At 34.6% G+C, this 57671-nt stretch carries 44 protein-coding genes and 3 pseudogenes (2 of these 47 cut by a window edge); 16 read left to right on the top strand and 31 right to left on the bottom strand.

All coding sequences use genetic code 11. The features are described 5' to 3' along the window. The 6 genes and pseudogenes from gyrA to E4O00_RS13145 all read left to right on the top strand — a co-directional run. Nucleotides 1–747 carry the final stretch of a DNA topoisomerase (ATP-hydrolyzing) subunit A gene (gene gyrA, locus E4O00_RS13170; RefSeq protein WP_253677806.1) on the top strand. The gene continues 1701 nt to the left of window position 1, outside the view, so the window shows 747 of its 2448 coding nt (coding positions 1702–2448); the start codon falls outside the window, past its left edge; its stop codon occupies nt 745–747. A gap of 9 nt (nt 748–756) precedes the next feature. Next, a complete protein-coding gene (locus E4O00_RS13165; RefSeq protein ID WP_253677805.1) occupies nt 757–1494 on the top strand; it encodes a potassium channel family protein in 738 nt (245 codons plus the stop codon). A 51-nt stretch (nt 1495–1545) separates the two neighbouring features. Then, nucleotides 1546–2950, top strand: a pseudogene (locus E4O00_RS13160) (MATE family efflux transporter). Between the two features lie 3 nt (nt 2951–2953). After that, nucleotides 2954–3787 (top strand): 23S rRNA (adenine(2030)-N(6))-methyltransferase RlmJ, encoded by an 834-nt coding sequence (gene rlmJ / locus E4O00_RS13155; RefSeq protein WP_253677803.1) that lies wholly within the window; start codon nt 2954–2956, stop codon nt 3785–3787. 72 nt (nt 3788–3859) lie between these two features. Beyond that, nucleotides 3860–5197, top strand: a complete 1338-nt coding sequence (locus tag E4O00_RS13150) for a DUF262 domain-containing protein (protein WP_253677802.1) — start codon at nt 3860–3862, stop codon at nt 5195–5197. Further along, nucleotides 5190–7154 (top strand): GmrSD restriction endonuclease domain-containing protein, encoded by a 1965-nt coding sequence (locus E4O00_RS13145; RefSeq protein ID WP_253677801.1) that lies wholly within the window; start codon nt 5190–5192, stop codon nt 7152–7154. Before E4O00_RS13150 ends, E4O00_RS13145 begins: the two co-directional genes overlap by 8 nt. A gap of 60 nt (nt 7155–7214) precedes the next feature. Here E4O00_RS13145 and E4O00_RS13140 read toward each other — a convergent pair whose 3' ends face one another. From E4O00_RS13140 to E4O00_RS13125, 4 genes are all read right to left on the bottom strand, one after another. Then, complete coding sequence (locus E4O00_RS13140; protein WP_253677800.1) at nt 7215–9902, bottom strand: ABC transporter permease; 2688 nt, start codon at nt 9900–9902, stop codon at nt 7215–7217. Next, on the bottom strand, nt 9899–10552 hold the full coding sequence (locus tag E4O00_RS13135; protein ID WP_253677799.1) for an ABC transporter ATP-binding protein: 654 nt from the start codon (nt 10550–10552) through the stop codon (nt 9899–9901). Before E4O00_RS13135 ends, E4O00_RS13140 begins: the two co-directional genes overlap by 4 nt. Before the next feature lie 103 nt (nt 10553–10655). After that, entirely contained in the window at nt 10656–11852 is a 1197-nt protein-coding gene (locus E4O00_RS13130; RefSeq protein WP_253677798.1) for a sensor histidine kinase, read from the bottom strand. After that, nucleotides 11849–12517 carry a response regulator transcription factor gene (locus tag E4O00_RS13125; RefSeq protein WP_253677797.1) on the bottom strand — a complete coding sequence of 223 codons (669 nt, stop codon included), beginning with the start codon at nt 12515–12517 and terminating at the stop codon, nt 11849–11851. The genes E4O00_RS13130 and E4O00_RS13125 overlap by 4 nt, the downstream gene beginning before the upstream one ends. Before the next feature lie 179 nt (nt 12518–12696). Between E4O00_RS13125 and E4O00_RS13120 the strand changes: the two genes are divergently transcribed. Then, entirely contained in the window at nt 12697–13386 is a 690-nt protein-coding gene (locus tag E4O00_RS13120) for a DUF4299 family protein (RefSeq protein ID WP_253677796.1), read from the top strand. Here E4O00_RS13120 and fusA read toward each other — a convergent pair. Together fusA and E4O00_RS13110 are read right to left on the bottom strand one after the other, a co-directional pair. Further along, nucleotides 13365–15416, bottom strand: coding sequence for an elongation factor G (gene fusA / locus E4O00_RS13115; protein ID WP_253677795.1), 2052 nt, complete (start codon nt 15414–15416; stop codon nt 13365–13367). The two genes, E4O00_RS13120 and fusA, sit on opposite strands and share 22 nt — an antisense overlap. Nucleotides 15417–15498: 82 nt before the next feature. Then, a complete protein-coding gene (locus E4O00_RS13110; protein ID WP_253677794.1) occupies nt 15499–16398 on the bottom strand; it encodes a hypothetical protein in 900 nt (299 codons plus the stop codon). 208 nt (nt 16399–16606) lie between these two features. Here E4O00_RS13110 and E4O00_RS13105 point away from each other — a divergent pair, with 208 nt between their 5' ends. The 3 genes from E4O00_RS13105 (at nt 16607) to E4O00_RS13095 (ending at nt 18244) form a co-directional block, all read left to right on the top strand. Then, nucleotides 16607–16837, top strand: coding sequence for a type II toxin-antitoxin system antitoxin VapB (locus tag E4O00_RS13105; protein WP_253677793.1), 231 nt, complete (start codon nt 16607–16609; stop codon nt 16835–16837). Next, nucleotides 16837–17232 (top strand): type II toxin-antitoxin system tRNA(fMet)-specific endonuclease VapC, encoded by a 396-nt coding sequence (locus tag E4O00_RS13100; RefSeq protein WP_253677792.1) that lies wholly within the window; start codon nt 16837–16839, stop codon nt 17230–17232. Before E4O00_RS13105 ends, E4O00_RS13100 begins: the two co-directional genes overlap by 1 nt. Nucleotides 17233–17356: 124 nt before the next feature. Then, a complete protein-coding gene (locus tag E4O00_RS13095; RefSeq protein ID WP_253677791.1) occupies nt 17357–18244 on the top strand; it encodes a fructose bisphosphate aldolase in 888 nt (295 codons plus the stop codon). A gap of 50 nt (nt 18245–18294) precedes the next feature. Here the strand turns inward: E4O00_RS13095 and E4O00_RS13090 are convergent, their stop codons facing one another. Next, nucleotides 18295–20832 (bottom strand): ribonucleoside-diphosphate reductase subunit alpha, encoded by a 2538-nt coding sequence (locus E4O00_RS13090; RefSeq protein WP_253677790.1) that lies wholly within the window; start codon nt 20830–20832, stop codon nt 18295–18297. Nucleotides 20833–21108: 276 nt separating this feature from the next. Here E4O00_RS13090 and E4O00_RS13085 point away from each other — a divergent pair, with 276 nt between their 5' ends. Beyond that, entirely contained in the window at nt 21109–22482 is a 1374-nt protein-coding gene (locus E4O00_RS13085) for a sodium/glutamate symporter (RefSeq protein WP_253677789.1), read from the top strand. Between the two features lie 24 nt (nt 22483–22506). Here the strand turns inward: E4O00_RS13085 and murJ are convergent. Next, nucleotides 22507–24112 (bottom strand): annotated as a pseudogene (gene murJ / locus E4O00_RS13080) (murein biosynthesis integral membrane protein MurJ). Nucleotides 24113–24668: 556 nt separating this feature from the next. On the opposite strand from murJ, the gene E4O00_RS13075 reads away from it, so the two are divergent. Further along, entirely contained in the window at nt 24669–24839 is a 171-nt protein-coding gene (locus E4O00_RS13075) for a hypothetical protein (protein ID WP_253677788.1), read from the top strand. Nucleotides 24840–25315: 476 nt separating this feature from the next. After that, complete coding sequence (locus tag E4O00_RS13070; protein ID WP_253677787.1) at nt 25316–27736, top strand: UvrD-helicase domain-containing protein; 2421 nt, start codon at nt 25316–25318, stop codon at nt 27734–27736. Here the strand turns inward: E4O00_RS13070 and E4O00_RS13065 are convergent. The 12 genes from E4O00_RS13065 to E4O00_RS13010 all read right to left on the bottom strand — a co-directional run bounded on the left by E4O00_RS13065 (nt 27724) and on the right by E4O00_RS13010 (nt 42184). Next, a complete protein-coding gene (locus E4O00_RS13065; RefSeq protein ID WP_253677786.1) occupies nt 27724–28755 on the bottom strand; it encodes a hypothetical protein in 1032 nt (343 codons plus the stop codon). The two genes, E4O00_RS13070 and E4O00_RS13065, sit on opposite strands and share 13 nt — an antisense overlap. A 3-nt stretch (nt 28756–28758) precedes the next feature. Continuing rightward, nucleotides 28759–29385 carry a TM1812 family CRISPR-associated protein gene (locus E4O00_RS13060; protein ID WP_253677785.1) on the bottom strand — a complete coding sequence of 209 codons (627 nt, stop codon included), beginning with the start codon at nt 29383–29385 and terminating at the stop codon, nt 28759–28761. A gap of 23 nt (nt 29386–29408) precedes the next feature. Next, the gene (locus E4O00_RS13055) at nt 29409–29816 is read right to left on the bottom strand and encodes a YkvA family protein (protein WP_253677784.1); all 408 of its coding nucleotides are present in this window, start codon (nt 29814–29816) and stop codon (nt 29409–29411) included. Between the two features lie 97 nt (nt 29817–29913). Further along, nucleotides 29914–31146, bottom strand: a complete 1233-nt coding sequence (locus E4O00_RS13050; RefSeq protein WP_253677783.1) for a coiled-coil domain-containing protein — start codon at nt 31144–31146, stop codon at nt 29914–29916. Nucleotides 31147–31160: 14 nt separating this feature from the next. Then, complete coding sequence (locus E4O00_RS13045) at nt 31161–32000, bottom strand: hypothetical protein (protein WP_253677782.1); 840 nt, start codon at nt 31998–32000, stop codon at nt 31161–31163. A 40-nt stretch (nt 32001–32040) separates the two neighbouring features. Then, nucleotides 32041–34287, bottom strand: coding sequence for an acetate and sugar kinases/Hsc70/actin family protein (locus tag E4O00_RS13040; protein WP_253677781.1), 2247 nt, complete (start codon nt 34285–34287; stop codon nt 32041–32043). A gap of 1 nt (nt 34288) precedes the next feature. Next, nucleotides 34289–35374, bottom strand: coding sequence for an SUMF1/EgtB/PvdO family nonheme iron enzyme (locus tag E4O00_RS13035; protein ID WP_253677780.1), 1086 nt, complete (start codon nt 35372–35374; stop codon nt 34289–34291). 15 nt (nt 35375–35389) lie between these two features. Beyond that, nucleotides 35390–36046 carry an OmpA family protein gene (locus tag E4O00_RS13030; protein WP_253677779.1) on the bottom strand — a complete coding sequence of 219 codons (657 nt, stop codon included), beginning with the start codon at nt 36044–36046 and terminating at the stop codon, nt 35390–35392. A 62-nt stretch (nt 36047–36108) separates the two neighbouring features. Then, a complete protein-coding gene (locus E4O00_RS13025) occupies nt 36109–38268 on the bottom strand; it encodes a MotA/TolQ/ExbB proton channel family protein (RefSeq protein WP_253677778.1) in 2160 nt (719 codons plus the stop codon). Between the two features lie 69 nt (nt 38269–38337). Then, on the bottom strand, nt 38338–40083 hold the full coding sequence (locus E4O00_RS13020; RefSeq protein ID WP_253677777.1) for a protein phosphatase 2C domain-containing protein: 1746 nt from the start codon (nt 40081–40083) through the stop codon (nt 38338–38340). 45 nt (nt 40084–40128) lie between these two features. After that, entirely contained in the window at nt 40129–40842 is a 714-nt protein-coding gene (locus E4O00_RS13015) for a vWA domain-containing protein (RefSeq protein WP_253677776.1), read from the bottom strand. A gap of 34 nt (nt 40843–40876) precedes the next feature. Beyond that, a complete protein-coding gene (locus E4O00_RS13010) occupies nt 40877–42184 on the bottom strand; it encodes a serine/threonine protein kinase (protein WP_253677775.1) in 1308 nt (435 codons plus the stop codon). Between the two features lie 787 nt (nt 42185–42971). On the opposite strand from E4O00_RS13010, the pseudogene murD reads away from it, so the two are divergent. Continuing rightward, nucleotides 42972–44403, top strand: a pseudogene (gene murD / locus E4O00_RS13005) (UDP-N-acetylmuramoyl-L-alanine--D-glutamate ligase). A gap of 6 nt (nt 44404–44409) precedes the next feature. On the opposite strand, the gene E4O00_RS13000 reads toward murD, so the two are convergent. Genes E4O00_RS13000 through E4O00_RS12990 form a run of 3 tightly spaced genes read right to left on the bottom strand, consistent with a single transcriptional unit; the run spans nt 44410 to nt 48275 of the window. Continuing rightward, complete coding sequence (locus E4O00_RS13000) at nt 44410–45681, bottom strand: glycosyltransferase family 4 protein (RefSeq protein WP_253677774.1); 1272 nt, start codon at nt 45679–45681, stop codon at nt 44410–44412. Beyond that, on the bottom strand, nt 45678–46631 hold the full coding sequence (locus tag E4O00_RS12995; RefSeq protein ID WP_253677773.1) for an ABC transporter ATP-binding protein: 954 nt from the start codon (nt 46629–46631) through the stop codon (nt 45678–45680). The genes E4O00_RS13000 and E4O00_RS12995 overlap by 4 nt, the downstream gene beginning before the upstream one ends. A 21-nt stretch (nt 46632–46652) precedes the next feature. After that, a complete protein-coding gene (locus E4O00_RS12990; protein ID WP_371922697.1) occupies nt 46653–48275 on the bottom strand; it encodes an ABC transporter permease in 1623 nt (540 codons plus the stop codon). A gap of 493 nt (nt 48276–48768) precedes the next feature. Between E4O00_RS12990 and E4O00_RS12985 the strand changes: the two genes are divergently transcribed. Beyond that, nucleotides 48769–49122 (top strand): glycosyltransferase, encoded by a 354-nt coding sequence (locus E4O00_RS12985; protein WP_253677771.1) that lies wholly within the window; start codon nt 48769–48771, stop codon nt 49120–49122. A 365-nt stretch (nt 49123–49487) separates the two neighbouring features. Here E4O00_RS12985 and E4O00_RS12980 read toward each other — a convergent pair whose 3' ends face one another. The 8 genes from E4O00_RS12980 to E4O00_RS12945 form a co-directional block, all read right to left on the bottom strand. After that, on the bottom strand, nt 49488–50504 hold the full coding sequence (locus E4O00_RS12980; protein WP_253677770.1) for an ABC transporter substrate-binding protein: 1017 nt from the start codon (nt 50502–50504) through the stop codon (nt 49488–49490). A 74-nt stretch (nt 50505–50578) separates the two neighbouring features. Beyond that, nucleotides 50579–51532: an oligopeptide/dipeptide ABC transporter ATP-binding protein gene (locus E4O00_RS12975; RefSeq protein ID WP_253677769.1), complete on the bottom strand. Its 954-nt coding sequence runs from the start codon at nt 51530–51532 to the stop codon at nt 50579–50581. 8 nt (nt 51533–51540) lie between these two features. Beyond that, a complete protein-coding gene (locus E4O00_RS12970; protein WP_253677768.1) occupies nt 51541–52509 on the bottom strand; it encodes an ABC transporter ATP-binding protein in 969 nt (322 codons plus the stop codon). Then, nucleotides 52493–53332: an ABC transporter permease gene (locus E4O00_RS12965; RefSeq protein WP_253677767.1), complete on the bottom strand. Its 840-nt coding sequence runs from the start codon at nt 53330–53332 to the stop codon at nt 52493–52495. Before E4O00_RS12965 ends, E4O00_RS12970 begins: the two co-directional genes overlap by 17 nt. Before the next feature lies 1 nt (nt 53333). After that, nucleotides 53334–54296 carry an ABC transporter permease gene (locus E4O00_RS12960; RefSeq protein WP_253677766.1) on the bottom strand — a complete coding sequence of 321 codons (963 nt, stop codon included), beginning with the start codon at nt 54294–54296 and terminating at the stop codon, nt 53334–53336. A 74-nt stretch (nt 54297–54370) separates the two neighbouring features. Then, nucleotides 54371–55951, bottom strand: a complete 1581-nt coding sequence (locus E4O00_RS12955; RefSeq protein WP_253677765.1) for an ABC transporter substrate-binding protein — start codon at nt 55949–55951, stop codon at nt 54371–54373. A gap of 145 nt (nt 55952–56096) precedes the next feature. After that, on the bottom strand, nt 56097–56321 hold the full coding sequence (locus E4O00_RS12950) for a sulfurtransferase TusA family protein (protein ID WP_253677764.1): 225 nt from the start codon (nt 56319–56321) through the stop codon (nt 56097–56099). A 19-nt stretch (nt 56322–56340) separates the two neighbouring features. Beyond that, on the bottom strand, nt 56341–57357 hold the full coding sequence (locus E4O00_RS12945; protein WP_253677763.1) for a YeeE/YedE family protein: 1017 nt from the start codon (nt 57355–57357) through the stop codon (nt 56341–56343). 175 nt (nt 57358–57532) lie between these two features. On the opposite strand from E4O00_RS12945, the gene E4O00_RS12940 reads away from it, so the two are divergent. Then, nucleotides 57533–57671: the start of an ABC transporter ATP-binding protein gene (locus tag E4O00_RS12940; RefSeq protein WP_253677762.1), read on the top strand. Its footprint extends 521 nt past the window's final position; the window shows 139 of its 660 coding nt (coding positions 1–139); its start codon is at nt 57533–57535; its stop codon lies beyond the right edge, outside the window.

The following is a 57671-nucleotide window of genomic DNA, read 5'->3' as shown; positions in this document are numbered from 1 at the left end:
GGAAAAGCCTACTGGTTAAAGGTGCATGAAATACAGGAAGCAAGCAGAACGAGCCGCGGCTCTCACATAAAATCCCTTCTTTCAGTTTCTTCCGATGAAGAAATTACGGCAGTCGTTTCTTTAAAAGAATTTGACGATAAGACCTATTTATTGATGGCGACCGCAGGCGGTGTTGTAAAAAAAGTTACCACTGACAATTTTGCAAATGCAAAAACCCGCGGAATCATTGCGATAAAACTGGATGAGGGCGATAAGCTTGTAAGTGCAATTCTTACAGGCGGCAAGGATGAGATTATGCTCATAACCCGCCGAGGTCAGGCCCTCCGCACAAGCGAAGAAGACATCCGCTCACAAGGCCGTTCTTCCCGCGGTGTTACCGGAATAAGGCTTTCTTCAGAGGATGAGCTTACGGGAGCACTCCGCGTAACGGAAAATCAAAAGATGCTTGTTATGACAGAAAACGGCTACGGCAAGCGCGTAGAGTTTTCGGAATTTTCCGCTCACGGAAGAGGAACCGGCGGACAGCGTATCTACACCCTTTCCGAAAAAACAGGAGAGGTTGTCGGCCTTCTTACCGTCTTTGATGACGATGAGGTTGTCTGCATAACCGGACAGGGAAAAACTATCCGCATAAGCGTAGACTCTGTAGGTACCATGGGAAGAGCTGCACAGGGTGTAAAAATATTGGATATTGAAAGTCCCGATATGCTTATCGGGCTTGATGTTGTAGCCCGCGATGAAGAATAGGGGAAAATTATGAAAAAATTTGCGATTATGGGCTTGGGAACCTTCGGTGTACGGATGCTCGATGAACTTATCAAAATCGGTGCCGAAGTTATCATCATCGACCAAAACAAAGAACTGATCGAAATGTATAAACCTAAGGCATCTTCGGCAGTTGTGATAGAAGAAATAAGCGAGCTTTCGGTGCGTAAAATCTTGCCTTCTAAGGTGGATACCGTAATCGTAGACTTTAGCCGCAAGGTGGAGCTTTCCGTAATCAGCACGACAATTTTAAAAACGCTCGGCATTTCAAACATTGTGGTGCGAGCCCAATCCGATGAACACGGAAGGCTTTTAAAAACCGTCGGAGCTACCAGAGTAATTTATCCCGACAGTGAGGCCGCAAAAAGAACAACTCCTATTTTAGCCGCAGACCTTCTTCTTAAATTTATGCCTATTTCAAAAAATCTTGCTCTTGCAGAAGTCGGAGTGGAAGCACGATATGTCGGTAAAAGCCTTGCAGAATCAAATATCCGAAAAGACATGGGGGTAAACATTATTGCCCGCCGAAAAAAAGAAAGCGAAGACTTTATTTTTATGGATGACCCCGAGTATAAGTTTGAAGAAGATGATGTTCTTTTGGTTGTTGCCTCCGAAGAGCACATCTATAACTTTTCCGGCGGAAAGATAAGTTTAAAAAATAATTCCAAAAAAGATGGAGAGATAAAGCCGTCAATCTTTAAAAATCTTTTTTCTTCAAAAAAATTATAATTGACAATTGGGAGATTGCCGATTTAAAAGCCTAAAGGAGAGTGTGCTGCTATGGAGAATCTATCCGGCTCGAAGTGTACTTGTGATGAAACTGATCTGCAATTAAAACCTAAAAAAATATCAATTAAGTTATGGAAGCTGGCCTATCCTACGATGATTTCCGCAGGCTTGCAAAACTTTTACGACATTGTAGATATGGTTTGGGTCGGGCAAATATCGAAAACAGCTCTTTCGGGTGTTACCCTCTTTTCTTCCATATATATGCTTTTTACTATTTTAAATGAGGTCGCAGGTGCAAGCTCCGTTTCGATGATTGCTCAAAATTACGGGCGGGGCGATATGGAGAAAACTCAGCGCATTGCAGAGCAGACTATCAGTTTTAAGGTTGTGCTTGCCGTAATATCGGGCATTCTTTTAGCTCTTTTTTTAAAACCGATTTTGTGGTTTTTTCTTCCGGATCAGGAGGTTTTAAATTCCGCTTTAGAATACGGCTGGCTTAGGATATTTTTTATTCCCGTTATGTTTTCTTCATATTCCGTAAATACGATTTTTAGATGTACAGGGGATGCAAAAACTCCTCTTCATATTATGATAATATCCACTATCATAAACTTGGTCTTAGATCCTCTTTTTATGTTCGATATAGTTCCCGGAACAAGTATCCCGGGCTTAGGAATGGGAGTCTTTGGAGCGGCTCTTGCAACAGTCACAGCCCGAACTATAAGTTTTTTATACGGCTTTTTAATTCTTATTAGCGGAAAAAGAAAGATTAAGATCAGTTTTAAGGGACTTTTTAGACTCGATAAAAAGATAGACTTAGATCTTTTACTCATAGGTCTTCCTTCAGGTATTAATTCCCTTGTACGCACCTTTGCTCAAGTAACGATTATGAAGTTTGTTACTGTTTATGGAGCTGATGCTGTTGCTATTGCCGGTGTAGGAGGAAAGCTTTCTCAGTTTGCCTTTATGCCGATTTTCGGATTTAATATGGGCGGAGCAACTTTGGTGGGCCAAAGCCTCGGACGGGATAATGTTAAGGAAGCAAAGCTCACTTCTAAGATAAACGCTTTTATGTCAGCCTCTGTAGTGGGAATTTTTGCAGTCATAATTATGGGAACGCCTCAAACTTTTTTAAGGTTTTTCTTTCCGAATGATCCGGCAATGCTTTTGCAGGGAAGTGTGATGCTTCGTATATTTTATCCGTCCTTTATAATTTTATCTGCAAGTCTGGGGCTTGCTGTGGTTTTTTCGGGTTCAGGACATACTCGGCCGATGCTTTATTCTACCTTGGGATCCCGCTGGTTCGTTCAGATTCCGTTTTTATTTTTGGTTGTAAATATTTTGCACCTGCCCTTATTTGCCGTTTGGACCTCATATATTTTTTTCGGAGCTGGCCGAGTTTACGGTTATTTTATATCACTACCGCAAAGGCCTGTGGTGTAATAAGAGGGTGTAAAATTTGCTGAGTTATCGTCACGGTTTTCATGCAGGAAATCAGGCCGATGTTTTTAAGCACTCGGTTCTTTTTTCTTTTTTAAAACTTTACACGCAAAAGCAAAAACCGTTTACTGCTTTCGATTTAAATGCAGGGGGTGCTTCCTATAATCTTTTAAGCGAGTGGAGTTTAAAAACCGGCGAAGCGGAAGAAGGGATAATCCGTCTTTTGGATTTATACAAAAAAGAAAAACTGCATCTTCCAATTCCTGAGGACTTTAAGTCCTATTTGGATTTTTGCTTAAAAAACTATGATGAAAATTCCTCTTATGCCGGCTCTCCCGAAATCATCCGTTCATTTTTACAAAAAGATTCTAATTTAATCTTATGCGATTTACATTCTGCCGAAGCCGAAAAATTAAAAGAGCTTTACAAACATATAGAAAATGTTCATGTGCACAAAAGGGATTGCTATGAGGCAATTAGAGCCCTTACCCCGCCTTTCCCTATCCGCGGTTTTGCCCTCTTTGACCCCAGCTATGAAGTCGATTCGGACTATACCGCGATTGCAGAAGCTGTTGAAAAGGTATGTAAAAAATGGCCTGTAGGAATCTTTATAATTTGGTATCCAATATTGAATCACAAAACCGAAGTATGTGCAAATTTAAAAAGCCGGATAGGCAAAGCTGCAAACGGTAAGATGTTGAATTTTGAGGTCAAGCATTTTTCAAGTAAGATAGATACTGAAAGCGAATACGGCCTTCAAGGCTCAGGCCTTTTAATCACAAATCCTCCCTGGGGCATGGAAGAAAGGGTAAAGGGAATTTGTGAGTATGTTGAGAGGGTGGGTGCAGTTTAGGTTGAAGATTGGCGGGATTTGTGGTATATTTAGAGAAAGAAGGATATGAAAGGAAAATAAATAAGATACAACATGGAATCAAGACACCCTCAAATAGTAAATGTAAGAACTTTGCTTACTAATGATAACTTGAAGATACCCAATTACCAACGTCCATATAAATGGACAACAAAAAATGTCAATCAACTTATTGATGATATTTTAATTCATAAGGATCAATCTGAATATCGTTTAGGAACTCTTGTAGTTCACAGTCATGATAATGTTGCTGATATCGTTGATGGGCAACAGAGGACAATTACATTGACCTTGATCGCTTATGCAATAATTAAAAAACAGAATAAAACTCCAGAAGAAGAACAGGCACTAAAGAATTTTGAACCAAAACTTTTGAATTTATCATTTGTTAATAATATTTCAAAAGCAAATATACAACGCAATTACAAAACGATTGAACGGCGAATTGCTGATTTTGATGGAAATATAATATTGTTCTTTTTGAATAAATGTACCTTGGTTGAAGTTGTTTTAAGTGATGTTTCAGAAGCATTTCAGTTTTTTGATTCTCAAAATTCAAGAGGTAAAGACCTTGAGCCGCACGATTTACTAAAAGCATTTCATTTGAGAGAAATGAATAAGTGTTCAACAGAGGAAGAACGCAAAAAAGTTGTTGCACATTGGGAAAGTATAGATACAGCGGAACTTGCAAAATTATTTTCTCAATACTTATTTAGAATTAGAAATTGGAGTAAGGGACATTCAGCTCGATATTTTTCAAAAAATGATATCGAAATCTTCAAAGGTGTAAGTCCCAATATAGATGAAAATTATCCTTTTGCAGTAATGCTTCGCATTGTTCACTTGTATGTTGAAGATTACAACCGTTCTTATCATAGAAATATTGATAAACAAGAAATGATATTTCCTTTTCAAATAGATGAAACTATCATAAACGGAAAACGATTTTTTGAAATGATCAAATATTATCAAGGAATGATTGATGACTTGAAATCAACAGAAATGAAGGAGAAATATCCTGTATTAAATATGATAAAAACATATGCTGGTAGTTTTCGCACAGGAGACAAATATATTCGCAACTTATTTTACTGTGGCTTAATTTATTATATGGACAAATTCGGTGATAAAGATTTAGCAAAAGCGATTGATAAAATCTTTATTTGGGCATATTCACTGCGCCTGAAATTAAAGGCAGTTGGACTTGATTCGGTTGATAATTTCGCTCTCAATAAAGGGGAATATTCTCAGATACAGTTATTTAAAAAAATCAAGGAAACAGTAAATCCAAGCGACATACTAAACTTGCAACTTGAAACTTTAAAAGAAAACAGGTCAAGCAAAACAGAAAAAATTGTGGAACTCTTTAAGGACTTAAAATATTATGACTGATAAACAACCAAAATATTACAGCATTAAAGCGTTATTCAGTTCAGATGAGTATATAATTCCAATCTATCAAAGGAATTACGAATGGACAGAATCTCAAATAACCCAGATTATTCAGGACATTGCAGATTATATTCTTAAAAGCAAAAACACAGAGAATAAACCGAAATACTACATTGGTTCGTTGATCGCGTATGAAAGAAAAACGGAAGGTGGTGTAATCTATGAAACCATTGATGGGCAACAACGTTTAACAACATTAACCATATTGTTGACCGTAATTAAAAAAGAGCATCCAAAGATTGATTTGTCTTGGTATAACAAGCTCAATTTGTCTTTTGATAGCCGTAAAATTGCCTCAAATACGCTTTCATATCTCTTTAATGGAGAAAGTTTAGATACTGAAGACTGTAACACGGCTATCCGACAAGGCTATTATGATGCAAAAAAATCATTGGCTAAAATATTAACTGATAATCGCTTAACGATAAATGATTTTTGCGATTATTTTTTTGAAAAAGTCACAATATTACGTGTTTTAGTTCCGGAAGATACAGATTTAAATCACTATTTTGAAATCATGAATAGTCGTGGGGAACAGTTAGAAAAACATGAAATCTTAAAAGCTAAAATGCTTGAAATTTTGGAAAATGACAATTTGAAATACGCTTTTAACTTGATCTGGGAAGCAACTTCAAACATGGAAAAATATGTTCAATACGGTTTTTCACTTGCACAGAGAAATGAGTTATTTGGTAAAAATGATTGGAATAATTTTGTGTGCGAAGTTGATGATGTTTATCAGATTTTACAGAATCCGACAATCAACCAAACTAATGAAGACGCTTCAACAATAAATCAACTCCTTGCAGAAACGCCAAAGCAAATTTCTGACAATTCAAGTACTACGGATGAAAATCCCGATAGATTTAATACAATTATCAATTTTGAAAATTTCCTACTTCACATTTTAAGAATACAAGTAAAAGATGATATCCCGTTAGATGATAAGCAGCTATTGGAATTATTTACCCCCTTTTTAAAAAAGGGAAAAGAATTTGTAAAACAGTTCGGTTACAATTTATTGAAAGGTAAGTTTTACTTTGACAAGTATATTATAAAAAGAGAATTTGCAAAAGGTACAGACCATTGGAGTTTAAAGCGTCTTAAATGGTATGATAATAATAAAGTAAGTTATGTAAATACCTTTGATGTAGACAATGTAGAAACCAATGATGGTATAAATAGAGAAATTTTAATGTTGCTATCAATGTTTCACGTTTCAAATCCAACTTTGGTTTACAAACATTGGTTAAATGCTTCGCTGAAATTTGTTATGGAACATACCTCTTTCGATGCAGAAACTTATAAAGTATATCTGGAAAATCTTGCAAAAGCATTCTTAAAAGATCGATTTTTAGCAAATGATCCAAAAGATTATTTTGAAATAATTTATACAAATAACGGAAACCCAAAAAATTCTGAAACAGATATTGATATTAACAAACTAAATCAAGGAACAGCTGTTGATAATTTTATTTTCAATTATCTTGATTATTTGTTATGGCAAGATTACAGAGCCAACAAAAGCTATTTCACGATTAAAGATAGTCAAGCATTTACAGACAATCGTATAAGAGATTTTGAATACACATTTAGAAGTTCTGTTGAGCATTATTATCCTCAGCACCCTATTGATGAGAATTTAATTTTAACAGGAGATGATGAAAAATGGTTAGATAATTTCGGGAATTTGTGTTTAATTAGTAGTAGTAAAAATTCGCGTTTGAGTAATTTTATGCCAGCAGCGAAGAAAAATTATTACAGTGGAAGCTCGACAATTGACAGCATAAAACAACGCATTATGATGGAGTATGATACTTGGAATACAAATATTACAAACAGTAATTCAATAGAAGCTCACGGTAAAAAAATGATTGAAATACTGATCAAAACGTAGTTTTTTGGAAGACAGTTGAAAATTTCAATGTTATAGAAAACAACCAACCTTTTTTGTTTCCTAAAATCCGTCTATCCCGCTTATTATTCCTCCGGCTTCTATTTCTTTTTTGCCGAAATAGTAGGAGCTGATAATCGAAGCACTTAAGCAGAGGCTGTAAAAGATAAAAAAGCCCCAATTAAATGAAAGCAAAAAGTTTAAAACAAAGACCTCATCAAATCGTATAATTAAAATTGCAGCAAAAGCCAAAAAGAAAGGGATTGCTTTTAGGAGCGGCTTGATCAAAAACCCGCCGGCCTCTTTATAAAAAAGATTTGTGGTTGTGTTTGAATCGGCACCGACGGATTTAAAAAGAGCAAACTCATTTTTTCTCGTTCTTAAATTAAGCATAATTGCAGAGTAACTGTTTATGCAGCCTGCAAGAAGAACCAATAATAGGAATGAAAAGAAAACCGCTTTAAAAAAATTGTTGCTGCTTTCGGCTGAAAGTTTTTCGATAAATATGTCTGACTGCCAATACATATTTTCTCCACGGAGAGCCGGCTTCATTATATTCTCGATAGTTTTGCGTAAAGGAACGATGCTTTCTTTTTCCGTTTTTAAAAAGAGAGAATATAAAAGTCCGTCACGGAAGAATTCTGCATTTTCCTTATCAAAAGCAATTTGTGCATTGCGGAGCCTTTCAGCCTTTTCAATCGGCAAGATTAAAAGGACGGAATATAGAGGAGCCTTTGTTTCTATTAAACCGGTATCGTTTATAGTTTTTCCGATAATAATTGGAAAGAGAGTTTTGAAGCTATGCTTTTTTTCTGCTTCTGTAACCGGTTTTGATTTTTTTTGCAAGGAACAATGTATTTCTTTTATATTTGAATCGAGGAGAGGAATAAATTGAGAATTCCTATATGGAATGCGCCAATCTTTTTGCACACGGTTTACAAGAATTGCCTTATAAGAATCTTCCGCATAATAAGAAGCCTCGTCTTCTCCTATAGAAGCTAAAAGTTTTTTAAAGGTTTCATTATCAAGCCCGTAGATCTTTGCATTAAGCTTTTTATTTTTACCTTCCTTCCAAAAATATCTTCCTTGATGTTTTTGTTCAAACCAAGACTCTTCTTTAAACTGAGCGGAAACATCTTCATCGGAACAGATGAACCACGAATCTAAAGATACATAATAGTAAGATGATAAACATTCTTTCAAGTTTTGAATGGGATAAAAAATATTTTTAGCGGAACAGTCGAATTTTTCATCTTCATTTACCAAACAATAACCTACCTTTATCTCATCCTTTGATTCATAATATTTATGATCTTCCCGAATAAAATTTACGGTAATTAAGGTCAATAGGGTAAAGAGTAAAACGTATGAAATAAAAATTGCATTGCTTGTGCCTCTAAAGGTTCTAAAATTATTTTTACGGTTTTCTTTTTTCCAAGCTCCATCGGCAAAAACTTTTCGTTTATGTTTTTTTGATTTTTCGATGTTGCCCTTTAAAGAATCGATGATGTTTATTTTTGAAAGTCTGACAGCCGGTATAAGTGACGCTATGAGTACCGTTATAAAAGAAAATAGTATAACAAGAATAACCGGTAAGATGCCGAATTCGTATTGCGGCATCGAAAAAATATCGGTGTTTTCTGCCATAGCCGAATTTGCAATCCTATTAATTTGTTTAAATAAAAAAACATTAAAACCTATACCTGCAAACACACCTGTCAAGATAGGCGGAATACTTAAAAGAACAGCTTCCAATAAAATGCTATGAAAGATGTGTCCCTTACCGGCTCCGATGCTTTTTAACATGGCTATTTGTTTAATTCTTTTTGCTGCCCATACTTCAAAAATATTGTAGATAAGATAAACGAAGATAAGGGTTAAAATAATGAGCCCTATTAAAAACTTTAAAATTAAACTTTCCATTTCGGATCGTCCCTTGCGTAAGGGATCTTTTATTCCGTACATATCCAAAAGCGGAGTGTTTATAAAAATTTTATAGCTTCCGTCTTTGTTGCGTTCAAATTCTAAGTTTTCCGTAATTTCAAATAATTTTTTATAGGCATTTAATTTTGAAGTTAAAAAGATATTCACAGAAACTCTTGCATCGTTTTTTAATGAGGCAGGATTAAAAAGATAAAATCCCATTGATGCTCTTTGGTTTATACCGGGAAAGTTTAAAAAAGAACCGCATATTTTAAAAGAGACTTCCTTTTCTTCGATAAATTCTTCGCCGCTTATGGGAGAATCAAAGGCTAAAAGTTCATTGTCCTTATACATTCTTTTACCCAAACTCATCCTTATAGTGTCTCCTATTTTGAGATTCGGATTTTGACTTAAAAAGAGATTGTTTACAATTATTTCGTTCGGGATTTGAGGGAGCCTTCCTTCCGTTATAAATTCATCAGGTGAAAACTCATCCCAAAATCTTTTGTCTCCGCTTCTGATAAAAATATAATTATCTGAATTGTTGCCTTTTAATTTACCGCAATAAGCCGGCTCTTCAAGGCTTATGGATTTTACATTTTGGTTTTGCTCTACTATACCGACCTTGTCCATCGGAATATCATAGGTTTGAGCATCCCAAGGGCTTATCTTTTTTATTGCCTTAAAAGAATCCATTAGAATACTGTAGACAAAAAAGACGTAAGCGTTTATTAAAACTACTGCAGCCGTGATAGAAAGAAATAAGGCGACTCCGCTTTTTCTGTTTGCTTTTACATAATTTGAAGTGTATTCTCTGATAATGCTCATAAAATTCCTCCATCTTCTATTTTGATAATTCTATCGGCTTCTAAGGCAATTCTTTCGTCATGAGTTATCATAATAATTGTCTGCTTATAGTTTTTATTCGATAATTTTAGTAAGCCGATAATTTCATCGCTGTTTTTTCTGTCCAAGTTTCCCGTCGGTTCGTCTGCTAAAAGAATCGAGGGACGATAAATTAAGCTGCGCGCAATAGCAACCCTTTGCTGCTGTCCGCCTGAAAGTTCACTTGGAAAAGAATTAAGCTTTTCTTTTAAGCCTAATACCGACACAATTTCATTAAAGTAATTTTGATCGGGAATTTTTTTATCAAGCAGGATGGGCAATAAGATATTCTTTTTTACTGATAAGTTGGGAATCAAGTTAAAGAATTGATAAACGAGGCCTATCTTCCTTCTTCTAAAAAGAGCCAAGTCCTTTTCTTTTAAGCCGGAAATATCTTCCTCGTCTATGTAGACCGTACCGGATGTCGGCCTGTCCACTCCGCCCAAGATATGCAAAAGCGTTGACTTCCCTGAACCGCTTGAGCCCATCACCGCGACAAATTCTCCGCGGTCGATTGAAATATTTACACCGTTTAAGGCCTTTACCTGATTGTTATAAATCTTTGTCAATTTTTCCGTTTTTAATATCTGCATAAGTCCCTCCTGAATTCTTTTTTTTCACTGCCTTATGATAATCTATAATTGTGATAAATTTATGACAAGAGAAGAAAAATTTAAAATAATTTTGAAAAAAAATTTATTCTTTATAAAATTTAACAATAAAAGCTGTACCCGATTTTGTGTTTTCGGCTCGGATTTCGGCATTGTGTTTTTTTAAGATAGTTTGGCTCATCGCAAGGCCTATGCCGAAGCCCTTGCCCTCATTTGTGTTGCTTTTATAAAAGCGGCGGAAGATGTTTTTTAAGTCGGAAGCCGGTATTTCGGGCCCGTCATTTTCAAAAGATATGTGGGTGTAAACTGCATTTTCTTTTGCAGAAATAGAAATATTTTTTACTTTGGGGTACAAATCCGAAAAATTTTTTAATATGTTTAAAAAGGCTTCGGAAAGCCAGTAAAAGTCTCCTGATATTGTAATTCCGTTTAAGTCCAGCTTAGGCAAAAGCTCCTTTATTCTTAAATCATCTTCAATGCTTTCCATAGAATGGATTAAGCATTCTTCAAGTAAAAATACTTCCTTTTTCATTTCAATACTTCCCGAATCAAGGCGGGCAAGTTTTAAAAGTACCTCCGTTAAATTTTCCAGACGGCTAATTTGTTTTTTTATTTTTTGAAAAGCTTCAGTCTCTAAAATATTATTATCGGTCTTATTATCTTCTAAAAGTTCGAGCATTAAATTTATCGAAGTAATAGGTATTTTAAGTTGATGAGCTATGTTTTCAAGATTTTCTTTATATTCTTCTTTGTCGTTTAAGGCAGCTAAACGGGTTTCTCGCAAAAGAATAAGGCTCTTATATATTGAATCTTCCAATAAAGAAAACTCATCTTCTTTTTCTTTATAGAATTTATAATCTCCTTTTTGGATTTTTTCTGCCGCTGAAAGAATTGAAGCTATTCTTTTATTTAATTTTTTATTCTTGTGCCGATTGTAAACTAAAAATAATGCTGCCGTTGTTATTGAAGCCAGACTGCAAAGCAAAACAAGATCATAAACCTTGTTTTTAAAAATAAAAAAGTCTTTTATGTATCCGTGCTTTTTTAAAATCTCTTTTCCTTTTTCTTCTTGACTTCTGTTTTTATTTTTTAGGCTTGAAAGTAAAATTTTTTCAATAGATTTATCCGAATTATCGGATTTATCAATAGCTCCGATTATCTGTGCTAAACTAAAATAAAAATTGTTTTCATTTATCTTGTAAATAAAGATTATAAAAGAATTTACACAGAGTAGAATTATGAGTAAAAAACAAACTCCGGTCTTGGTATAAATTTTTTTCATAGTTCAAGCCTATAGCCTATTCCGTGAATCGTTTTTAATAAAGGCTCATCCAGTTTTTGTCTAAGCCTCCTTACGGTTGCAGTCAAGGTGTTGTCGTTTACAAAATTATCTTTTGAATCCCAAATTAATTCCAAGAGGCGGGGACGGGTCAAGGTCTGGTTTGCATTTTCCATAAATAAAAGCATGAGATTAAATTCCTGTGAGCTTAATTCTATTTCTTTTTCATTTTTAAAAAGCCTCTTTTGGTTTTTATCAAGCTTATATTCATCCAAAACAATAATTTCATTTGCAGAATGCCTTGTTCGGCGTAAAACCGCATTTATCCTTGAGTGTAATATTGAGAGTTTAAAAGGCTTTGTAATATAATCCTCAGCACCAAGATCTAATCCTTCTACAATATTTTTTTCATCGTTCTTCACCGTCAAAAAAATTATGGGAGTATCCGTCTCAGATTTTATATATTTAAGCAAATCTCTTCCATCCCCATCAGGTAAATTAATATCCAAAATTATTAAGTCGAAATCTTCATTTAGTTTTTTCTTTGCTTGGGCAATAGAACTTGAAAGAGTAAGTTCAAAATTCCTTTTGGATAAATACTCCTTTATACCGAAGGCTATATCTTCGCTGTCCTCAACCGATAATATTTTTACAATTTTTTTTGACATAATAAAACTATAGCAGAATAAAAATCGGCAGTCAAGTATAAAGAATTAAAAGTAACAAAACCTAAGATAAGAATCCAATTTTTATACTAGACAATTTATAAAAAAACTACTAAAATGACTATGTGTACTAAAAAAATAGTTTTTTAAAGGTACCCTATACACATGATATGGAGAAACTTATGAGTGTATCATTTTATATTAACAACAAAAAAACTTTTTTAAAAGCTAAAGCTCCTATGAAGTTAAAAGAATGTTTAGGATTTTCTTCACAAAAGATAGAGCAATTTGCTTTTGATGAAACACAAAATAATTTCGATTTAGAAAAATTCTATAACTCGTCTGTTGCCGATTATGAATGTTTACTATGCGGAGTATTCGGGAAAAGCTCCCGCGGCTTTGAACTTTCTTTTGATAAGGAACTCAATCATTATGCTGTGCGGGTTTTCACGCCGAGCACACGCGAAGATTGGCAAATTGCTCTTACCTATATCAAAGATTTAGCTAAAAAATTGGGAAGTGATATTGTCAATGAAAGAGATGAACATTTTACCGCTGCGAATATCGAACAATTTAATTATCCGGAGGATATCTTATTCGGAATAAAATCTTATTTTGAAAACAAAGATACGGATGAATACATCAGTTTTGGTATTTTCCGGGAAGCGGCTTTTAACCGTAAGATTGTAGAAGGATTTTTAAATTCCAAGAATCCGATAGAGGCATTTAGTAAATTCTTTAAGGACATTCAGTATTTAGACGCTTTTTCGGCAAACCAAATTTTTTTTGAAGATAATAACACAAAAAGAAATTTTGAGCATTCTAAAAAAAGAGTCAAGATAAAAATGACTTACCGCTTAATCTCAAAATGACTAAAGCTCATGGTAAATGAAGCCCTCCCCTGAGTGGCTGAACGGAGGTCGGTGGAAAATCCGAACATCTTTGCCATGGGAGCTTGGGCGTGTACAATGTCTGTACTTGCCTTTGAGTCCATACTCGAGATTAGACCTCCCCTCTGGGTAATCTGACTCATGGCGTCTCCTACAAATTCTTTGGGGCTCATAATGTCTACAGCCATCACGGGCTCCAAGAGCACGGGGTCGGCTGAACTGCAAGCGTCGTCAAAGCACTTTGCGGCGGCGGCTTCATAAGCAAAGGGGGTTGCCGTAAGTTCGTCGTATTTTACCGAAACCAGTTCTACCTCAATGTCAGTGCAAGGATAACCTACCTTAATTCCCGAACTAAAACAGCCTTCGATAGAACGCTTAACGGCTTCTAAAAGCTCTTCGGGAAGAGCATTAGTGCTGCCCGAACCGGACTTTTGGAAGGTCTTGACTTTTGAAACAAAGCGGTTTCCGCTTCCACGCTCAAGGGGGCGGACGGTGAGTGTAAGCTCGGCCTCGTTGTCTTTTCCGCCCAGCTGCTTGCTGTATTTTTCGGTTTGAGTTTTTTCTGCGGTGATAGACTCCCTGTAAGTAACCTGCGGGTTTCCGACTCTGGCTTCTACTTTAAAGTCATCCAACATTCGGCGAGTTAGAACATCTATATGGAGTTCTCCCATTCCCGAAATTATAAGCTGTCCGGTCTCGCTGTCTTCGCGGCTTGTGAAGGTCGGGTCTTCCTTTGAAAGAATTTCCAAGACCTCTTTTAAGCGGTCGCTTTCCGATAAGCTTTTAGGTTCTACCGAAACGGAAATAACGGGTTCGGGGAATTGCATGGATTCAAGCAAGAGGGGCTGACCCTCGGAGCCCAGGGTATCTCCTGTCTGCGAAAGTTTCAGCCCGATAAAAACGGCTATATCTCCGGCCTGAACGGAATCCGTTTGTTCCGATTTATTTGAATGCATACGCAAGATTCTGTTTACGCGTTCCCTTTTCTTTTTTCCTGTGTTAAAAACCTGATCGCCAGATTTTATTTTTCCCGAATACATTCTGACATAGCAGAGGCTTCCTGCATCCTTGTCGTATTGAATCTTAAATACAAGGCCTAAGGGAGCTCCTTCTACCTTGCACGGAACCGAGACCTTTTCTTCCTTTTTGGGATTGAGAGCCTCTGCCGGAAGAACCTCGTCGGGGGCAGGTAAAAAGTCTACAACCGCATCGATTAAGGGCTGAACGCCTATATTCCTTCTTGCCGATCCGCACAAAAACGGAATATAGCTTTGATTTAAAACGGCCTTTCTGATTTCTTTTTTGATAAGCTCTTCGGGAACTTCTTTCCCTTCAAGGATGAGCTCGGTGATTTCGTCCGAGGCTGAAGAAATAGTATCGAGCATTTTTTCGCGCCATTCTTCCGCCAAGGCGAGGCGGTCTTGGGCTATGTCGGTATACTCGTATTTTTCGCCCTCGGTTGCGGCATCCCAGTGAATCTCCTTCATTGAAATAAGATCGATAACTCCCTCAAAGCTGTCGCTTGCCCCGATAGGAATTTGAACCGGCACAACCTCAACTCCGAATTTTTCGTGCACATCTTTTAAGACTGCAAAAAAGTCGGCACCGATTCTGTCCATCTTGTTTACAAAACAAATACGCGGAACCTTGTAGCGGTCAGCCTGATGCCAAACGGTTTCGGTTTGGGGCTGAACTCCTCCGACTGCACAAAGAACTGCAACTGCTCCGTCCAAGACACGCAAGGAGCGTTCTACCTCGGCCGTAAAATCTACGTGCCCGGGTGTATCGATTATATTTATCTGAAAATTTTTCCAATAAGTGGTGGTGGCGGCACTTTGGATAGTGATTCCCCTGTCCTGCTCTTGGGCCATCCAGTCCATGGTTGCTTGACCGTCATCTATTTCGCCTATCTTATGAATTTTTCCCGTGTAAAATAAAATACGCTCGGTGGTGGTGGTTTTTCCCGCATCTATGTGAGCCATTATTCCTATGTTCCGCATCTTATCAAGCATTTTCACATTCTCCAAAAATCTTATTTAAGCGAAAATAATAGCAAAAAAATCAAAAAAAAACAATCGGGAGCTTTTAAATTTGTCAGATTCTTTCTATAGAGATACCTGAAAGCTCATTTGCCTTTATAAACATATCCTTGATGATTCTATAAGAACCTAATCCGGCAAACAAAAAGCCAAGAACTAGACTAGGAAGAATAGATTTAATAAATTCCGGATCGAAAAAAAAGACCGGAGAGAATTTTATAAAAGATAAAAAGTCTAAACCGGCTTCTTTTTTGACGGCTAAAAATAAACCTATATATTCAGCAAAAAGCAGGGCAAAAATTATAGCAAAGATATTTATTATAGCCCCTACCTTGGTTGCCTTTCCTTTTCCAAAATTATAACCATAAAATGCAGAGTAGGCTATAAAATAGCCTGCAATGGACGCATAAAAACCGAAATAACCTATTAAGATCCAAGCTGCAGAGCCGAGTAGAGCACCTATGATGCAGCATAAGGTTCCGGTTAAATAATTATTGGGTTCATTGTTTACTTTTTCCATCTTCATTTTAAAATTTTCTGCACACTCAGAACATAAAAAGGTTGGAACACCCTTAATTTTATAAGTATTTGTTTCTCTTGTTTTAGTACATGAAAAGCAAACATCTTTTGATTCTAATTCTGTTAGAAGAGCTGAAAGATCTTTTAAAAAAGATTCAAGTTCAAAATCAGCATCACCATAGGAATAAGTTAAGGATAATAAATCTTCGTCCATATTAAAGGTTTTTACCCTTCCCATCTTTTTTTGTTCATCTAAAAAAGTGAATAACTCTCCCTTTGATCCGCTTACGGCACAAGAGGTTTTAAGAGCAAGCTCTTGATCGGTTAATTTATCTTGTCTAATAAGAAATTTATTATTACCTATACTTCCTGTCCATATACCGTTTATATCTTTAAAAAATAGGCGATTAAGTAGTTTCTCCATATTGTCTGTCATTTAATATCTCCAAATATTTTATCGGACTTTATTTTATCAAAAAATAAAATAAAGAGCAAGCTAAAGATTCTTTATCTCACATTATGTTTAAAGCTCTCATGGATATATCTTTTATTAAAAAATATTACAAAATTGATTTCCGTGGCGGTAAATATAAAACTTGACATAGTATATACTATGGTATATACTTATTGTATGGGGGTATTATATGGAAACGGCAAAATTATTTCGAAACGGCAGGAGTCAGGCAGTCAGGTTGCCTAAAGAATATAATTTTTCGGGAACTGAGGTTTTTATACGGAGAGCCGGAGAATCTGTTATTCTATTCCCAAAAAACAAAGAGTGGGAAACATTTTTAGAAGGCTTAAACGGGTTTACCGATGATTTTATGGTAGAAGGAAGATGTCAGCCTGATTTGCAGGACAGGAAAGATTTATAATGTATTTATTGGATACGAATATCTGTATATTTCTTAAAAATAAAAAAAGTCCTAATGTTCTTCAAAAGATTAAAGAGAATAAACACTTAGGGATTTACATCTCAAGTATTACCGTAGCAGAATTACAGTTCGGTGTATATAATAGCAAGTATGTAGAAAAAAATCGAATATCATTAATAAAATTTTTGACACCATTTTCTATTTTAAATTTTGATGATAGAGATGCTCAAGAATTCGGAAAAATAAGAACATCCTTAAAAACTGAAGGTAAAATTATTGACGCCTATGATATGTTAATTGCAGCACAAGCTATAGCGAAAAATTTAATCCTTGTTACCAACAATACAAAAGAATTTTGCCGAATAAAAAACTTGAACCTAGAAGATTGGAAGTAAGGCTTACTCAATCCTTCTTTTTATTCGAATTTGAAATAAGCCCTTGAGCGAAACAAAGTTTATATGTTATAATAGAAGAGTATGCAAGGTTACTTGCGGTAAATATTTTTTGAAGAGGTGAATTATGGATAAAATAAAACTTGAAAGAATGAAAAACGATAAGGGTTTTATTGCGGCATTGGATCAAAGCGGCGGAAGTACTCCTAAAGCTTTGGCTGCTTACGGAGTTCCCGAAACTGCTTACTCCAATGAAGATGAGATGTTTGATCTTGTTCATGCTATGCGCACAAGAATAATCACAGGTAAGGCTTTTAATTCCAATAATATTTTAGGTGCAATTTTATTTGAGCAAACAATGGAGCGAGAAATTGAGGGAATGCCCACAGCCGACTTCTTATGGGAAAAGAAAAAGATTCTCCCCTTTTTAAAGGTCGATAAGGGTCTTGCAGAATTAAAAGACGGCGTTCAGCTTATGAAGCCGATACCCAATTTGGATGCTATGCTAAAGCACGCTGTAGAAAAGCACATTTTTGGAACAAAGATGCGCTCGGTTATAAAGGAAGCAAATCCCCAAGGTATCAAGGCTGTTGTAGATCAGCAATTTGAATTGGGTATTCAAATTGCAAAAGCCGGTCTTGTTCCTATTATCGAGCCTGAAGTAGATATTAAATCACCCGACAAGGCTAAGTGTGAAGAAATCCTCAAAAAAGAATTGGAAGAACATCTTAAAACCTTGCCGAAAGACTTGCTTGTAATGTTTAAGCTTTCAATTCCGACACAGGAAAACCTTTACGAGGAATTTACAAAGCATCCTCAGGTAGTTAGAATGGTAGCCCTTTCAGGCGGTTATTCCAGAGACGATGCAAACAAGCTTCTGGCTAAAAACCGAGGTATGATTGCAAGTTTCTCCCGAGCTCTCGCCGAAGGTCTTTTTGCAAATCAAAGCGATGATGAGTTTAACGCAACCTTGGAAAAAACCATCAAGGGCGTTTATGAAGCTTCAATAACATAGTTTTAAAAAGAGCAAGGTTTATCAGCCTTGCTCTTTTTTTGTAATCAGTTTTACGAGCTGCAGCTTTCACATTCTTCGACTTCGAGGGAGCGGCTGCGTACATAATAGATTGATTTAACACCTTCTTCCCATGCCTTTATGTACAATGAAAGAACCTTACTGAAAGTAAATTCGTTTGTTATGTAGAGGTTTACCGATTGAGCTTGATCGATGTGGCGTTGGCGTAGGCCTGCTGCCCTTATGCTCCAGTTCTGATCAATATTGTGGGCATTTTTATAAAGCCAATAGGTTTCTTGTGAAAGAGAGGGCGCAACCCTCGGCATTAGGGAACCTTTTTTTTCCTCTAAAAAATACTTATTCATAATGGGGTCTACGCCGGCAGTTGTGCCTGCTATGATCGAAGTCGAGCTTGTAGGGGCGACAGCCAAAAGATAGGCATTCCTCATTCCGTTTGATTTTACTTCCTCTGCGAGAGCCTTCCATTTTTCGTCAACATAATTCCGTTTTTCAAAATAGGCACCGGTTTGCCAGTCGCTGCCTTCAAAGTAGGAATAGGAGCCTTTTTCTTTTGCAATTTGAGAGGAGGCCTTGACGGCGGCATAGTTGATTTTTTCAAAAACCTTGTCGGCAAATTCAAGGTGCTCTTCACTTTCCCATGCGATGCCGTTTTTTGCAAGGGCATGATGATAGCCTGAAGCGCCCAAGCCGATTGACCTGTACCTGCTGTTGGTAATTTGTGCATACGGAATAGGATAAAAATTTAAGTCTATAACATTGTCCAGGGCCCGTACTGCCGAAGAAACTATTGTGTCAATTTCTTTTTCATCGTTTATGTCAATGTTTCCCAGAACGAGAGAGGCGAGGTTACATACGACAAAGTCTCCGGGGATGGTAGTTGTTGCAACGACTGTGTCTCCGTCTTCAGTTTTTATTTCGATGCTCTTATGTTTTATCTCGCTCATGTTTTGGGAAATTTCGGTGCACAGGTTTGAGCAATAAATCATTCCCTTGTGAGGGTTGGGATTTGTTTTGTTAGCGTGGTCGCGGTTAAAGGCAAAGGGTGTACCCGTTTCTACGGCAGACTTTAAGATTAAGCGTACCAATTCTTTTATAGGGATTTCTCTTTTGCTGATACGGGAATCGGCAACGCAGTCCCTGTATCTTTTTTCCCACTCTTCTCCGTAAAAATCTTCGAGGGCATAGCCCTTGGTTTTTAAAATTTCGTGGGGGCACATGAGATACCAAGAAGCATTTATATCGTCGCGTACGGTTTTCCAAAAAAGGTCGGGATACGAGACTGCGGGGAAAACATCGTGGGCCTTCATTCTGTCGTCGCCGTTATTTGTGCGGAGCTGTAAAAATTCCGGAATGTCCTTGTGCCATACATCGAGGTAGACGGCGACCGAGCCCTGCCTTACGCCGAGCTGGTCAACGGCAACAGCTGTATCGTTTGCAAGTTTTATCCAGCGGATAATTCCGCCCGCCGCTCCCATAAAGCCGCGGATGGGCGAGCCTACGGCCCTAACCTTTCCGAAGTAAAGTCCCATTCCTCCTCCGAATTTTGAAACCTTGGCAAAGTTATCTATGCTGCGGTAAATACCGTCAAGAGAATCGGGGACCGTATCTATAAAGCATGAAGAAAGCTGATGATATGGCTTTCGGGCATTTGAAAGGGTGGGGGTAGCCATCGTAACCTTTAAGGAACTGGTCATATCGTAAAAACGCCTTACCCATTCCATCCGGTTCGATTTTTCTTTCATAGCTAAGTGAAGGGCGATACCTAAAAACATTTCCTGAGGCGACTCAAGGACGACATTTGAATGAGTGTGAATAACGTAGCGGCGTAAGAGGAGGTCGAGGGCACTGTAGGTAAAAAGCTTGTTTCTTTCTTCATCTACAAAGGAGGCGGCTTCTTCCAATTCGGCACGTGTGTAGGTCTCGCAAATATAGGCCCCATAGAGACCCTCGTTTTCAAGATATTTTATTTTTTCATAAAAAGAATTAATCTGACGCTTTTCAAGCTCGGTTTTTAGTTTTAAGTTAAATTGAAGCATTAAAAGGCGGGCTGCAATAAATTCCCAGTTTGGTGCATCCTGAGCGGTCAGCTCGACGGAGGCCTTGATGAGCATGGCAAGGGATTCGGCCTCGCTCATATTTTCTTTTCTAAAAGAAAGGAATTTATGAGAGAGCAGGTTAAGGCTGTACTCGTCCGAGGTAAAATCATTTTGAATCTCGGTAAGGACGCTCTGAATTTCTATCGTAGAAAAAAAGCGGCTTATCGTTTGGCGCGAATCCCGCCTCTTTGTGCGGCCTACCCTGTAAAGGATGAAGTTTTTTACTTCCGCATAATAGTTGTGTTCTATCAAAGTCTTTTCGACCAAGTCCTGAATCGTTTCTACATGGACAAGGCTTCCGCTTTTGGTAAGCTCCAAGATGTCTTCTTCTATTTCCTTTACCAGAGGCGGGATGATTGTATCTAAATCGGTATGCGGAGAATCTTCCACACTCTTAAAGGCAGCTCTAATCGCTCCTTCAATTTTTTCAGGCTCGTAATTTTTAGTTTCGCCGTTTCTTTTTATGATTTGCATTTTATTGTTCCTTGCAAGCATAGTTAGGTATAGATTCAAGAACTGCTCGATCTATGCTTAAACTACGCTATATGTTGTATGTTTTATTGATTTTCGGCGATTATAACACAACATATAGCGTATGTCAAGGATTGCCTTTGTGCTTGTTTACTAAACTTTTACGATAAACTATAGAATTGGTAAATTTGTATCGATAGATTGACATGTTCCTATAAATAACCTATACTCTCTCTTGCATCCCGAATTGCGTTAGACGCACGCAAAAGGAGAGGAGTTATGGTAATTCGTATGAATATGTACCAGTCGCTCGGTTTTGCAATCGCTTGGTTGCTGGTCGGTCGATTCATTAAGGCGAAGTTCGAGTTTTTTCAAAAGTATTGTATACCTGCCCCAATCGTGGGCGGCTTTTTGTTTGCGCTGATTTCGTTAGCACTTCACGCAGCAAAGGTACTCGACTTCGAATTTGACACAACCCTGCAAACCTATTGGATGGTAATGTTTTTTACCTCTGTGGGCTACAATGCAGGGTTTTCGATTTTAAGAGACGGCGGGAAAAAAGTTTTTGTCTTTTTGGCTGTGGCTGTAGTTTTTGCAATTTTGCAAAATGTAACGGCTCAAGGAGTTGCAAGGCTTATAAACTTTTCTCCGATGCTCGCCGTCATGCTGGGTTCAACATCCTTTACGGGAGGCTTCGGTACAGCGGCCTCCTTTGCACCGATTGTTGATCCCGAAAGCACCTTGGGAGCCTTATCCCTCGCAGTAGCCGTTCCCACCTTCGGCTCTTTGATAAGCTCCATCTTAGGCGGCCCGGTCGGAGACCGCCTGATAAAAAAATACGGCTTACAGCCTTCAAATGCCAATGAAAGCGTAAGGATCGATGAATCGGGTAATATTATAAAAACAACAAAGGTTGTTAAAAAAATAGAAGCCGTTCATCCGAGCTTTATAAAAAGGCTTTTCTTTAACCCTACAAAAGGCAGGGAAGAAGCTCAAGAAGTCGTAACCGTTCAAGAAGAAGTTATCCACAAAGCCTCCGCAAAAGGTGAAGTCGATAACTCTACAACCAGTTCAGAAAAGCATCTTAGCAGTGAAAAACTGTTAATGTCATTTATGCTTTTAGTTCTGGCCTCAGGTTTTGGTCTCTTTGTTACCAATTATCTCAATTCTTTGTCGCCCAAATTTAAATTCCCCATTTATATCGGAGCGATGATTTGTGCTGCCGTTATCAGAAACATTGCAGATACTTCAAAAAAATTCAAGATTAATATGGATGAAATTGATGCACTCGGAAATATTTCTTTGAATATGTTTTTGGCTCTCGCCCTTGTTTCGTTAAAACTTTGGCAGCTTGTAAGTTTGGCTGTTCCTCTGATGATTATTTTAAGTGCTCAAATCGTTCTTCTGTATTTTTACACACGCTTTGTTACCTTTAAGGTTATGGGCGGAGATTACGATGCAGCGGTAATTACGGCGGGACACATCGGTTTCGGTTTTGCCGCAACCCCTAACGCCATGGCTAATATGGGCTCTATATGCGAAAAATACGGTTATTCAAAGATAGCCTTCTTTGTCGTTCCTATAGTCGGCTCCTTATTTATTGATTTTTTCAATATAATGATAATTGGTATTACCATAGGCTTGGCCGGATAGGTTTAAAGCTGCTTTTATAAAATCTTAAGATTTCTTAAAGCGTTTTAAAATTATGCCGGCGGTTCGGTCTTTTGTTATAAGCAAAAGACCGGCCCCAAGCCCCGCAAAAATAATAAAAGAAATAAAAAGCGGAACTCCCTGACCGATAATTTTTCCGAATGAAGCAAACGGAGAATAAATCTTATCCTTTAAAAAATAAAGCGGAATTGAAGCAATAATCGAAAAGGCAAATATTTTTGTTATAAATAAAAGAGCCGGAAAGATGAGTCTTTTTACATCCAGAGCCTTGTTCCTTTTTAAGAAGAATAAAAGGATGACCGTGTTTATAAATGAAGCTATTGTTAAGGCGAGGGCTACTCCGTTTCCGCCCATGGGGCCTACCAAGATAAGGGCAAGCAGGATATTCACGGCAAAGCAGATTATTCCTGCGATTGTCGGCGACTTTGAATCGCTTTGGGCATAAAAAGCCGGTGCGATGATTCTGTTTGCAGCGATTGCAAAAAGTCCGATTATGTGAAAGTTAAAAATTCCCAATGTTAATTTTACCGAAGTATCATCGAATTTGTTGCTCTTATAAATGAGGATAATTAAATTTTCTCCCGACAAAAGAGAGAAAAAGGTTGCCGGTATTGTGATTAGGGCTATCACCTTTATTGCCTGCAATAATACTGTTTGAAAGGCTTCCCAATCTTTGCGTAAGGCCAGAGCCGACATTTCAGGGAGAATTACCGTGCCTATCGAAACTGCGAAGATTCCGAGTAATAGCTCTTGCAAGCGCAAAGAGTATTGTAAGCTCGAAGCTATTCCAAGCCCTGCCGAGGTTGCAAGCGAGGTGGAAACTAAGTCGTTTATCTGATAGGCGGCCATGCCGATTATGGTAGGGCCGATAAGGGCAAGCACTTTTTTTGTTCCCGGATTTGAAAGGGTTTTTGCAAGGCTTGTGAATTTAAAACTAAAGCCTGTTTTTAGAACAAAGGGAAGCTGAAAAACAGCCTGAACAAGACCGCCTGCAACAACACCGTAGGACATTGCAACAGCAGGATCTCCGAAGGGTTTTGCAAAAAGATATGTTGAACTTATGACGATTATGTTGAACAAAATAGGCGTAAAACCTGAGGGGGTAAAAATCTTTACTCCGTTTAAGATGCCTTGAAAAAAAGCTGCAACGGAAATTAAAAATAAATACGGAAACATTATCCGCGTTAAAAAAACGGTAGAATCATAATCTGCGATATTCTCAAAAAAGATTTTTACTATCAGCGGAGAAAGCACAATGCCCAGTGTTACAACAACGGCAGTTGCAAAACTTACAAGGGTAAAAATAGAACTTAAAAACTCGTTTATTTCTGTCTTTGTGCTTTCGGATTCTTCCGCATCCTTGTGCTTTTTCAGGTAGGCATTAAAGGTCGGAATAAAAGCAACGGTTATACTGTTTTCGGCAAATAGCCTCCTAAATAGATTGGGCAGCATAAAGGCTGTAGCAAAGGCATCCGCCAAGGGCCCCGTTCCCAAAAAAATGAGACATAGTCATCTGGCGGACAAGCCCTAAAATTCTTGACCCAAAAACCAAAAGAGAAAGTTTTGATCCGCTTTTTACGAGAGATTTGTTTTTATTTTCAACCTTATCCATAACAATCAAGGATTATACAGGCTTAGGGTGTGTAATGCAAGGGCATCCTCTGCTTGGTACGGCTTACACATGAAAAAAAATATCCGATACTAAAGTATGAAAACATTAAAAGAATATTTTAGCGAACTTAATAATAATCGTCAGTCGGGCAAAGTAAATCATCTAAGTGAATAAAATATTGGTAATAGCATTGTGTTCCGTTTGTAGCGGGGTTCAAACTGTGTTTGAAATAGGGAATTTGCCGAAGTAAAAAAGGATTGGCTAAAAAATTAGGTAGGACTATTGTTAGAAAATGGAGTTCGTTCGAACGACACTATATGAAGAGTCCTTGCGATGATAAATCCCACACAATTTCAAGTTTTTTTATCTCATGGATTGAACAATCCCTTAATATTCCAGAAGGTTCATAAATTCACATTGATGGAAAAACATTACAGGGAAGTGCAAATGAACAAAGTAGAGGTATTCATTTGGTAAGTGTATTTTCTCACGAAGCAGGAGTTGTACTCGGACTAATAAAATTAAAACAATCGATAATTACTATAGACTCTATGGGTTGTCAAAAAGAAATTGCAAAGAAAATCAGGCGGCAACATATAATGACGTAAAAGATTATTTTTCTATAGTAGAAGACAAAGATTTTCAAAAAATACTTTTAAGACTTGAAACCTTGGATATCGGGCATAGTAGAGAAGAAAAAGAGAATATTTTCTTTCAACTAATCTAAACCGGTTTGAAGATAAGAATAAATTGGCAAATTTAAAGAGTTTTGGAATAGTCAAAAGCGCTTTAAGGAGTAAAGGCAAACAATACATTGAAAAGCGTTACTTTATTAGCAGTATAGAAAATATAAATAAGTTTGTAACAGCAGTAAGGATACATTGGACAATAGAAAACACCTTACACTAGTCGCCGGATATCACATTTAGGGAAGATGAATGTAAAAGTCTGAGAAAAAACACTGTGGGAAACATAGCAATTTTAAGGAGGATTTGTCTTAATCGAATGAAAATGTTTCAAGACGGTAAAACGTTAAAAAGAAAGAAAATGCTTTGTACATTTGATAATTCATTTAGGTTTAACATATTATTTAGCTAAGGAATTCATGCGTAAGTCATGTACATGGCATTACAGTATATTGACAATTTATATATTTTACCATAATATATTTTTTATTAAAATAAGTAGCAGGAGAGATTGAATATGGCTCGTAAACCCAAATCTGAAATTTTTCATATGAACAAAAATCCTTTTGATGAAAAAGATGAATACTTGGATTTTGATATCATAAATAATGCCAAAAGACTTACAAAGCAACAAGATGGGGATAATGCCTTTTATTATCTTGCTCTTTATTCCTTTATTGAAGGCTATATCAGGCACAAACTGCCCAAAATTTATAGCTTTGATTCAAGAGATCAAAGATGTTTATATGAAATGCTACAAGATCTTATTGATATTTTCTCCTCCACAACAGATGACAACGAGAAAGTCATTAAAAAACAATCCTATGATTATTCTCTTAAATCAATATCTCAAAAAGAATATTATGTTAAAATGACTGATTTATTTTGCTCTTCAACAGAATTAACACCAGAGCTTATTAAAAGCATTAAAGAAAATTTATCTATATTACAAGATTTTGGATGTATCTCCTTTCTTCCAGATTATTTTAAAAAAAAGAAAGAATTATACATAAGCACAGATAGAGTTCGGCATAATTTTTCAAACCAAGCTATTGAAAATTTACAAGTATCAATTTTAGAATTTTATAAATTTGCTGAAAACTTTGGTTTTATGAATGAAGATATAAAAAGTTTGAGAGATAATACTGAAATATTTAAAAATCACATAAATAGGGTTATTCCTGATAAAGATTCAGATTCATACATCTTATTGGATAAAAATAAAACATTAACCGAAGAACTGAATAAAATAAAGCAGAAATATTCTGCATCTGAGCAGTCTTTAAAAGACTTTAAAGAAAAAATTACTGATTTAACCGCTCAACTTGAAAAAAACGAAAATATATTTGAAGATTCAAATATCAATGATGATTACAAAAAATATCTCGATAAACAAGAACAGCTGAGGTTAAATCAAAATTTATTAACACATTATGCAGAATCATGGCGAAACTATCAATTATACATGTCAACACTAACAGAAGATCAAATCAACATTTATAGTGAAATAAGTAATTCTATAAAAAACAATACTAATAAAAACTATCTTATTCAAGGAGGCCCCGGAACCGGAAAAACTATTATTCTTATTCATCTACTGCAAAATTTTATTAATAAAGATATCCTCTTGTTAACCTATACATCTTCTCTGAATAAGTATAATAACCATCTCTCAAAAACGTTAATATTCAATGGGAAGTCGTTATCGGAGCATGAAAAAGAATTAGCATCCGGCAAAATTAAAACATTCGATGAATTTATCAAAAAAAAAGCTGAAAAGATTCTTAAAAAAGAGGTGTTTATTCCTAACCGCCAATTTGATTATGCTGATCAATATAGCAAAAAAATAAAAGAAGTTATAATGACAATTGATAAAACAAATCAAGCTGGACATATCTTTCACCAAGCTTTAGCGGAGGTATGGGGCCTTATACCGTCTGAAGCAGATTATGTAGATCATAGTTATTCTTTAGGTAAAGAAAATACTATAACCGATAATAAGATTCTTGCTGATAGAGAGGTAGTTTGGAGGGCTATTAAAAAATTAGAAGAAAAATTAGATGCTCCGGAAAATAAAGTAATTCCATTGGAATACGCCTGTTATAAACTTTCAAAAATGGATATCAATAATGAAGACAAGATTGATTATCTTTTGATTGATGAAATTCAAGATTTAACTGTGGCAAAAATCAAAGCAATTTCAAAATTGACCCGTAAAAATTATATTATGACCGGAGACCTAGCCCAGTCTGTATTTATTCGGAAAGGATTAACATGGCATGAAATCGATGCATTAATAAACAAAAAAAAGGCAACATTGATAAAACCTCTAACTAAGAACTTTAGAAGTACCATTGCAATACAAAATTTAGCAAATCTCTTTCTACTAAAAGAAAATTTTCTTATAAAAGATGAAGATGTCGTTTCTGAAGGTTTTATGCCGGGGCCGACACCTGACTATTCTATTTTTAAGAATGAGACCGATACATTGAATAAAATTAAAGATAGAATTAAAATTCTAAAAGAAGAACTATTTTTTGAAAATAAAGATTTTTGTATAGTAGCTTCATCAAAAAAAGAATTGGAAGCAATAAAAAATACATTGGGCAGCGAACTTCCGTCAAAAGAAATGGAAGACAAAACTTACGATTTTGCAAAAGATGATGTAATAAAATTAAGTACAGTCAAATATGTAAAAGGCATAGATTGTCCTGTAGTTATTCTGTTTCTTTCTCAAAGTTTCATTAATCGGCGGCAAAATGGAAATTTAGATTCAAATAGTCAAATGAATGGAATTTATGCCTGTATAACTAGAGCAATGAATATTTTAAGTGTTTTTATTAGTAATAATGATGACTTTCTTTCTAACAAGCCCGATTGCAGTATCAACAGGTTCCTTCAAGTATTAGAACAAGACGGAATAAACTATGCTTTATAATTAAATCTCACCTTCTCATAAAGTCTGCTTAATTTTTTAGAGATAGCAGCCTTTGTCAAATCTCCATGTATTTGCCCTATTTGTGATTGAGTTGGCAGCTTATATGAGGGATCGGAAAAATATTCTGCCAATATGTTAATATTAAAACAAGAATATTGTTTTAATATAGCGTAATATTCTTTATCAATAATCCTTAACCTTGAACTTGCTTCCATCGAAACATTTCTGAACATTCTAAAAAGGATATCGACAGTAATAGCATCCGATAATACACAATCTTTATTATATGATTTTTCCCACTCATCTTGTATCACATTCAATAATTCAATAAAGTCTTCTTGTTTTTCAATCAATTCTTCTGCTGTTGGAATTGCTGAAGCAATGGTATCTGCTGCTGTTTTACAGTCTCCCTTTTCAGAAAAAATTTGATTATCAAGAGAAACTTTTTTATGTAATGCCATCGGTAAAAGTATTTTAAAATTTTCATCTGAAATATTCAGCTTAATCTTTATCTGCTGCATTAAGATTTGCTGATTCTTAATAATTTTTGAAAAGTGCTCATATTCTTTCTTAATTTTACGGATAAGTTCTATTTTTTCACGGGGAATCATCATAGCATTATCATCTTCAACATCTCTCTGTGCCTTTAAGTATTTTAATTTTCTATTTATAGAGCTTGTTACATATCTAGCAAAATTATTCTCTCCTCCGGCAGTTTTCTCAATACCGGATTCATTATTCACAACACTATTCTTACTAAATGTTTTTAAACAAGCAAGTGTAATTTCAAAAATTTCAAAAGAATACTCTTTATTTTCTTTTTTCTTTGTGTGTCCGTTGGTTTCATCTAACACTGCATGATAATTATCATCTAAATAGAAAATGCAGCAAACCTCTTTGATAATCTTATCTCTTAAAGTTTGCAATGCAATTTCTACATTGTTTTGATTTAATAGTAAATAATACTCTCCATAAAAGTTATTGATTTTTTCAAAGTGATTAACAGCTTGTTTATTCATTTCTTAATCCTGGAAAAGGGCTTTTACTGCCTTAACTGCTTTTTCGCTGCCGGAACACTCAATTATATTAGTGATACTATTCAGCATATATAACGGAGTTATATCATAAATCATCTCTGTTCCCGGAATTACTTCTGAACTACCGGGTTTGAAGATGACCTTTGAGTATACAATATTTCCGATTGTACAGTGAAAAAATTTTTCTGCAAATTGAAGTACACTGAATATAAGAAGAACTGGTGTTTTTGGACCGAATGTTATATCTACATACAATTCGGCATCCTCCTCCAATTCATCAAGTAAACTTTCATACAAATATCTGAAATTTGTTTTTGATTCATCAAAAGGTCTTGTAATTACTGCCTCACTAATATTTGCACCAACTTTATTAAAATAATTCAATTCTTCTATAAATATATTTATATTCTTTTTAACACAGTCATTGTCATGCGTTGTACCTATTAAAATAACCTTGACATCATCATCTTTTTCTAGATTATTTGCCAAAGCGGAATTGACGGCATAATAGACAGGCTCATCTACCTGAATGAGGGCATTACCGTCTACAGGGTATAATCTTTTTACCAGTCTATCATCTGTTGGAATTGTTGAAATAACAATCTTTTTCATATCTTTTTTCTCCTATAAGTATTTTAATAATGCTTATGATGTGATGCCCAAATTCTAAAATCATTGATGTCGTTTCTTGCTGCGGCAATACAAAGCCCAACGATAGCCGCATCATCTAATAAGCCGACTCCCGGAATTACATCTGGAATAATATCAACGGGCGAGAACACATACACAAGAGTTAGAATGATCATTCCAATTGTTTTAAATGGAATTTCTCTATAATCCTTTTTTGTCCAGGCTTTTGCCATTGCACACATAGTTTTAATATCATCAAAAAACTGTGATAAAGGACCATGAGAACTTTTACTTAAAATATCAACCGTATTATTAATAACAGTTGAAGTATCATTATTGCTAAACCTACCCTGTTTGATGGAATTAAACATTCCATTTATTTTTGCTTCATCAGCTTTTGTGAAAAATCCCATAGATCTTCCTCCTATTTGATATTAGGCAATACTCAGCATTGCCATATACCTATATAAAGGAACACAAAATATAAAAGGTTGACGAAAAATAAAAATTTTACTCAACCAGAATCATAGCTCTATGAGCAACACCTGTTTTCTTAAAGACATATCCTTCAAGCAGCACTTCAGTTACGGTTCCATCAGATTTTTGATTTTTTATAAGCTGCTCGTTACTATTATATCTTGAACCGATTATAGGATTAATTAGTTCATAAGGGGCATCCGTATATCCTTCATTATATGTTTCAAACAGTATAAGGAATAATTTACGAAGTTCTTGCAAATCCTCATTGTCATCATTTACAATTTTTCGTTTTGTTTGCTCCCAGATACCTTCAATTCTAGCCCATTGCATACTATTAGAAATAAATCCTAAAAAAGTATCTGTTTCAAAAACAGCTTTTAAATTATTTCTTGTGCGTTCTTTAAAAGATATAAAAATTTTATATGCCTTCTCCAATTTATCTATCTTTAAAGAATTATAATAAACAAGAATCTCCTTAACCGTATGCAGTTCTGATTCGGCTTCTGATTTTTGCTCTATAAGTTTTCTTTTTTCATCAATCAAATGTGTATTTTCTAAACGAGAAATAGAAAGCTGCTCTCTCAGATCATCATTTTCAGAGTTTACCCTACTAAGCTCTTTCTGTAATGTTTCATATTTTCTGTCATTTTCAGTAGCAAAATTCTTGTAGTCTTCGGCAGCAGCTGATAATTTCTCAATTTTTAAATCTTTTTGATCGATAGTGGCCGTGTAGCTATTAATCAAAGTCTCTTTATCAATAACTTGCCTTTTTAATGTCTCTAGTTTTTGATTTAACTCAATTATGGCTTGGTCTAATTTCAGTTTTTCTAGTCTTAGATGATTATTTGTTGCTTGAGACATTTCATATTTTTTATCATTTTCAACAGCTAAATTCTTGTATTTTTCCACAGCAGCTGATAATTCCTCAATTTTTGAATCCCATTGAGTAAGCCGTTCTTGTAATCTTGAGCTTTCTGCGATGAGCTGCTTATTTTCTTCTTGAGCTTTCTCAACTATATTAATATATTTTATGACAGAAGCTGATAATTCTTCAATTTTTGAATCCTGTTGAGTAAGGCGTTCTTCTAATCTTGCCTTTTCTGAGATGAGTTGCTTATTCTCCTTCTGAGTTTTCTCAACTATACTCTTGCATTCCTTGACAAAATTTGATAGTTCTTCAATTTTTAAATCTTTCCGGGTAATAACTTCTGTATATTTATTAACCAAGGAAGTATTCTTTTTTATCTCTATTTCTTCTTCCATATCTAACCTCATCTTTAATCAAATTTTATAGTCTGACGTTTTTCAATAATTTTTTTATAAGCATCTTCTTCCGATTTAGCTAATACATATTCGATTTCTTTTGAGCTGCTCGCACGTATCCAAATAGATTCACCTTTTTCTGTTTGTGGGAAATTTAAAGTTTTTAACTTTGTCCCTTCAGCTTCAAGCCCAGCCTCACTTAGACACTGAGGATCTGTAGTATAACGGATAATATAGGCTTTTTTGTTTTCGTTTACATTGATTATTGAATACAATTTTCCTATCTCAGGTTTGCCCTTAAATTCAGCATCTTTGAAAGGAAACGGATCAAATATCTTTATTCCTATGTCAATTTTTTCTTTGCCCAAATAGAATATAAATTTATCAACATCAGTATTATCGCGTTCAACTTTTATATTTCCGCCAACCAAATCTATAAGACCAAATGCGACACCTGTTTTCCCTGTAGGTTTTTGCTTTTCATTTTTATATATTTTCAACTTCCTTTCAATTTTCTCTTGCGGTAGTTGTTGCTCATTCAACAATTCTTTCATTTCATCAAACACATTATCTGAATCCAGCGGGGAATAAATCTTAAATACAGGCTCAATATTATATTGAGTTTTAAATTTAAGTAAAGCCGTCTCTATCTTCTTTTCCATAACTTTACGTAAAATCGGAGAACGGCTTGAATTTCCTGCTAAAAAAATATTTACCCGTTTCTTACCATCCACAGATGAAGTATCTTTTTTAAAAAAAGTATATTCAAGTTGACTAAAGAAACTATCAACACCTCCGGTAATTTTTGTCTCTAAATATTCATAAATTTTTTTCTTTGAATAAGTAAATGGCACCCTCGGTGTACCGTGCTGAGTTTCTCCATCCTTGATATTCTCACTTGAAAGGGTTAGAGAAAAAATTTATTACATCAGGATCTTTATCCTCCTCCGGTAAGATATCTTTATAATCTCTTTTAATATTTTCTATTTTTAAATAGGCATTGATTGGTGATTCCGTACCGTCTTTTACTCCATCGAGGATTTTTTCTAAATTAGTTTCGACTTCAGATAAATTCGCATACTGAATACCCTCTTTTAATGTATTTATAATATGTTCAATATCTGTTACAGAATAACTTGGCTTTCCATCATTTATAAGTTCGGAAAAATATTCTGCTCCATTTTCCCAATACTTACGCATTTCCTCTGCCATTTCACGCATATTTTTTTTTGCAGGCTGTTGATCGGAAAGATAGTGCGTCGGTACACCTTCCGTCTCTTGTTCAGGAATACCATAGTTAAATCTACAATCATAACCCTGCTTCTCTTTAATCTCATCAAGCTTTTTAAGATTATCGCTATCTGAAAAAACTTTAAAAGACAATCCTTCAAGGAGATTTTCTCCGCCTAAATATTTATTACCATCAATGGCCTTATTTTCGATAACATAGTTAAAATTTTCCTGATCAACTTTCAAAGGTTTTTTCCAATATCCATAGGCAAAGTCAGAAGTTCCGCCTCCAAAATCAAAAATAGCATAATTTACAGGCTTATCGTCATCAGGTTCAAATCCGAAAGTTTGTAGTGCACGGGCTGCATAAGCTTCCGGTTCGCTTACGTCCATATACACTTTTAATTCATGTCTACCATCCTTGAAGACACTTGACGGAATAGATTTTTTTAATCCGCGCTCAAAACTATCATGAATATTCTTTTTAGTGTTCTTATCATACGCAGCAGGAAAAGACATATAATAGTTAAGATAAATACCATAGCCTTTCTGTCTATTATTTATATAAAGACCTATGAAATAGGCATAGACCTCAATAGGATTAAATTCCTCAGAGTCAAGTAAATCCGTTAAAGATTTTAAAGTTATTAAATTACTGTCATTTATCGGTTTAATAACTGTATTTTTTTTATCATTTGCAGCCCATTGTTTTATTTGATATAAAATAGAACTTACCTCTTCTTCCTTGAGCGACTTACCAGCAAAAATATTATAGACGGCATGAGATACCCACAAATCGTCCCATTTTGTATTGGGTCTTCCCTCACGAGCCCTATATGCCTCCATAAACTTATCAAGACTGAAAATCTTCATCAGTGTTGGGTTTTCATATTTATCACCCTTACCTATACTCATTTGAATAGGAATACCATTCTGGTTACGTCTTACTACTACAGTGCTGCTGGTGCCAAAGTCTATAGCAATTATACCATCTTCTACGACATCGGCATTTGGATCACGTGCAGTTATTTTTAATCCATCAGGAATAGCAAATCCATATTTTGGTTCTTTATCGGTCCAAAAATTCCATAAACCCGAATCGCTATCCGTTCCCGTGATAAGTGCTTCAGGATATTTATCCATGCCGCATCTTACTGTTTCACAATTTAATAAATAATCTGTAATTTTTTTTGAATCAATAGGCAACTCCAATCCCATTTGTTCAAGTAAATAAGGGTATATCTCATCTTTGTACTTAGTAAAATCAAAATTTGCTAAATTTCTAGAATCAAAAACAAATGTATTTTCTTTAAAAGAAAGATGATCTGAAAATGATGAAATTAAACTAAATTTTTCAGAAAGTCCGTTTGTATTTGAAAATATTACAGGTTCAAGATTATGCTTTAATAATGAGAGTAATAACTCTTCTCTCGATTTTGTATCTTCTAATATGGATATAAACACGGGATAAGCTGTTTTAGCAGCTTCTTCTGTCCAATCTGTTTTTTCCCATTTAGAGTTCGTATACACCCAGACTGTTTTTCCGGTCTTGTCACCGACAAAATCAAACCTCTTTTCCTGAGAATAATTATCCCTATATGCCCTATATATAGTACTTATCTGTGAAGCGGTCGGTTCTATAATGCCGGCTCCTTGTAAAAAAGGCTCTATATATTTATCTAATGAGTCATCTTTAGTAATTTTTGGATTTTTTCTCTTAAACAAAAAATAATTTTGCTCATTAAAACAGCAAATAAGATTTGTATCTTTAATCTCAAAATGATTACTATGTTGTAACAATAACTCTTTCATCTGATGTAAATCAGATAATATTTTACTTTCTAAAGCTTTAGTAACTTCTTTTTCATCAAAAGGAATCTTGTCAACAAAACGTACAATACTTTCATTCATATTATTTCTCCTCATTTGATTTTACTAATCTGAAACCGATTGTCGGATCTTTTTCAAACAAATCGACATTTTTTACATTTTTGGAACTTAAAAGCCGTATCTCTTCTTCAGTACTATTATAGGCTCCGCCGCAACACTTATGACTATTTTCAATTTCACTCCAACACCATTCCCATATATTACCGCTCATATCATATAAACCTAACTGATTAGGTTTTTTTCTATCATCACCAACATTATGTGTTGAAGTAGGACTATCACCTTGCCACCAAGCAACCTTTTGAATGTTGTTAGAACCGGAATATTTGTAAGGCGGTATATCCTCACCTCCATTAGCAGCTAATAGCCATTCCTCCCGTGTTGGAAGCCTATAACCGTTTGCATTCAAATCCATTTCCCAGCCGTCATCTTTTAAAATATAAACAAGCTGTAAGTGCTGATGTTCACTCAGTTTATTACAAAATTTAATAGCATCTTCCCAAGTTACGTTTTCTACAGGACGTTTATCCTCCTCTCCATCTTTAAAATAGGATGGATTATTATCCATAATTTCTCTATATAATTTCTGGACAACAGGGTATTTAGCTATTTGAAATGGTTCTATACTTCCTTTTCCTCTTACGGAAATCATATCAAACGAAGAAATCATTTTAGGTTTGGGATTATTATTTTTGCTACTTGGGTCGTATACATCAGCCGGATCAGGTTTATTTCTTTTCGGGACAGCATTTTCCGGCTCAAGAGGGCTTTCATATTCTTCTTTACTATCTATTACAATTTTTTCAGATGCAGATGTAGTTGATTGTAATGCAAAAATCTCTTTTTCGGTACGAGAACCCTGAAGCTGCCATTGCCATCTCCTGTTTATTGTATTTGGAACAAAATATGCATATATGGGATTACCATTGGAATCAGTAAAGCCTAATTTCATATAGGCATAGGTCTTTTTTTCAACAAAATTATTCTGATTTGCCTTATACAAATCGTTAAATAAATTTCTTAGTTTCGTATTTGAAACATATTCCCCAAAATCAGCTTTATCAACTTTGTTCACATCTGAATAGGCAATATCCATAAAAACTTTCATAATATAAACACTCCTTTACTTTGCAATTCCATCTAATTTCTGCAATTTATCAATAACAGACTCAGCCTGAGTACGTATCTTAAATTCAACACGTCTATCTTTTCCATTTTCTCCCGGTATCGAAAAAGAATAACCGATTCCGGCAATCCTTTTCCTTATCCAGCTGATTGCTTCCTCATCACCTATTTTTTGATATGGTATGAAAGTATGTTCCAAACAATATGTTAGGACAGATTTTGTTCTGTTCATGGAAATTTCCATACCTCTATTATAATCATTTACTGATCCGTCTATTTTTTTAGTATGCCCTTCTATTCGCAATTCCAGAATATCATCACAAAAATCATTACTCCCAATTATTTTAATAAGCCGGCCGAAGAAATCCGTTAAAACATCTTCAAAATCAAAGGTTAATTTCCAATCATTGCCTTTAAACATAAATGAATCATCGGTAAATCTAATCCTAATAGCACCGTCAACTTGTACAATATCTGCACTCCATCTTTTTAAATCTTTTGCAAATTCTTTTTCCAAGGCTTTATACAAATATTCCTGTTTATTCTTGTATTGAGTTGCAAGTTCATTCTTTTGTTGATATTCTCTTTTTTGCTGATTCAATTTATATACTGTTACAGCCAAAAACAAAAGGAAGATGCAGCATAATGCAGACATTAGGTCGCTAACAGAAAGATCATAAGAATTGCCTAAAAAATTCCCCTTTATTCTCCTCGATCTCATTCTTCATTTTCCTTCTTTGATGTAACCAGTGCTAATATATTGGTTATCTTTGAAGATAACTTTGCAAAATTATCATTTAATAATTTACCAAGATTTATGTATTCCTCTTTCCTTCTTTCCATTGATTTTGTTACGGTATCTAGCTTTGATACAAGTCCATCAATATTACCTTCTCTTATTTTTGAAGATTCACAGTATAAATTCTCAATCTTATCCATAGTTGTATTATATGTAGTCTGCAGTTGGTTTGTAGTCTTAGTAAATTCCTTCAATATATTCCTAATCTTTTCAGGAAGTTCTTCCATTCCATTCATAGATTCGGAAACCTTATTTACATAAATAGCAGCTTGGGATAAATTCTCAACAATAGCTTCCATTTTTATAGGAATATCTTCAAATACCTTTCTCACCGAAGCAGATAAATCTTTATCTGCTTCTTTTATACTGTTTGAAGCACTCATAAGGACTTCTCCTATTCCGGAGTAATCTGTCGTAAGCGCTGATAATTTTTCTGAAATACAGTCAATATTTTTAACGGTATCATCAACTGAAACAGTAAAACCTCTAAAACAATCCAATAGCTGATTTTTTGTATCTTCTATAACGGATTCTATGCTTTCAGTTGACGAATCAATAAAAGATTCAAAACTTGACTTCATTGTTTCTGAAATTCCTGCAAACGATTCTTTTGTTTCATAAAGCATTTCTTTGTTATTTTGTATATTCTCTTTAGCAATATCGGAAAGAGTTTCCTTTATGTCTTTATTGACATCTTCCATCAATAAATTAAATATCTTTTTCGTCTCTTGCATAACTTCCGAAATATTTGCCTTAAAGTGTTCAGATGAATCGGTAAGAAGGTTCTGAAATTGTATCGGTAAATCTTTGACTGAATTCATAGAATAATACATTATCTCACTTGCAGAATTAAAGTGCTTTTCCGTCTCCAGCATAACCTCTGAAAGATGTTTCTTAAAGTGTTCAGATGAATCTGTAAGCAGGTTTTGAAGTTGTATCGGTAAATCTTTAACCGAGTCCATAGAAGACAATATTGTTCCGCTTGCAGTATCAAACCTATCGGCAAAATTCTTAAACAAAGAGGTTATCTTATCTTCAATAGAATTAACAGCATAATCAATCATCTCCTGATTATTCTTTTTAGCGGTTTCTATGCTTTCACGCAATTCTTTATTCACTATTTGAATAGTTTCAGGTGTTTTTTCAAGTTCATTAGAAATACTCATCAAAATATTTGCAGTTTTATTCAACTCATTTGTAAAGTTTTCTCTTCCTTGCAAGATGACAGCAGAAACTTTCTCTGTCATGTCAGAATTGCTTATCACGATTGATTCCTTCGTTTCAAAGACCACATGTCCAAGAGCTCTCATACATTCTTCATCACTAATGTAAAAAGAATCATCGAGTTCATCACTTAAAAATTTACATCTATCATTTAGAAGTTGAAGTATAGGATTCGCTATTAAAAAATTATACACAATGGAAGAAAATAGACCAAAAATAGATGTATTAAGGGCAACTTTCAATCCGGCAACAATTACATCTAATTGATCTTGATTTTGGATATCTATTCCGCCGGATAAAGACTGTGAAAACCCCATAAAGGTGCCCAATATACCTAATCCGACAAAAGCTCCTGAAACAATTTTTAACAAGCTTATTGAAGGAAGCTTTGTACCGGCATAAGAAACAATTTCTTCGGCATTAAAATATAAATCGGCATTTGCCCGTGTTTTATCCTTAAAATGTATATATTCGGTAGTTGTAGAATGTATAAAAGTCTTAAAATATGCTATCCAAATATGTGCTAGATATTTTTTTGAAGTAAAAATTTTTTCATAACCGGCAATTATGTTGCCGTAGTCATCATAAGAAGTTTTTTTGATATCTTGCATCTTATTTATAATTTTTTTAAGAACCATCGAAATTCCAAGCAGCTGTAAAGGTAAAATAATAGCTATAAAAATAAAAAATAAGACAAAAATAGGATAAATATCATTCCTATCAAATTGATTTACATTGATATTTTCAACTTGGAAAATATTAAATATTAAACCTATAAAGCCGATAAGTATAAATCCTATTAGCATTATGGTAACTTTTATAACGGAACCGGAAAATTTATTATATTCTTTCATTTTACCAAACCTTTTATCCGATAATTTTAAACAAAAACAACAATTTTGTCTATACATTTCTCCTGTAATTTACATTTGAATAGGGCCTTGCATAGACCAATATCTAGACATCATATTGTGTAAGTCAGATAAATATTTTTCCATTAATTTTTGTGCATTATCGATATCCTTAAAGTTATGATTTCTTGCAATTACAATCATATCATTTTCAATGTTTCTAAAATAATCATAAAAACTTGTCATCATCCCTATAGTAAAGCATTTTTTTAACCATCTATATTCATATAGTACCTTGTAATAATAATATCTATTCAATTCAGATGTAATAAATGGACTAAATAACTCATCTATATATTTCTGGTTTATAGTATTTATTGAGTTATTTATATCTTTCTCAATTATAGCTTCCATAGTTATATAAAGTTGGGAGATGTAACGGTTGAGCTTATCGGAACAGTTCATTAATGTAATCTCATTCTTAATATCAGTAAGATTAAGGTATGCTTTATCCCATTGTACAATAAAGTTTTGGTTGAAATTCAACTTTGAAAGTCTTAACATTTCGCCAAAGTCATAAACCGCATTTATATACTTAAATCGGCTTTCACCCTTATCCAAATATGGTTTCAGGATGGGATAAATTGCAGAATAATTATTTTTTTTCCAATGCTGACCGACCGTATTTTCAGCCAATTGTCTTCTTATCTGTTTAGCTTCAATAGAATCATCATAAGAAATAATTCCAGCCAAACTAATATCATCACCGCTTCCTTTTTCACTTAATTTTGGCAGATATTCTTTTATTTCATTTTCAGTCTTTAAATCCCCATCTTCATTATACATGAATTGAAGTTGGTCATAAAATTTTTTAATAAAGGACTCGTCTTGAAAACTATCTGCAACACCATCTGTAGAACAAAATACTGAATCCGGTATTTTTTCAAGATATTCAATTTCGGGAAAACAAAATTCTTTGTCGGCATTATCATCACAAAGGGATGTTGTTGTATTTAAGAAACATTTTGGATCATCTTTTATCGGCTTTACAAATACTCCATCGAAAGAAGCAAATAAATCACTATCACCTATCTTGAAGGCATACCATTTCAAAGAATTTTTTAGCTGAAAATATACAACTGTGGTACACCCATATATAGATTTTAAGCTCAATGTACAAAAATCATCAAGAATTGTATTTATTTCTGATTTTTCTTCATTTTCAACTGAAAGATTTTGACATAAACCTAAATAATGATCTGCAAGTTTTTTTCCTTTTTCTAAATCTTTTTCGTATTTTTCAGCTGCTTCATAATCACTTTTTTTTAATTCATTAATTTGTTCAGATAAATCTTCCTTTTTTGTATTACCAATATCTTCGAGTATTTTATACATCCAACGGCGCACAAAAGACTTACTAAGATTTTTGTTGATTTTTGAGTAATTTTTCTTTTGCAGTTCAGCATCAATTTTATCAATGCTTTCAGAAAGAAGTTCTATGGCTGTTTGAATGGATAACTCTGCACCTTTTTCACTTCTAAAATGCGGAGCACTGCCATGTCCATCTGCAACACAGATTAATGAAAATCCTGCTTTATGGGGACACATTTCAACCGGCAACATAACATGAGAAACAAAAGAACTATTATTCTTTACAAATAATGATATGTCTTTTTTTTCTATCATTTGAGAGGGCTCAAAATTACCGGAAAAAGCCCTATCTTGACAAGGGAATTTTTTACCAAAATTTTCAAGATCAGCTTCTTTCTTTATATGACCGGCTCCCTGAAATGAATATGCGAATGCGGTCTGTTTCATGTTATCCTCCATAAAGCTTTATAGTAAATTGATTACAGATTTTGACTACCAATCTTCATCAGTTTCAGAATCTATATCCTGTATTTCATCTCTGACTGTTTCCGCTACAGCTTCTTGTGCTGCAACTGCATCATCTTCAGCATCTCCGGCCTTTTTACTTCCAACAGTTGAAGAAGTTACGGAGACGACATGGATAAGTTTTTTAAGCAAGCTTTTATCCTTGAGATAAATTGCCGACTCATTACTTCCTGTAAAATCAGAAAGAACATCCATGTTTGCATCGTCTACACCAAGAGCAATTTTAATACTTTTCTTAAACCAATTATTCTGCTGAAGTTTTCTTAAACCTGCTTTATAATCATCTGTCGGTTCACCATCAGATATTATAATTATTACGGGAGCTTTTACTCCGGAAGGGTCTTGCAAAAAAGAATCTCTATCAAGTTTTGAATTTAATTCTATGAATGCTTCACCCATATCTGTTACACCGCCTGCTTGGAGATCATTCCAATGATAAGAATCAAGTTCAACCGGTTGAGCTGTTTCCCAGTTTGTCCCGCTCGAAAAACTCATAACTGCAAGCTTAATGCTGGCATCAGCATTGTTATTAGATATATCCTTAATATCAGGAATAACTTCCCGCATTGCATCATTTACAGCAGCGATATTTCTTCCATCCATACTTCCTGAAGTATCAATAAGAAAAAACATAATCATAGTTTTACGTGCTACACCTTCAACATTGTCTAATACACCCATATCTTACTCCTTACTTTGGTTGTATAATGGTACCTTAAGAGATAAATCCTTCACCTTTGGTACCGAATTTAATTGTATTGTTTCTCACAATAGTGATGACACTATTGTGAGTATAACTAAACTCCTTTCCTCCGGGAGTTTTCCTATACCAGGTTGTCTTAGAAATATTCTTCAATCCCCAGATCCCGGGTTTCTTAGGATTTTCTATTACTTCTCCGACTACCTGATTTAAGTTTTCTATCGTCATTTCCTCTGCATCATCGATTTCATAGTTATAAATTTTTTGAGTCGGCTGCAAAGGAATAATAGCTTTTCCTATTACAAGGGACATCGGCCGCTCAATGTTGACACCGCAATTCATACATTTGTACATTTCTTTTTTCATATTAAAAAAAGTTTGTTCTTTGCATTTCGGACACGTTACAATAGATTGACGAAGTTTCCTAAACATTTGAAGCCATTCTTTTTCAATTATTCTATCACCTCTTCCAACTCCTGTATTTCGCATAAGATTCTTATCAAATGCTTTTATAAATTCTTTTTGAACAAAACCAGGAAAAACATTCCAAAGCATCAAAACATTTTTATGGATTTGCGGTTTCGGGCGATTAGAATCGTCTTTAGGATCAAAAACAAATAAAGATTTGTCACAGAAAAGATTGTATTCATTGTTAGGTTTATCGCAATTATCCCGCTTACCTTCTAGAGGATGCCCTCTAAAGAACAAGAGAAAAAGAATTATAGCAAGAGAAAAACGGTCGCTATATGTATCCGGTAAATGCTCTGAACTTACAACTTCAGGAGCCATATATCTCGGCTTTCCAAGAATACCAAGATTTATACCGTTCGGAGCTATATTATCATTATCGCAGATACGAATATTTCCTGTATTTGGATCAATAAAAAAGTTACCGTCATTCAAATCCTGATAACTATATCCTTGGTTATGAAGTAATTTAAAACTTGCGGTAATTTGAGTTCCCGCATTGACTATTGCCTTCATATTTTTAAAGCGTACATTGTTCAGCAAAAATTGAGATAACGATTTATAATTAGAAGGGCAAAGTTCCATTACATAACCGAAACATCCTTTAGGATTGCGTTCAGTTATAGCTAACGGCCACAAAAATGTATCAGCAGGTACGCCTTTCTTTGCATTTTTTTTAAGATTTTCATAAAAATCATCAGTTGTAGATTTCTTATACCATTTAAGTGCATAATTTTTATTATTGAAGTGAACCTTGTAAACAATACCTTGTCCTCCTTCACCAAGTGCATCTATAACTCTGATTTCCTTTCCATCAATAGTCTTTACAATTTGATTTTTTTTTAGTCTAGTCATAATCACTTCTCCATACTAAAGCAGTATTTTTATTTACCTATTACAAGGACATAAATTAGAGATAAGTTGACAACTCTAAGAAATTATTATCAATATATTCTAAATCAAGGTTAGCCATATTATGACTTATTCTTACAATAAAAATATAAAATAAGATTATTCCAATAACAAGAACATGAAGATTCTATATGATGGCAAATAAAAAAGCATCGATAAAACAAAAACTAGGTCTTTGTATGATTAACGATGATTATCTATTCTCTGTTCTTTAACTTTTGTGATGCGGTTGCCATACGGGGTATGGTAGTATACAATCTCCTCTTTCTATGCTATAATACCCGATAGAGTAAGCTGTGCTGCATGATAAAAAGATTTTGTTTGTACGGGTTTTTAAAAAATTTTGATTTTTCGGAACCCTTTATTATTTTGTTTTATCTTTCGCTTGGATTGAATTTTTTTCAGATAGGAATTTTAACTGCATTTTTAAATGTGCTTATAAACTTGATGGAAATTCCAAGCGGTTCTTGCTCCTCTTTGCGGCTTCCTTGCAGACAGCCTAGGCATCTACAGTATCGGTTTGTTTCTTTCTATTGTATTGTTTGCTACTGCAATATATTAAACCTGTTCGAAAACTTCCGTTTTAGAACAGGTTACATTGAAATGCGATGTTCTAAATCGTGCTATTTGTGCGATTTAGAACTCGCCAGTCTGTTCGAAACCACAGTTATCGAACAGACTAGTCTTCATCATCTGGAACTTCCTAAAATTTTTTGTTATAATATCGGTCATGCAAATAAGCCTAGAAAATATAAAGAATAAAAAAGTAACCGTTATGGGCTTGGGGCTCAACGGCGGCGGGGTTGCGGCTGCCCAGTTTTTTGCCCGGTACGGAGCCGAGGTTACCGTAACCGATTTAAAAACTTCGGAAGAACTGCGGCCCTCAATTGAAAAATTATCCTCCTTTACAAATATAAGATTTGTACTAGGAGAACACAGAATAGAAGATTTTAAAGAGGCCGATCTTGTTATCAAAAACCCCGGAGTAAAACTTGAAGGAAATATTTTTTTGGAAACCGCAAAACAAATAGAATCGGATCTTTCCGTTTTTCTCGCTCTTTCAAAGGCTCCGGTTTTGGCGGTAACCGGAAGCAAGGGAAAGTCTTCAACGGTAAGCGCCCTTTATTACGGGCTTAAAAAATTAGGGTACAATGCTTTTTTGGGCGGGAACATTACGGTCAGCCCCTTAAGTTTTTTTTGAAGAAACCTCGCAGGATACGCCCGTGGTGCTTGAGCTTTCCAGCTGGCAGCTTGCCGATTTAAAAACCAAGGAGCTTCTTAAACCAAAGGCTGCGATTATTACGCCCATAATGCCCGATCACTTAAATTGGTACGGCACAATGGAAAAATATGTTGCCGACAAAAAAATCATCTATGAAAATATGGATGAAGCGGATTATCTAATCTGCAACTTTGATGACGGCTGGGGTAAAATTTTTGCAGAAGAAACAAGGGCAAATGTTTTTTGGTACAGCGAGAAAAATTTGCCTGAAGAATGCGGCGGCGTTTTTTTTAATAACCGGCAAGAAGGAGTTTGCAATTTAAATAATGAAGAAAGGCTATTACTTTCAAAGGATGCAAAAGTTCCCGGGCTTAAACTTAAACAAAATGTCTTGAACGCAGGTCTCGCTCTTTTGCTTTACCAAAAATTTTATCAGGCAGAAAATTTAAAAGAAAAAGGAATCAAAGAGCAATCGGAGATTATCCGTAAATTTATGGACGAGTATTCGGGAATTGAGCATCGCTTGGAATTCTTTTATGAAAAAAACGGAATAAAATTTTATAACGATACAGCGGCAACAATTCCTGAGGCTTCTGCAGCTGCCATAGAAGCTTTTGATAAACCGCCGATCCTAATTTGCGGCGGAACAAATAAAAATTTAAATTTTATTCCGCTTGCCGAAAAAGCAAAGCTGGCCAAAAGCCTCTATCTCCTTGCAGGCTCAGGAACGGATCTTTTAATTCCTCTTCTTAAAGAAAACTCGATTGAATATAGAGGCCCCTTTGACAGTTTGGATTCTCTTTTGCTTTCATTAAAAGAAAATTTAGAAGCGGACGATATTGTAACCCTATCACCGGGAGCGGCCTCCTTCGGTATGTTCAAAAACGAATTCGACCGCGGCAATAAATTTAAAGAAAAGGTAAAAGAAATATTTTGCTGATGCAAATTAAATAGCTCTAATCTCCTTTTCAATTCTATCGATAATGCTGTCCCAAGAATGTTTTTTTATTTCTTCTGCAAGGGGAGAATAAAAATCTTTTTGAGATTTTAGCCTTTCCATTTGAAGCATTATTTTTTCGGCAAGGGCTTCGACAAAGGCGGGTTTATCTTCTTCATAGACCTTGTCCACATCGTAGATTCTTGGAAGTTTTACAAATTCGATAAGGCCGCTTGTGTTGATCTTTTCACCGAGGAGGTTTATTAAACCTTCTATTTCTGTTGTTACGGCAAAAAGACCACAGGCTAAGGCTTCAACGGCAACAAGGCCCAAAGCCTCATAGTACGACGGCAAAATAAAAATATCGTTTTGCTTTAAAATTTTGCACATACAGATTTGAGATGAAGCATTTTCTATTTTTAAGTTTTCGCTGTATCCGGCATTTTTTAAAAGAGCTGCTTTTTGTTCTTCGCTTGCATTTCCGACTAAAGTTAATTCCGTATTTGGATATTTTTTTAAAATAAGCGGAAGTGTTTTTGCAAGTTCAAAAACACCCTTTGAATCGGATATTTTTCCTGCATAGCATAGCCTGAATGTTCCATCAAAGACATGCCTGTTCTTATCGTTAAAAATGTCGGGATTAAAGCCTCCTCCCGCCAATTTAATTTTTTCAAGGTTTGCCGAAAAAATATTTTTCACTTCAGAAATATCCTTAGGGCTTACCGTAAAATATAAATCGAGCTTATCCAAATTTTGTATATATCTTTCTTTTATCCAAGGATTTTGTTTAATCTGCCTTATATCCGTGCCGTGGCTTATGCCGATTATTTTTTTGTCTGGAAATATTTTTTTTACCAAAGAGGTTAAGATAAAAAGATGATGGCTTATAATGACATCAGGATTAAATTCTTCTCTTATGCGGAGAAGATTTTTTTCAAAAACCGAAATCCATTTTTGATACATCTCATCGCTCATTTCGGAATAAACTGTTGAGGTATAGGGCATTATGTCACTCATGCCTGCAATCGGAAAGGGAAGGTCTTCATTAAAAGTTTTTTCTTGCTTATAATCGGATAAAAATTTAACAGGGTATTCTTTTACTCTTCCTTGTAAATTGTCCGGCAAAGATTCATTAAAAGTTTTTTCGGCAAAGGGAAGTTGTGTTCCGTAAAGAACGGCATTTTCATGACCTTTTTTTATCATTCCTTCGACGAGGGTACTAAAGTAAACCCCGCTTCCTGTTTTCATCGGTAATTGCGCAAGACAGTGAAGTATCTTCAATTTAAATTCTCCTTAATATAAGTGATGTAAACTCTTTCATCTTTTTGATAGTTACAGTCATTGTTTAAAACAACGGCTTTTAATTCTTTTTTTTCGTTTTTAAGAAAGAGCTCTATTATTTCGCCTTTAAAGATAATATTTGTAATTTGCACTTCTTCACAATTTTGAGTATCATCTCCTTCAGGTAAGGATTTAAATACCCTTATCTTTTCAGGCCTGATATATGAGTTTTCTATTTTATTGTTTGCACCGATAAAGTCAAGAGCAAATTCATTTGCAGGTTTATTATAAAGAGCTTCGGCTGTTCCTTCCTGAATAATTTCTCCATTGTTCATCAAAATAATTTTGTCGGCAATTTCAAAGGCTTCGCTTTGATCATGGGTAACAAAGATTGTGGTAATATTAAATTCTTTTTGAATTTGTTTTATCTCTTTACGCATATTGATTCTTAATTTTGCATCCAAATTGCTCAAAGGTTCATCCAATAAAAGAAGTTTGGGTTTTATAATCAAACTGCGCGCAAGGGCGACCCTCTGCTGTTCTCCGCCGGAAAGTTCGCTTATATGTTTTTTTTCATAACCCGATAAGCCCATTGTTTTTATCATCTTCATTCCGGCTTCTATACGCTCACTCTTAGTCATTTTTTTAAATTTTAAACCGTAAATAATATTCGATAAAACATTCATGTGAGGAAAAAGTCCGTAAGATTGAAATACTGTAGAAACATTTCGATTTTCAGGCAGTTCATTTGTAATTTCTTTACCGTCAAGAATTATTTTTCCGCTATCCGGTTTTAAAAAGCCTCCTATCGATTTTAGCACCGTGCTTTTTCCGCAGCCGGAAGGACCTAAAAGACAAAGAAGTTTTCCTTTTTCAAGATTGAAGCTGATATTTTTTACTGCATTTTTTTCTTTATATGTTTTTGTTAAATTTTTCAATTCAAGATACATAAAACCTCCGGCATTTTAAATTTATTTTTTCTTTAAAACTAAAAAGTAAATTAAATTTACAATTAAACAAATTATAATTATAAGCAAGGCAATGACAGAACCTATTTCGTAATACCCGCTTTGAATTACATCGAACATAACAAGGGTTAAAACTTTTTGACTCGGATATACCAAAAAAATAATTGAGCCTATTGTTGTCATCGTCGTTGTAAATCCGTTTATAAAAGAAACTCCAAGTGCATTTTTGCTTAACGGAATAACTGCATCGGTAATCTCGTTTATTTTTTTACCGCCTAAATCTCTGATCGAATTTAGAGTGTCGATGTTTATTTCTTCCATTGCCGCATTCCCTATCTTGGTAGAAAATGGGAGCTGTTTAAATAAAATGTTTAAGACAACTATTGCTGCTGTTCCTGTAAGCATTAACGGCTTTGAATTAAATGCCAATAAATAACCGAGTCCAAAAAATGTTCCTGGAATTATATAGGGAAGAGTTGCCGCAAAATCTAATGCCTGCATTATTTTTATTTTTCTTATTTGTTTATAATAAGCAATAAGCAAGCCTGTTATGCTTCCTCCGCCTGCTGCAATAAGACTGTAAACAATGCTTCTTATAACCGTGCTTGTAATATGTGCTCTTGTTTCTAAAATGTTTGAAAAGGTAAAAATCATTTTCCCCTTTTTCATCTTTGTAAATGCAGATAATATAATAGAAGAATATTGAATGCTTATCCACAATAAAAAGAAAACTGCAATTATGCTTATAAGATAAAAAATGATCCCCTGTCTTTTTATTTCAATTTCCGATGAAGCCGTACCGTGCGACGATATGGAAATATTTTTAAAACTTTTTTGATAAAGAATAAAAATAATAATTGCCGGAATTAAAAGAAGAACATTTATTGCGGATGCCTTTCCTAAGTTGCCTTGAGCTATTACTGCAAAATAGCTTTCTGTTGCAAGCACATTAAAAGAGCCGCCTATAATTGCAGGCGTTCCAAAATCAGATAAACTTCTCAAAAAAGTTAAGAGCATAACCGATTTAATTGCCGGAAAAAGAAAGGGGAGAATTATATCAATAATCAAACGGTTTGTATTTGCTCCAAGATTGCGAGCACTATCTAATTGAGATCTGTCCAAATTATTTAAAAATCCGATTAAGATTAAAGCCGCTAACGAAAAATTGCTCAATGACTGCATGAGCACGATGCCAATAATTCCATAATGGCTTTTTGAAATTCCTAAAAGATAATAAGAAACAAGACCCCTTCTTCCAAAGAGGTTTATATAACTTAGGGCAGTTACAAAGGGCGGACTTATCATCGTTACGGCCAAAATCAAGAATATAAGGCCTTTTACTTTTTTAGGCATCAGATACGAAAATAAGGCCGTGGTTATTCCTGCAATTGCAGTTAGGATTGTCGTATAAAAGCCAACCGATAAAGAATTTTTTAATAAGTGAAGATTATTTTTAAAAACATCTTCAAAAAGCTCAAAACTAAGATTTCCGTTTATAACAAGGCTTTGTTTAAATACATAAAAAAAAGGCAGGGCTATAAATATAAAAATACCTAAAATTAAGCTTAGTATGAGGATATAGTCTATAATTCTGTTGTAATTGTTTTTCATCTGCTGCTGTTTCATTAAATTGAATTATAATTGTATATTATTTTTAATAAATTTACTAGTATATGATATAGAATAAATTTTAAGTGATTGATATAAGAAAACCGTTTTACTCTGACTTGACAGATTTTAGTTTTTGAATTAACATAAATGTATGCTTAGGCGATTTTTAGCTTATTTTCAATTTTATTTTTCTCAAAATTTAAATTTACTTATTAAAAATTCGGAGAAAAATGTTAGCTTAGCATTACCCCCCCCCATTTTATCTATTAACTCCAATATCTCTCTTGGGTAAATTTTTATATTATTGGCATTCTCATAAAAATAAATTGCAAGAAGTACAAAAGAAATTTAAGGAGTATTTTTATTTATTAATAAATACTCATGTAAAAAATTTGGCTAAAACATGCTTGATTGACCAGTCTGCTCGCAGATGGGTAACGGAACCAGTCAACATTTTTTTAGATAAAAATCAAATTGCAAGAATAGTTTGCAAGAAGGAAGGATTGAGATGAAACAAAAAAAATTGGTTTCAATGGTTGGTATAATTGTTATTCTAATATTTTCTACAATTTTATTTTCCGGTTGTGTATCATTTTTAAGAGATTCACTTTTTGGAAAAGAAGATAAATCTATAAACTGGGAAATGATAGAATTGGAGAAAGCTCCGGCTATGAATAAGATTGAAAAATTAGGTGTAACATCTAAAGAAAGAATGTCGGTATTTAGATATGCAGAAAGAGCTCATGCAGAAGATAAAAAATGGTATAGGATTACAGCTCCGGAAAAACCGGGAGTAGAGTATTATGTATATAAAATAATGACTGCTAATGGAGCTGCCTGGGAAGTGTATAAGAAAAAATAATAATTAAAATCAAGGCTTTTGAAAGACGTTCCTGATTTTAAAAGCCTTATGATCAGATTAAACATAGGATTAAAATAATGAGCAATGCAGATATTATTATGAATTTTTTAAAAAAACAGGCTTGTGTTTGTGATGATTGTTTATCGGAAAGGTGTAAGATTTTTCCGAGACAGCAGGTAAACAGTATAACCAGAATGTTGTCGGTACAAAACAAAGTAGAAAAACAGAAAGGTACTTGTGTATTTTGTTCAAAAGATAAATTGGTATCTAAAATAATGTAAAATATATATATTATTAATTTTTGCACTGATTGACCATCAACATAATTTTGATCAATCAGTGCTATATTTTTTTAAACTCCGTCTCTACATTTTCGGTCTTAGCGAAGCAAACTTGTATAAGATTCTTTGTCTTTCTTTTCCGAAGGTACTTAAATCTTCCTTTATAAGCTTATCTTTCGGTAAGCCTAATGAAAGCCCTTTAACGCCGGGTTTTACGATTTGGGCGGAATCTTTTCCGTCAAGTCTTGCGATAATTTCTTGAGCTTCTTTTGTAAGCATAAAATCAATAAAGGCCTTTGCTATGTCTAGGTTGGGGCCGCCCTTAAAGATAGCGGTTCCTTCCGGGACCCACGGAATTCCGTCTTCGGGATATACTACGATTAGGTTTTTATCGTCAGCAAGTTTGAAAGCTTTTTCATCAGCAGGAATAATACCTACGGCAAATTCGCCTTGAGCGGTTTTTTCTTGAGGGTCCTTTCCTCTCTTACCTAAAAAGGGAATATTTGCATTTAATTTTTCAAAATATGTCCAACCATTTTCTTCACCGAAAAGATCTAGTAAGCCCTTGACTGCAGCATAATTTGTACCGGAGATTGCAGGGTCGCTCATTATAACCTCTCCCTTGTATTTTGGATCTGCGAGCTCAGCCCAAGTTTTTGGCATGGGAAGATTTTTTTCGGCTAAGACATCTTTATTTCCGATAAAACCTACAACTGTGATGCCTTTTGCAATCCAAGCTCCGTCCGGATCCTTATATTGTGCAGGAATATCTTTAGAGTTGGGAGAAATATAGTTTTCCAAAAGACCTTCAGTCTTTGCTGCCATAAAGGCATCAATACCGCCTCCGAACCAGACATCAGCCATGGATTTTCCCTCGGCTCTTGTTCTTGCCAAAACCTCTCCGCTCGACATTGAAAGAAACTCTACTTTTACATTTGTCTTTGCAGTAAATGCATCAAAGAGTTGCTTGTATGTACTTGTTGCAACTACATTCAATGTTCTGCCCGAAAAATCTTTTGATTCTTTCTCGGAAGAACCGGCTGCAAATACAAGGGTGCTTGCGAGCAATAAAAATACTACAGCAAAAATAATTTTTTTCATTTTGCCCTCCAAAATTATAATTAGATATTTCAAGATACTATTATATCTAAAAAGAGTCAATATATATGAAAATTTTATAATATATTATGACATACCGCTGAGTGCCTCTCATTCAACACTTTTAGTTCAGGTTTAGACCTTTTGCAAATTTCGGTGCGGAAACGGCAGCGGTTGTAATAGTAACAGAAGTTTGACCCTTCAGGAATTTCATTTGTTTTTAATATTTCTGTAACCAAATTTTTTGTTTTGATAGAAGGTATTGCTGCAAAAAGGTCTCTTGTGTAAGGATGAGCCATATTGTTAAATACAGTCTTTGTATCTCCTATCTCTACAATTCTACCCTTAAACATAACTGCAACTCTGTCTGCCATATTATAAATAACAGGTAAGTCATGTCCGATAAACAGATAAGTTAAACAGTATTCTTTCTTCAAATCTTTTAGCATATTTAAAACCTGTCCTTGAATTGAAACATCCAAGGCAGAAACAGGTTCATCGCATACAATAAATTCCGGGTTTATACTTATAGCTCTTGCAATTCCTACTCGTTGTTTTTGTCCGCCCGATAATTCATGCGGTAATTTTTTTAGATAAGTTTCATTTAAACCGACTTTGCGAATCAGATTATATATTATATCTTTTCGCTCAGTCTCCGATAGTTTTGTACAAACGATCAATGGTTCTTCAATAATTTGCTTAATTGTTCTTTTGGGGTTAAAAGAAGCATATGAATCTTGATAAATAATTTGCATTTTTCTTTTAAACGGCAAGAGCTGTTTTTTATTTTTATTGTTTAATTGTTCTCCTTTGTAAAAAACGGAACCGCTTGTTGGTTTATCCATCATAAGAATATTTCTTCCTAGAGTAGATTTTCCGCAGCCGGATTCCCCGACTAAACCGAAGATTTCATTTTCTTTTATAGTGAAACTGACATTATCGACGGCAACTATGGTTTTATCTTTCTTATATAAAAAAGAATTGGAATATTCCTTTCTCAAATTTTCAATTTTAAATAAATCGTAAATCATAATTTATCCTATTGATGACAATAATAATAATGCCCCTCAGAAACTTTTTTTATTTCAGGGAATTTTTTCTTGCATATTTCTTTTGCTAAAGAACAACGGCTATAAAACGGACATCCGTCTTCTATAGTTTCGAGGGAAGGCGCTGTACCCGGTATTGTTGTAAACCTTTCTAAAGGTTTTTCTCCTATAATGGGAATTGTTTTTAACAAGGCTTGGGTATAAGGATGTTTTGCACCGGAAAAAAGATCATCAACAAACATTTCTTCCATAATTCTTGAGCCGTACATAACTAATATCCGATCACAAATAGAAGCTGCAATACTTAAATCATGTGTAATAAAAAACATTGACTTATTACTTTGCTTTAAAGTTTTTAGTAACTCAAGTATTTGAGCTTGAACCGTAACATCCAATGCTGTAGTCGGCTCATCTGCAATAATAATTTGAGAGTTACTTGCCAATGCCATTGCTATCAAAACCCTCTGCCTCATTCCGCCTGAAAGTTCATGAGGATATTTATTAAGCCATACAGAAGGATTATCTATTCCTACAGCAGACAAGAGATTAATTGTTTTTTCTTTAGCTTTAATTTTATTCAATGCGGAATATCTTCTTAAAATTTCTGTAAGATGAAAACCTACTGTTCTTAAAGGATTGAGAGAAGTTTCCTGATCTTGAAAAATCATTGAAATTTTTTTCCCCCTTATGGTATTTGTATTTTTTTGACTTAATTCCGTAATATCATTATCGTTGAGAATTATTTTTCCTGATTCCAAAAATCCGTTTTTGGGGAGAAGTCCTATTAAGGTTTTCATTAAAATTGTTTTTCCGCTTCCGGATTCTCCTACAACAGCTAAAATTTCATTTTTATAAAGTGAAAACGAAATATTCCTCAAAGCAAGATAGTTTTTTTTATTTATTTTAATTGAGGTGTTTATATTTTCGGCTTTTAATATTGCATTACTTTGTGTCTTCATCTCTTTTATCCAATGAAAAGTATTTTTTTATTACTGCTCCAATTTCTTTAAAAGAATAAACGGTAAAAAAAATCAAAAGTCCGGGTATAACCGCCATATAGGGTGCTTTTTGAAAGCTATCCCTTGCGTTATTTATTAATGAACCCCAGCTTGATGTCGGCGGGACTACTCCCAATCCTAAATAGCTTAAAGCACTTTCTGCCATAATGCTTCCTGCTATGCCGATTGTGGCTGTAGAAATAATTAGGGGCATAACTTGAGGTAAAATATGTTTTATTAAAATAGCAATATTTTTTTCTCCTATATGCTTTGCATATTTAACATAATCTCTTTGTCTTAGGCTTAATACTTCAGCCCTAATAATTCTTGCAATACCCATCCAAGAAAACATTCCTATTATAAGCACGATAGAAACAATTCCTTTTCTAATAAACATTCCGACAACCGTGATTAAAATCAAGGCCGGAATTGCTGAAATAAAATCTATAAACCGCATCAGAATTTCGTCAATGATGTTTCCATAATAGCCTGCAACTAAACCTAGTACAGTACCTATAAAAAGACTTGTAAGCATTGCAAAAAAACCTACCGATAAGGAAATGCGGGCTCCATAGACACAACGCATAAAATAATCTCTGCCCATTTCGTCGGTTCCGAATATATGTTGTTTTGACGGAAACCTTAGTGTGTTTTCAAGATTGATTTCATTCGGATCAATCGAAAAAAAGTTAGCACAAGCTGCCAGTATTATTATCGATAATAAATAAATAATAGGCAAAATTATTTTTTTGTTATTTAAAAGAAAATTAAATAATTTTTTCATTTTAGCTGCTTATCCCCGTATTAGCGTTTATCCTCGGATCCAAAATAAAGTAAGAAACATCTGATAATAGATTACCTAAGATTACTAATGCTCCCGAAAAAAATAAAACCGTCATTACTACGGGATAATCCATTGCTTGAATGGCTTTTACATAATAAGATCCCATGCCCGGCCATGAAAACATAGTTTCAACTATTAGTGAGCCTGTAAGAATCATAGGTAAGGCCATTCCCATTTTTGTAAGTATCGGCATTAAGACATTTACCGATACATGACGGAATAAAATATTTAAATTCGTTGCTCCCATTGCTCTTTGTACGGTAATATAATCTTTTTTAAACTCTATATCTGCCGAAGTTTCAACATAAATAATTAGGTCGGGTAAAAAAGAAAAAATCAGACATATAAATGGTAAAACATAATGCTTCAAAAAATCAAGAATTCCTGTTTCTCCGATGCTGTGCATTCCCGAAATAGGGAAAATATCCAAAAGATACCCGAAGATATACAGTAATAACAAGCAAAACCAAAAAAATGGAATTGAAAGACTCAAAGATATTAATCCGTCAACCATTTTTCGTAAACGGCTATTTGCATGTGCGGAAACAAATAATCCTATAATAACAGCAATAAAATTTGATATAAGATATGCAGGAATCATTAAAACTGCCGTATTCGGAATTCGTGTTATTAATGAAGTCTTAATGCTTTCATGAGTAATAATTGAATAACCTAGATCTCCTTTTATTAAATTTTTTACCCAAATTACATACTGTACAATAAGAGGTTTATCCAAACCGTTGATTCTTCTTAATCTTTCTATCGTTTCCTTATTCATTTGAGGTGTGGCAATATAATCAATAGCATCATAGGGAGCGATTTGAATTAAAAAGAAACATACAATGGTCAAAAGCATTAAAATAGGAACTGCTTTTATAATCCTTTTTAGAATATAGGTTTTCATAACTTTAATCTTAAATGCTTAAAATAAAAATGAGCTGTCCAAAACTTTGGTTTTAGACAGCCCCTAGGAGGTTTCTATTTATAGAAAAGTTTTGATGCATCATCAAACGTAAAAACGTTTACTAGTTTTGCTTCTTCAAATCCTGATAAGGCTTGATGATGAGCTATGATTCCCATACTTCCGCCGAAAGGATAAAAAGTTTTTGTATCTTGGATAAACTGCTGAACCTTATTATAAAGTTCGATTCTTTTATCCTTATTTGTTTCTACCTTTGCTTTTCTTAGTAAATCGCCTAATTCTTGATTTTCAAAGTGGAAATAGGCTTCAGTATTGTCATTAAAAAATACGGCATAGGTATCGGGGTCAATTCCCATTGTGTAGGCTCCTAAGAACATATCAAAAAGTTTTGTCTTTTCAAAGAAAGAAGCCTTATACATTGCAGGAGGATCGAGGGGAAGAAGCTCCAAATTGATACCGGCTTTTTGAAGCTGCTGTTGGATAACCAATGCCATCTTTGCCTGCATTCCGTTTTTTACATTATAACCTAATTTTAGATTAAGCTTGTCTTTAGCGACAGTGCTTAACATTCCTTTAGCTTTTTCAGTATCTCTTTGATAGCTTTTTAAATTCTTATTTAACCATTCGCTGTCGGCAGGCAAGAAAGAATCGGTGAAATTATAATAAGCCTTGTTTTTAAAATGAGATTTCATAATTTCATCTCTATCCAAAGCGTAAAAAATAGCTTCCCGTAGTTTCTCATCTCCAAGTTTTTCGCTCCATTGATTTAATTTTAGATAAATAACATTGGACTGAGGGAAGGTTGTAATTTTTAAATTTTTATTTTGTTCGATTTCTTCAATAAGGTCAGGGCTTACCCCCAATAAATCAATATCTCCTTTTTTTAAAGCAAGCATTGCAGTGTCCTGATTATTCATAATCTTATAAACTACTTTTTCAATTTTCGGCTTTCCAAACATGTATGTTTCATTTGCTTTAAATAAAAGATGTTGACCTGCCGTGTATTCTGCCAGTTTATAAGGGCCTGTTCCGACAGGAGTTTTGTTTAACTCCGTATTTTCAAGGTCATCAACATCTTTGTAAATATGCTTAGGTGCAATAAAGATTCCAGCAAACGTTTCATACGGATTAGCAACCGGTTGGGGAAGTTTAAAAACTATCGAGTAATCGTCGATTTTTTCGGTCTTTACTGCCTTATCACCGAACACCAATAAAGAATCTACAAAGCGGTCATCTTGTAAGTTTGTTTTCTTCTCAAATGTAAATACAACATCATCCGCAGTAAAAGGCTTTCCATCAGACCAGACTACATTTTTTCGTAACCTTACAGATACCTCATTACCGGCTTCATTTGCCTTAACATTTTCAGCCAAAAAATAGTTTATGCCGTGGTTTGTGTAAGTGTATAATGGAGAGTACACTAGTTTTAAAGTCATCAATCCGGTTCTGTCATTTGTTGTAAAAACATTAATATTGTTTACAATATCTCCGGGTAAACCGTAAACCAATGCCTTATCCTTATTAGACGGCATAGCTTCGGCAGCCTTTGTCTTATCCTCTTTTGAAGGACTGCATGCCGATATTAATACCGCTAAAATTAAAATTGCTTTTAAAAATATAAACTTACTAAGTTTCATATTTTTCTCCTTAAAATTTTAATTATTAAATTTGGTATACGACTATATTATATATTATAATTTTTGTCAATATATTTATAATTTTTTAAAGATAAAAAAGCACTCAAAATTTTGAGTGCTTTAATTCAACCATCAAATTGAAAGTCTATTTTTTTAAAACAATCTTCCAAGTTTTGTTTGCGATTTGCTCAAAAGAAATAACTTCATGCTTATTTCTTTGGCAATAGTTGGGCAAGGTTACAACTGCCTCAGGGCAGGTAAATTCCAAATCAATTACCTGGCCTGATTCCGCTCTTTTTAAAGCCTTTTTTAATTCCATAAGAGGAGCCGGACAATCCAATCCGATTGTATCTATTTTTATAGTTTCCATAAATTACCATCCTTAAAAATTAGTCTTTATTTAAGCTGCGTGCAAGGAAAATATATGCACTGCTCCAAATGCCTATTACTATAAACAGCAAGGCCCACCAAGATTTTAAAGAAAACTGGGCTGTTCCTACAAGACCGTTTCCGATAAGACATCCCTGTCCCCATACGGCGCCGATACCCATCAAAACACTGCCTATTGCAGTTTTTATGATGCTTTCAAGATTTGTGCCGAGGAAGGAAAATTCTTTTGTTAATAAGGAGCTAATCGTTGAACCCAAGATTATTCCGAGAACCAGCATACTTGCCCAGCCGAGTTTTCCTCCGTTGAAGATTGCATTGACCCATGATAAAAGAGGTGTTGTAATTCCGAAGCCTCCGTTTCTTCCGTTCATGTTGCTGAAATAGAATCCTGCGGCCATTGTAATACCCATCAGTATAACGATTATTTCTTTTTGCCATACCTTTTCGCACAGGAAGTGAAGGAAGCCTGTGTGCTTGGCAGGAAGAGTATACTTAGGATTGTATGCTCTAGCTTTTTTTACCAGCATAAATATCAAAACTGCTGAAACAATACCCGAAATACCTACCAATATCATCGGCTGAGTATTTATTGCGGGTGTGGGAACAAGGCTGAAAGAGCCTAAGGATTTTGTTACAGGCAATAAAAAACCTTGCTTTGCAGCATAGGCTGAAAGTACAAAAACTATCAAAGATACAAGACCCGTTAATCTTCCGTCTCCTAATTTTACGAGTGATGCGGTAATACAGCCGTTACACATAACTGCACCGAAACCGAACATAAAACTTCCCAAGGCAACTGAAACAAGGGGAAAGTCCTTGAATTTCGCCATGGGAATAATTCCCAATCCGGTCATCAGATGATATAAAAACGCCTGAATAAATATAATTGCCAAGATTAATACGATGTTGGGCGTTTGTTTTTCCAGATATATGTCTCTGACAATACCTGTTGCACAAAACTTACCGCGTTTCCATAAAAAACCGAATATGATGCCGGTTATTAAACCTGAAATCATAAATTTCCTCCATAAAGAAATTTTAATAGTTAGTATAGGTTATACTATGTAACCTTTTTCTTGTCAATATAAATTTTAATAAATTCATAAATTTTATAATATATCTATTGACTTTTTATTCTTCTTCTATATACTGTACATAAGATTTACCATGCTTAAGCATCATTAAAATAGTATGAAAATAACACTAAAAAATTTGACAAAGCGCTTTGAAGAAGGCAATGATTTTGCCGTAAAAGATGTAAACCTCACAATAGAAGACGGGGAACTTGTTTCTTTTTTAGGTCCCTCAGGCTGCGGAAAAACTACCATAT

Source organism: Treponema sp. OMZ 788, assembly GCF_024181245.1.
Classification (GTDB): Bacteria; Spirochaetota; Spirochaetia; order Treponematales; family Treponemataceae; genus Treponema_B.
Note: the sequence above shows the minus strand (reverse complement) of the source record. Positions and strands in the feature narration are given on the sequence as shown.

Bases quoted from the DNA above. Each gene is read 5' to 3' on its own strand.
- E4O00_RS13165 (WP_253677805.1), top strand. From the start codon at position 757: ATGAAAAAATTTGCGATTATGGGCTTGGGAACCTTCGGTGTACGGATG.
- E4O00_RS13150 (WP_253677802.1), top strand. From the start codon at position 3,860: ATGGAATCAAGACACCCTCAAATAGTAAATGTAAGAACTTTGCTTACT.
- E4O00_RS13145 (WP_253677801.1), top strand. From the start codon at position 5,190: ATGACTGATAAACAACCAAAATATTACAGCATTAAAGCGTTATTCAGT.
- E4O00_RS13140 (WP_253677800.1), bottom strand. From the start codon at position 9,902: ATGAGCATTATCAGAGAATACACTTCAAATTATGTAAAAGCAAACAGA.
- E4O00_RS13135 (WP_253677799.1), bottom strand. From the start codon at position 10,552: ATGCAGATATTAAAAACGGAAAAATTGACAAAGATTTATAACAATCAG.
- E4O00_RS13130 (WP_253677798.1), bottom strand. From the start codon at position 11,852: ATGAAAAAAATTTATACCAAGACCGGAGTTTGTTTTTTACTCATAATT.
- E4O00_RS13125 (WP_253677797.1), bottom strand. From the start codon at position 12,517: ATGTCAAAAAAAATTGTAAAAATATTATCGGTTGAGGACAGCGAAGAT.
- E4O00_RS13120 (WP_253677796.1), top strand. From the start codon at position 12,697: ATGAGTGTATCATTTTATATTAACAACAAAAAAACTTTTTTAAAAGCT.
- fusA (WP_253677795.1), bottom strand. From the start codon at position 15,416: ATGCTTGATAAGATGCGGAACATAGGAATAATGGCTCACATAGATGCG.
- E4O00_RS13110 (WP_253677794.1), bottom strand. From the start codon at position 16,398: ATGACAGACAATATGGAGAAACTACTTAATCGCCTATTTTTTAAAGAT.
- E4O00_RS13105 (WP_253677793.1), top strand. From the start codon at position 16,607: ATGGAAACGGCAAAATTATTTCGAAACGGCAGGAGTCAGGCAGTCAGG.
- E4O00_RS13100 (WP_253677792.1), top strand. From the start codon at position 16,837: ATGTATTTATTGGATACGAATATCTGTATATTTCTTAAAAATAAAAAA.
- E4O00_RS13095 (WP_253677791.1), top strand. From the start codon at position 17,357: ATGGATAAAATAAAACTTGAAAGAATGAAAAACGATAAGGGTTTTATT.
- E4O00_RS13090 (WP_253677790.1), bottom strand. From the start codon at position 20,832: ATGCAAATCATAAAAAGAAACGGCGAAACTAAAAATTACGAGCCTGAA.
- E4O00_RS13085 (WP_253677789.1), top strand. From the start codon at position 21,109: ATGGTAATTCGTATGAATATGTACCAGTCGCTCGGTTTTGCAATCGCT.
- E4O00_RS13070 (WP_253677787.1), top strand. From the start codon at position 25,316: ATGGCTCGTAAACCCAAATCTGAAATTTTTCATATGAACAAAAATCCT.
- E4O00_RS13065 (WP_253677786.1), bottom strand. From the start codon at position 28,755: ATGAATAAACAAGCTGTTAATCACTTTGAAAAAATCAATAACTTTTAT.
- E4O00_RS13060 (WP_253677785.1), bottom strand. From the start codon at position 29,385: ATGAAAAAGATTGTTATTTCAACAATTCCAACAGATGATAGACTGGTA.
- E4O00_RS13055 (WP_253677784.1), bottom strand. From the start codon at position 29,816: ATGGGATTTTTCACAAAAGCTGATGAAGCAAAAATAAATGGAATGTTT.
- E4O00_RS13050 (WP_253677783.1), bottom strand. From the start codon at position 31,146: ATGGAAGAAGAAATAGAGATAAAAAAGAATACTTCCTTGGTTAATAAA.
- E4O00_RS13040 (WP_253677781.1), bottom strand. From the start codon at position 34,287: ATGAATGAAAGTATTGTACGTTTTGTTGACAAGATTCCTTTTGATGAA.
- E4O00_RS13035 (WP_253677780.1), bottom strand. From the start codon at position 35,374: ATGAAAGTTTTTATGGATATTGCCTATTCAGATGTGAACAAAGTTGAT.
- E4O00_RS13030 (WP_253677779.1), bottom strand. From the start codon at position 36,046: ATGTCTGCATTATGCTGCATCTTCCTTTTGTTTTTGGCTGTAACAGTA.
- E4O00_RS13025 (WP_253677778.1), bottom strand. From the start codon at position 38,268: ATGAAAGAATATAATAAATTTTCCGGTTCCGTTATAAAAGTTACCATA.
- E4O00_RS13020 (WP_253677777.1), bottom strand. From the start codon at position 40,083: ATGAAACAGACCGCATTCGCATATTCATTTCAGGGAGCCGGTCATATA.
- E4O00_RS13015 (WP_253677776.1), bottom strand. From the start codon at position 40,842: ATGGGTGTATTAGACAATGTTGAAGGTGTAGCACGTAAAACTATGATT.
- E4O00_RS13010 (WP_253677775.1), bottom strand. From the start codon at position 42,184: ATGACTAGACTAAAAAAAAATCAAATTGTAAAGACTATTGATGGAAAG.
- E4O00_RS12995 (WP_253677773.1), bottom strand. From the start codon at position 46,631: ATGTATCTTGAATTGAAAAATTTAACAAAAACATATAAAGAAAAAAAT.
- E4O00_RS12990 (WP_371922697.1), bottom strand. From the start codon at position 48,275: ATGAAACAGCAGCAGATGAAAAACAATTACAACAGAATTATAGACTAT.
- E4O00_RS12985 (WP_253677771.1), top strand. From the start codon at position 48,769: ATGAAACAAAAAAAATTGGTTTCAATGGTTGGTATAATTGTTATTCTA.
- E4O00_RS12980 (WP_253677770.1), bottom strand. From the start codon at position 50,504: ATGAAAAAAATTATTTTTGCTGTAGTATTTTTATTGCTCGCAAGCACC.
- E4O00_RS12975 (WP_253677769.1), bottom strand. From the start codon at position 51,532: ATGATTTACGATTTATTTAAAATTGAAAATTTGAGAAAGGAATATTCC.
- E4O00_RS12970 (WP_253677768.1), bottom strand. From the start codon at position 52,509: ATGAAGACACAAAGTAATGCAATATTAAAAGCCGAAAATATAAACACC.
- E4O00_RS12965 (WP_253677767.1), bottom strand. From the start codon at position 53,332: ATGAAAAAATTATTTAATTTTCTTTTAAATAACAAAAAAATAATTTTG.
- E4O00_RS12960 (WP_253677766.1), bottom strand. From the start codon at position 54,296: ATGAAAACCTATATTCTAAAAAGGATTATAAAAGCAGTTCCTATTTTA.
- E4O00_RS12955 (WP_253677765.1), bottom strand. From the start codon at position 55,951: ATGAAACTTAGTAAGTTTATATTTTTAAAAGCAATTTTAATTTTAGCG.
- E4O00_RS12950 (WP_253677764.1), bottom strand. From the start codon at position 56,321: ATGGAAACTATAAAAATAGATACAATCGGATTGGATTGTCCGGCTCCT.
- E4O00_RS12945 (WP_253677763.1), bottom strand. From the start codon at position 57,357: ATGATTTCAGGTTTAATAACCGGCATCATATTCGGTTTTTTATGGAAA.